Raw genomic sequence first — 57,671 nt, 5'->3', positions numbered from 1 at the left:
CAACAAAGGCTATGCCGTTGTTGCCTATCCGGGCGTTGCCAAGCCGGTTGAACATTTCCCGGAGAACCTTTCCGCAGCAATGATCAACAACGACTTTGAATGGGCCGCTGTTAATCGTGACAAGATCCTGGCGGAATGGAAAAACCGTTACGACTCCAAATCCGAGCCGAAGTAATCTTCGGACGGACCTGATAACAGTCGCCGGCCCGGTGGGAATTTCCACCGGGCCGGTCTTTCCGTTTTTTGAGACGATTTTCGAATTTATCGATTTTACGCCGGTCTGACAGCCACAGGCCCAGACCGGCAGCAGTGGGGATTGAGAGATGGCGGACAAAGAAAAATATCTTCGCATCCAAAATGTGGTTAAAAAATTTGGTGACTTCACCGCCCTGAAAGATGTTTCCCTGGAGATCGAGGAAGGTGAATTCATTTGCTTCCTAGGCCCATCCGGCTGCGGCAAGACCACCTTGCTGCGGGCTATTGCAGGCCTTGATATCCAAACATCGGGTCAGGTATTCCAGGCCGGCCGGGACATTTCCGCCCTGCCGCCATCCGAGCGCGATTTCGGCATTGTTTTCCAGTCTTACGCGCTTTTCCCCAATATGACGGTTTCCAAGAATGTGGCCTATGGCCTGGAAAACCAGAAGCTGGAAAAATCCCAGATTGAAAAGCGTGTCCGGGAATTGCTGGAAACTGTCGGTCTGCCCGAACAGGGTGAGAAATATCCGGCCCAGCTTTCCGGCGGCCAACAGCAGCGCGTGGCCTTGGCCCGCGCCATCGCGACCAGCCCCGGCCTGCTACTGCTGGATGAGCCGCTTTCCGCCCTTGATGCCCGTGTACGTGTCCATCTGCGCCATGAGATCAAGGAATTACAGCGCAGGCTCGGCGTCACCACCATCATGGTCACCCATGATCAGGAAGAAGCCTTGACCATGGCCGACCGCATCGTCGTCATGAATGACGGCGTGATCGAACAGATCGGCACCCCGATCGACGTTTACCGGAAACCGGAATGCGCCTTCGTGGCCGATTTTGTCGGCCATATGAATTTCATGAACGGTCAGGTGGTGGAAAGCGACCGGATCCAGATTGGCAGCCAGCAGCTGGCGGCGAAAACCAACGGCCACAAGCCCGGTCAGGCCGTGCAGGTGGCTTTCCGTCCGGAAGATCTGGTGGCGGTCGAAGATGGCGACATGAACAACGCCATTTCAGTGAACCTCAAGGACATTGAATTCCTGGGATCGTTTTTTCGGGCAGATCTCACCGGCGGAGATCTGGGACAATCCACCATCAATGCGGATTTCTCCATCAACCTGTCGCGCCGTGTAAATCTCGAAAAAGGCCGTGAACTGAAAATCCGCGTGCCGGCCGACCATATCCGCCTCTTCCCGATGGAGGGCTGAACAGATGGCGGACACTGCTTTTTCCGGTAAATCCGTACCGATCAAACCCAAACTTTCCAACGATGACTGGATCATGCGCGGGGCCATGATCCTGATCGGGCTGGTCCTGATCATTGCGATCATTCTGCCGCTTTATGCCATGCTGTCGAAATCCTTCGAAGATTCGGATGGCAATTTCATCGGCCTGGCCAACTATGTTGAGTATTTCTCCACTCCCGCCCTGTTCCAGTCGATCTATAACTCGCTTTCAATCTCGGTCATCGCCACCATCGTGGTTTTGGTCACCAGTTTCCTTTATGCCTATGCGCTGACCCGGACCTGCATTCCGTTCAAGAAGTTTTTCCGCCTGGTCGCCATGATTCCGCTGCTGACTCCGTCACTATTATCCGGGATTTCTCTGGTCTATTGGTTCGGCAATCAGGGCGTTGCCAAGGAGTTGCTGTTTGGTGAAAGCATCTACGGTCCGATCGGCATTGTTTTCGGTTCCAGCTATTGGGTCTTCCCCCATGCGCTGATGATCGTGATCACCGCGCTCTCCATTGCCGATTCCAGGCTTTACGAAGCCGCGGATGCATTACGCACCAGTAAGATCCGGACCTTTTTCACCGTCACTTTGCCGGGTGCCAAATACGGCCTGATCTCCGCAGGCTTCGTGGTCTTCACCCTCGTCTTCACCGATTTCGGTGTGCCCAAAGTGATTGGCGGCAATTACAACATGTTGGCCACCGACATCTATAAGCAGGTGATCGGGCAGCTGAATTTCCAGATGGGCGCGGTTGTTTCCGTGGTTCTGCTGGCCCCCGCCCTGCTGGCCTTCGTGCTCGACCGAATCGTCCAGAAGAAACAGGTGGCCCTGCTCTCCGCCAAGGCGGTACCGCTGGTGCCCAAGCCCGATGCAAAACGCGATATGTTCTTCCTGGGTTTCTGCACGCTGGTTGCCGCTGTCATCATCGGCATGATCGGCATGGCGCAATATGCCGCCCTGGTGAAATTCTGGCCGTATGATCTCTCGCTTTCGCTGAATAACTATAATTTCGACGTCATGGATGGCGGTGGCTGGGATTCCTTTTACAACTCCATCGAGCTTGGCCTCTGGTCCGCAACCATTGGCACGGTTGTCATTTTTTTCGGTGCCTATCTGGTTCAAAAGGGACGAGGGTTTGAAAAAGGCCGCGGCCTGTTCCAGGCAATCGCGATCATCCCTCTGGCGGTGCCAGGCATGGTTTTGGGCTTGGCCTATATTTTCTTTTTCAACAACCCGGATAACCCGCTCAATTTCATCTATGGCACTATGATTATCCTGGTGGTGGTGACGATCACCCATTTCTATACGGTGAGCCACCTGACCGCGGTAACCGCGCTCCAGCAGATGGATAACGAGTTCGAGGCGGTGTCCGCCAGCTTGAAAGCCCCTTTTTACAAGACTTTCACGCGAGTTACCGTTCCGGTTTGCAGCCCGGCAATCCTGGATATCTCGATCTATCTTTTCATGAATGCCATGACCACCGTGTCGGCGGTTGTGTTCCTGTATTCCTCTGACACCTCTTTGGCATCAATCGCGGTTTTGAATATGGATGACGCCGGCGATATCGCCCCAGCCGCCGCCATGGCCATGATGATTGCCTATACCTGTCTTGGCGCCAGGATCCTTCATGCCCTGTTAAGCCGGGGCATCATGAAGAAAACCGCCGCCTGGCGCGGCCGTTAAAGTTTCATCCGCCTGCCCCGCCCCATGGTTTTTCGGTCGGGGCGGGCGGACGAAATCCAAAAATTCTCTATTTCGATTTGATCGTGCAAACGATCCGGCATAAAAAGCAGGCTTGTGAACATGCTTGTTATGCACTGCTGTTGGAAAGATTGACCCTTCGCCATGCCTTTGCCAAAGATCATAGCCCATCGCGGCGCCAGCGGCCACGCGCCGGAAAACACCCTGGCCGCCTTTGCCAAAGCTGCCGAACTGGGCGCGAAATGCGTTGAGTTTGACTGTATGTTGGCGGGCGACGGCACCCTGATGATCCATCATGATGAGAGCCTGCGCCGGATCACCGGGGCAGAACTTATGGTCAGCGAAGCCACTGTTTCCAAGATCAAGGCACTGGATGCCGGTTCCTGGTATGACGCGGAATTCTGCCATGAGAAGGTTCCGACCTTCCTAGATACCATGGATATCCTGGTGGCACTGGGCATCGGAGCCAATATCGAGATCAAACCGGCACAAGGCCAGGATGTAGCTACCGGCCAGGCGGTTGCCGATCAGGTTGAAAAACGCTGGCCTCGGCATTTGCCTGCCCCCGTGATTTCCAGCTTCAGCGAAGAGGCCTTGAAGGCATCCCAGGAACGCATCCCCCAGATCGAACATGCGCTTCTATGGGAAGAGATCCCAGCCGACTGGGAGGACCGCCTGCATGGGCTTGGCGCCACTGCCGTCCATGTGGATAGCGATCATCTCAGCCGGGAACAGTTCAACGCCTTACGGGACTCCGGTTTCCCTGTGCGGGTCTATACCGTCAATGATCCGGAACGTGGCCGGGAATTGCTGGATTGGGGTGTTGAATCGCTAATCACGGATTATCCCGACCGGTTCTGAGCAGGCGCGTCGCCGTTAGCTGTCCGACGGACCCTTGAGCTGAAAAATCACCTTGATGCCATCTGATTCCTCCCTGTCATCAGGATGAATTTCATCACGCAGATAAACCCGCGCCACCTGATCTTCAAACAGGCGGAGAATATCGTCGGCGGAATTATACTTGCCGCCATGTGCCACCAGGCTGCCCTGGGCCATTAATTCCTCTTCCGAAAAGGGGGTATAGGCACAGCCTACCGCGATGACCGCGTCCGGTGCGGCAACCCGCATGACCTCGCTGGCGGCGCGCGCGGGATCGTCACTATAGGCCAAGACCCAGCCCAGGATGATCACGTCAAAACTGTCATCCTCAAACGGCATTTGATGCATGTCGCCGGTTTCGATGAAATCCGAATAGGAGATCAGGTCGAGCCCCTTGATATTGGCCGGATCAAAACCACAGGCAATCAGCATGAAAATTTCCGCCTCCGTGCGCGGCCCGATGGTCAGCACCCGCAGCTTCTTGATCCGTCGGGACACCCAGGAAATGGAGCGCAGCGCCATGGAGAGCACCAACGGGCGGCTCATGGAAACCTTGCCGATCAGGTTCTTCAGATTATGTTCCACCGCATTTTCAATCACCGGGCTGTTTTCATCCGCCGCATGAATGCGGATATTCTCGCGGCCCACCTGGTCGATGCGCAATTCAGCCACCGAGGTGCAGATATGGGGGATATGGAATATCTCATCCGGATTGGCTTGAAGATATTGCACAACAGCCATCAACAGCTGCTGGTTCAGCTCTTTGAGCACATATCCCTGGTTGCCGGCGGTGATAATCACGGTTTGCGTCCCCTTTTCCTGCGCGACAGGTTTTCATTATACAGGACCATCGAGCATGTGATACATCTTATTGAGATACAAGGAAATCTGGACAGATCTTATGTTTCCAGCCTATGAAATCGAGCGGATCAAATGGTATGCGGGCCTGCATGCCTTCCTGCACGCCCATGACCAGTTCAAGCCCTTCCATGACAAGCTTCCCGACATAACGCGAGGCGAAATCCCGTCATTCAGAGACCTGACCATTCTGCATCATAATGTGCTGAAACAGATCTTTGCCAACCCGGCACTGACGGAGCTTTTTTGCCGTGCAGTCGACTATTATAACCGCGAAATCCTGAAGCAGCCGCAGCTGCCGCCGCCGCCGGAACCGGGCGGGGCCGAGAATCTCCACACCATGCGGGAACAAGGTTATACCTTCCTGCCACAGCTGGACGAAGACCGGATCCGGGACATGCGCGACTATTTATCGGCGCAACCCGTCCTGGACCATAAAACCCGGACTGAGATGCATATCGAAGAAGCCCGACAGCATAATCATGTCGCCACCATCCCCGAGCGGCAGGTGATCAATTGCCCGCACCTTTTTGAGATCCTGCTCTCGCCCGAGGTGATCAATCTTGTGGGTGCGACCCTGGGCGCAACACCTGTCCTGATCAACCTGGCCAGTTGGTGGAGCTTTGCCCGACCGGGCGAGGCGCGCGAGGCCCAGCTATTCCATATGGATGTAGATGATTACCGTTTTTGCAAATTATTCATCTATCTGACCGATGTGGACGAAGAAACCGGCCCACATACCTATGTGCCCACCACGCACCGGCTAGACGTGATCGAAGCCGCCCAGGCACGGGCCAGAGACCCGTCCGCCTTCGTCAAATGGTATGTGGAAAGCCTGCGCAAGACCGATGAAGAGGTCGCCCATCATTTCGGCATTGAACCGGTCAAGATAACCGGTCCAGCCGGCAGCCGCATGCTGGTCAACACGTTCGGCCTGCATAAAGGCACCAAGCCTGAGCGCGCCGACCGTTTGCTGTGCCAAGCCACCTTTGGCATCACCACCGCGCAGTCCCATTTCTTTGAGCCGATCACTCCAGGTCAGCCGGGCACGGAAAATATCTGGTCCGGTGCGATCCGGCCGCCTCATAATTTCGTGACCCGGCTGTATTTCCAGGGCGGCAGCTAAGCGGCTATTTCCCCGGTTTTCTGCCATTCATCCGGAGGCCAGCATATAAAACAGGGCGGCATAGAACAGGGTTGATAGGATCAACAGCACATATAGCATTACCCGCGCCATTTTGAGACTGCGATCCTCTGAGGGACGGAATGCCCGGTTTTCCTTGGTGGAGAAGGAAAGATGCTGCAGATCCACCGGGTTCCAAGTCACCAGGTAGGGTTCCGATTGTTCTATCTGATCTTGCCAGGCCCGATTGTCGAAACCAAACTCGAAACCATCCTGAACATCCAGTTTATCTACAAACGGCTCCCTCCCTTCTCCGATGCGACCACCACGTCTACGCCTGCCAGATCGCCGGTCATAACTGATCCGCCTTCTGTCCAACCGCCTTCGCACCTCACCGCGTCGTTCCGGCCCGTTATATTCCTCTGCATCCAGATCCGTTTTTTACCAATTGTTGGCCTGACGTATATTCAGTGCCCGCCGGACAAAAATTTTCCACCATTCGCCTACCTTCGATGCCATTGTTTTACTATCAGCATCTTATGTATGTGGTATCTGAATGCTCAATTGTCGGATACGACATAGCAAAGAAAAACCCCCGCCGATGATCCGGCGGGGGTTCCCAGGAGATCCGGCGGTTCTGAGCTTCCCCCGGACGTTTTTACCTTTGATCAGATCATCCAGGGCAGCGAGAAAGTCTTCACATTGGTGTAGGATTTCATCGCCTCAATAACGCCTTCCTTATAGCCAAGGCCGGAATCCTTGATCCCGCCGAAAGGCGACATCTCGATCCGGTAACCGGGCACTTCCCAGACATTGACCGTGCCGGTGACCAGTTCGGCCACAAAGCGCTGGATATAGTTCAGATTATCGGTGCAGACACCGGAAGAGAGGCCGAAAGCGGTCGAGTTGGATACCCGGATCGCATCGTCGATATCCTTGACCCGGATGATCGGGATCGCCGGGCCGAAGGTTTCCTCGCGCACCAGCTCGCTGTCAAACGGCACATGATCGATCACCGTCGGCGGATAGAGCGCGCCTTCACGGTTATTGCCATGCAACAGGGTCGCCCCCTCTTCCACGGCTTTGTTGACCCTGGCCTCAAACAGTTTGGCTGAAGGTTCGTCAATCACGGTGCCGATATCTGTCTCGGGATCCATGGGATCACCGCATTTCAGCTTTTTCGCCTTTTCCAGCACCAACTTGGAAAACGCGTCGGCAACCTCTTCCACCACCAGGATCCGCTTAACCGCCGTGCAGCGCTGACCGGAGTTTTTGGTGGCACCGCTCACCGCCAGCTCGGCGGCTTTCTCCAGATCGGCATCTTCCATGACGATCAAGGGCGCGTTTCCGCCCAGTTCCAGAACCGTGCGGCGATAACCTGCATTTTCGGCGATATATTTGCCAACCGGCACGCCGCCGGTGAAAGTCACCAGCTCGATATTCTCATTGCGGATGAACTCGTCGCCCAGATCCTCCGGCAGGCCGGTGATAATGGACAACATCTCATGGGGCAGGCCCGCCTCATAGAGGATGTCCGCCAGCAATAGCGCGGTCAGCGGGGTTTTCTCGGTCGGCTTGCAGACGATACAGTTATTGGTCGCCACCGCCGGTGCGATCTTATGCGAGATCATGTTGAGCGGATGATTGAAGGGCGTGATCGCACTGATCGCCTTCAACGGTTCGCGCTGGGTGAAGATCTTGCGCTTCTTGCCCTGTGGCGTGATATCACAGGAAAAAATCTCGCCGTCATCCTTGATGCACATCTGCGCGCTCAAGGTATAAACGTCATAGGCACGCCCCACTTCATAGAGCGAGTCCTTCTTGCAAAGGCCCGATTCCAAGGTGATCAGGTCGGAGATTTCATCCTTGCGGGATTCCAGAATCTCGGCCACGCGAAACAGTATCTGCTGCCGTTCATAGCGGCTCAAGGTCGGCTTGTAGTCAGCGGCGATCTGAAAGGCTTCCTTGGCATGTTCGGCGGTGCCGCGCGGCACGGTGCCGATCACTTCATCCGTATAGGGATAATGGACCTCGATGCGGCCTTCAGTATCCACCTTGCGTCCAGCGATCCTCATCGTCTCATGTCGGATATGGTTTACCATCTTTAATGATCCTCTCAGGCCTGCATATGGTTGAGGCCGACAAAGAAAGCGTCGAAGTTGCGCAAGGTCGCGCCTTCGGGCATGTCGGTCTGTTTGTTGGACAGGAAGGGCACATCCTGTTCGGAGATCCCTCCATGGGAACGCAGGGGTTCTTTCAACTGGGAAAGATCATGACGGTCGGCGCTGGTGCCCAGTACCACATTCTTCTCAGACACCACCACAATATCCCCGACCCGGTCCTGGGGCAGTTGGAACCTGGCACAGGCCTCTTCGCGGGTCAAAGCCACTTCAATCCCCGCCATCGCGGATAGATCGGCGAGCACAGCGTCGCGGTCCAGATCATCCGCCAAATAGGCGGTGACATAAGAACCAAGCGCCCCATGATGGACCACATAGGGGTCGGTGATCGGGCAGATCACCCGGGTTTTTCCGAGGCCCAGCTTTTCATCCAGCACATCCTGCAGGAAAATCACATCCGGCGTTCCGTCGGCCTTATGCTTGGCATTCATGCCATGATCGGCGGTGATGACAATGGTGCAACCCATCTCATCCAGCTGGGAAAGATAGCTGTCCATCATGATATAGAAATCATTGGCAACCGGGGTACCCGGCGCATGCTTGTGCTGGATATAATCCGTGGTGGAAAGATACATCAGGTCCGGACGGTCCCGGCCCATGATCTTGACACCGGCGGCAAAGACCAGTTCGGACAGTTCCGCGGAATAGACCGACGGCACGCCCATGCCGACCAGATCATTCACCCCTTCGATACCATGCTCTTCGAGCGTGCATTGATCGGATTTTTCCGAGGAGAATGAGCAGGCCTTGCCCGGTTCCATGGTCAGGCCATTGCCCAGAAGGCGCCGCAGCTTATCTTTGGCCGTGATCACGGCGACCGTGCCGCCCTGATCCTGGAAGGCCTTGAAGATGGTGGGAACGCGCAACAGGCTAGGGTCATTCATCATGATCTCGGAATCACTTTCCGTATCATAGAAGAAATTGCCACAGATCCCATGCACTTCCGGCGGACGACCGGTTACGATGGACAGGTTATTGGGGTTGGTGAAGCTGGGCACAACGCATTGTGCGATCCGGTTCATACCGCTCTCCAAAACCTTGGCAAAGAACGGTGCCCTGCCGGTTTTCACCGCCTCTTCGATATAACCGGGCTCGGATCCATCAACACAGACCACCACCAGGGGGCTTTCCGACTTGGCGTAATCACGGCCATTCACTTCAATTTTCATCATTCAGCCAATCCTTATTCAGCAGCCTGTGCCGGGGCACAGTTGGTGACATTCATTTCGGTCAATACGTCACGGATCGCACCCAGTGCGCCTTCCATATGCCCCTCATCCAACCGGCCGATACAGCCAATCCGGAAACTGTCCGCAACTGTCAGTTTGCCCGGATAGATCAGATACCCCTTCTCCGCCAGGGCATTATAAAAGGTTTCGAAATGGAAGTTTGGATCCGACGGCTTGTGAAAAGTGATGATGATCGGCGCTTGCAGATGGTCGGGCAGCAGAGTTTCAAATCCCATTGCGCGCATGCCGTCGACCAGGACCTTGCAGTTATTGGCGTAACGCCCGCCACGGCCCGGCTGCCCACCTTCTTCCAAAAATTCCTGAATGGCCTGATGCAGGGACACAATCACATGAATGGGCGGTGTAAAGCGCCATTGTTTATTGGCTTCCATTGCTTTCCACTGGTCAAACAGATCCAGGACCAGCGCATTGGCATTGCCCTTGGTGCCGGCCAGCGCGCTTTCACGGCAAACCACAAAGCCCATGCCCGGAACCCCTTCCAGGCATTTATTGGAACTGGCCGCCAGCGCGTCATAATATACCTCGCCCGCATCGATTGGCATCGCGCCGAAAGCGGACATGCTGTCGACCAGCAGGCTGCGCCCTTTTGCTTTCACCATTGAGGCAATTTCTTTGATCGGGTTCACGATACCGCTGGTGGTTTCGCAATGGACCGCAAAAACATGGCTGATGCCCTCGTCCGCGTCCAGGATCCGGCCGATTTCATCGACATTGGGCGGCGTATCTTCCGGCGTTTCATAGGTGACATAGGCGCGGTCGTTATAATCACAGATTTTGGCACAGCGCTGGCCATAGGCCCCATTGACCAGAATCAACATCTTGCCATCGCGCGGCAGGAAAGAGGTGATCATCGCCTCAACCGCAAAGGTACCACTGCCCTGCATCGGCACCAGCACATGGGTGCCCGTGCCACCGGCAATTTTCACGATCTCGTCGCGAACGGCCTGATTTATGTCGATAAATTTCTGGTCACGCGAGCCCCAGTCATGAACCATAACATCTTTGACGGTCCGTGATGTGGTCAGCGGACCGGGGGTTAGCAGCAGGGGATCACCGGTTTCGCTCGCAGCAGGTTTGGAAGCCATTAATTTCTCTCCGAAAGGGGAACAGAGCCAGATGCGGATTAATTCCGCGCTGAAAGCTATGAGCCCTCGACAAATATAAGTCAAATTGATATTAATTATACGATCAATAGGTTGCATCTATGTTTCAGCAAAGACCGAAATACCCATGAATTATAGTCAGTTACGGGCCTTCCACCGGGTCGCCTTGGAAGGTAGTTTTACCCGGGCCGCCCGCGCCTTGCGCGTTTCCCAGCCGACCCTCTCTGCCCAGGTTAAGGAGTTGGAGGAATCCTACGGCGTGCGTCTGTTCGACCGCCGGGGCCGCGGTGTCACCCTGACCCAGCTTGGTATTTCCCTGCAGAGCATCACCAACCGCCTGTTCAGTCTGGAAGATGAAGCAGAATCCCTGCTATCCGGCGCGCGCGATCTGACCAAAGGGCATTTGTCGGTCGGCAGTGACAGCCCGCCCCATGTCATGCCAATCCTATCCTCAATCAAAAAGAACCATCCGGGCCTCAGTCTCTCTCTCTCCATGGGCAATGCGGATGCGGTCCTGCGCGACCTGCTCGATTACCGTACCGATGTGGCGGTGCTGGCCAGCGCACCCAACGATCCAAGGCTGCATATCCTGCCCTATCGGAAGGAAAAACTGATCTTATTTGTACCCAAGGACCATGAGCTGGCAGAAAAGGAGGCCATGACGCTGAGCGCACTGAACGGCTGCGACCTGGTGCTGCGGGAACGGGGCTCGATCACCCGCGTAATTTTCGAAGATGCCATGCAACAGGCCCATGTGACGCCCAGCGGCATTCTCGAGATCCAAAGCCGGGAAGCCTGCCGCGAGGCGGTGGCGGCCGGCCTTGGCATCGGCGTGGTTTTTGAAAGCGAGTTCGGTGTTGATCCCGACCTGGTTTCCATCCCGATCAAGGGTCACGATCTGGAAGTTGGGGAATATGTTGTCTGCCTTAGAGACCGGAAGCGCTTGGCCAATATCCAGGCGTTTCTATCCATTGCAGAGGAATTGGCGGACTGATTTGATCTGCAAATGCCACGCGGAAATCATCAACGAATTCTTTTAGACGTCCACTTGCCGGAGGGTGCAAGCCGCCTCATCCCAGCGCCAAAGTGCACGCCCCTCCCCAAGGTTAACACCGCCCATCCAATGTTCCACACCATTGTCAAGGATCCAATCCGCCTCGCCTTTCAACAGCGCCCGGCCGTAATCGGTCAACGCAATGGGTTCGCGAATGCCCTCGAAAGCGGTGATGGCGGGCTTTGGTGCCGCGCTAAGCTCGCTTAGAAAAGGCCAGAACATCACATCCCCCAGGAATGGCTGAGGATCGAGAGTCAAGGTGAGTTCGCGGAAAATTTCGCCCGGTGTGCCAGCCCCCCGCTTCAGAGCCTTCAGGGCAAGCTGGGCGGTCAGGCTGAGGCCGTTAACCACCCAGGGATAATCCTGAAGAAAACGGATCATCGCTCCATTGATATAGGGAAGCCCCTCCACCCCACCATTGGTGGCCAGCCGCGCAATCTCTTGCGGGTTGTCCCGGCGGTAGGCATCCCAGAAGCGCGAGGCCTCTTCCGCCATGGCGCGGGTCACCGGTATTTCCCTACCTTTGAAACAGGCCAATTGTTCAGGCGCAAGCTGCCCAAAACCCATGAACCGGTCCAACCCTTCAAACCGGTCAGTTGTAATCAGATAAAGCCGGTTCAGGATCGACGGTCGCCCTTGAAGACGTGACAACAGGTTAATCAGAACGGATTGATCGTAAAGGTCATGTTCGAACCACAAGATGATCCTGTCATAATCGTCCAGCTTTTCCAGCGCCCGATATTGATAATCCAGTTTGGTATAGGTCTCTTCGAAATCCTCGCCCCAGGCTTCCGATATGAACAGCGCCCTGATCTTCAAATAGGTTCTATGACTGGACACATGGGGTACCGGCCCCTGGCAGACGGGATCGCTCCACTCCAGATAGTCGCCTTCAAACCCCGCTTCAAACAACCGTTCCGCAATATCGGAACCACATCTCAAATGCAGTTGTCGCATCACCCCAGCTCCACCCATACGAGAAAACCCAGACTTCATCACCCATTATCATAGGGTTGGTGACGGTTTTCTAGCAGGGCAGAAAATTTCAAAAAAGAGTCATAAAAACCGCGTCTCTCGTGATCTTGAGGCTAGTTCATCCCTATTGGATAGCTGTCGCCGAGATATCTTCGGAAAATGGCTGTCATCTTCCCATCGGCAATCATTTCACCAATGATCCTATCATAGGCCGCCAGAACCTTTTCTCGGTCCGGATGAACCGAAGCTTTTGGAAAAACGTTGTAATAGGGTTTCTTTTTGAGCGGTTTCGGCAGGAAGCTGATTTCTTCGGCATATCCATGGCGCTGGGCTTCGTAAAGCGTGTTGATCGTGTTTAGGGCGACAATGTCGATGCGTCCGGCCATCAGCTTCTTTATCTGGAGATCATTATTCGACACCAATTGAAGCGACAATCCCGCGTCCCAGAATTCTGGCGTATAAGCCAGATTCCTGGTGGCGCCGATATTCAAATCAACCAGATCTGCAAAGGTTTGATAGTTGAGTTTGCCTTCATCTTCCGCCCGGATAAAAAAATGCCAACTGAGATCGATATAAGACCGTTCCGGAAAATGTAAAAAAACCTCTCTTTCCGGTTTCTTTGAGAATAGCAACAGCATGTCGGCCTTGCCGAGTTTGGCATTTTCCAAAATCCGGCTGTCGGATCGGATCAGTTGGATTTTGAAGGCTATCCCCAACGCCTTCATGACATGGCTCACCACATCCGCATCTATCCCCCGCACACCGTCCGGCGCAGGATATTTAAAAGGTTCCTGCGGTGTTGCCAGTATCATGAAAAAGCGCTGGGTATTTTCCTCCGCCTTCGCTGGTACACTCCATGGACAAAAACAAGCAGCCAGAAGCAAATATAGCGCCCGCTTCCAAGCCTTCCGGAACAACACATCCTTAGCCATTTTCCACGTCATCAGATGCACTTGAAATCACTTATCTCCCAGATATTTTGAGAAAATCGCCTTTATGGTGCCATCCGACTTCAACTCTTGAATGATTTGGTCATATTTTGCCGGCATCGCCGCAATACCAGGGAAATCTGATGCCTTCACGAACACATTGTAATACGGCTTCGTTTTCAGAGGCTTGGGCAAATAAGCGATCTTGTCTAAATTCCCGGCATTTTTTTGCTCATAAAGAGTGCTGATTGTATTCAGCGGTACCAAATCGAAGCGATTTGCAAGCAATTTGCCGATCTGCAAATCATTCCGCGGCGCTGTTTCAAACTTCAATCCCGCTTCCATGAATTCAGTTGTATAGGAAACGTCTTTGGTGATGCCGATTGTATAGGCCCTTAGATCATCCAATGTGTCGTAGGAGATTTTCCCCTCATCTTCCGCTCGGATGAAGAAGTTCCAACTGATATCCACATAGGATTGCTCCGGATACGTCAGGAAAGCCATCCTGGATTCCTTCTTCGAATAAAGGAGCAGCATATCGACCTTGCCCTTTTTTGCCTCTTCCTGGATCCGGGCATCGGATTTGATGAGTTTTATGGTGTAAGATACGCCCAATCGCTTCATCACTTCCTGGATCACTTCAACATCAATCCCCATATATTCGCCATCAGACCGGAATTTGAATGGTTCCTGTGGGCTTGCGACTATTGTGAAGTCCCTTGCTGACACCGGAGATGCCCCCAAGAGGGCCAATACGATCAACAGCCCAAACAGTTTGGATAGAGTGTTTTTGATGTTGAAGTTGAGGTCACAAAACATGGATTTTGCTTCCGCCAGCACATGAAATCATTTTTCTCTGACGGCGAGGTTAGCGGATGACTCTTAAGATTTTCCTTATTTAGCTTGCCTGCTAATCATAAATGTTTCGCCAACGGTCCCTCTGGGAAGGAGGCCTTCCTTTTAGGGAGCGTTACTCAAGCCAATCCATCTTCTTCGGAAAAAACCTCCAACGCCGCATTAAGCCCGTTAATTGCCGCCGGTAAACCGCCATAGAGCGCCATCTGCCAGATGGTTTCCGCGATCTCCTGCTGGCTCAGGCCCGCTTTTCGGCCGCCGGCGATATTGACCTTCAACTGTGGTGCCGTATGCCCGCCGAGGGCTGTCAACGCGGCGATAGTCGCGATATAGCGGTCCCGCAGCGGCAGGCCTTCCCGGGCATATTGACGGCCATAGGCAAAATCCACCACGGCCTCGGCCATGCCCGGCACCAGATGGCCGTAGCGTTCTTCCAGGGTTGCCTCCATGCCGGGGTTCAATTCTTCCGATAACCGGCGGCCATTCTCCAAAGTCTCTGACATCTCCTACCCTTCCATAAATGATTGAGATCATTAAGTTGGTAAGCCATCGGCATGTTTCAAGTTGGAAAGAAAAAGGGCGCCCCGCAGGACGCCCTTTTATAAATCAATTCCAACGGAACTTAGTCGTTGGTCGGGAAGGCCAGCTGCGCGCCTGCCTTGTGATCAGCAGGTTGATATCCGCATTGGGATCATTGTAGGCACCGATTTTCACCGCCTCCGCCTTCGCAATCCCAACTCTTGCCATCATATGTAAGGTGACGGTTCCTATCTATCGCCGAAATTTTCAGAAAGAGTCGTAATGAAAATGAATAACTAACTTCTCTGTAGTAATATTGATTTCAATACGAACCAGGTATCACCATACCATTTTCTTCCAACCAGTGCTCAAGTTGAGCCATCCCTTTCCGGATCCTACTTCTGGATTTCAGTATCGCTCGGGAGGAGATTATGTGATCTGCAACCCCTATGCCTTTCAGATCCTTTATAGAAAAGTCCGCTCCGAGTTCCAAAAGAGCGAGTGCCTTTCGATATTGATGCTTCCTTACCGCAATTAGCAGCAAAGTCTCACCGGAAACTGGATGTGCTCTGTTTATATCTGCACCGGCATCCAACAGAAGATTAACAGCCTTCATACTGTTAGCATCGAATAGCGGGATTCCGCTTCTGACAAAGGGTGATTTCACTCTCGTATCAATTTTCCCAGCATGTATGGATAGCTTAGGGTCAGGATCCGCACCGTGTAAAAGAGCGGCCTTAAGAAGTCTACTGTCCTGCCATCCCGCCAAAACGGGTACAATAGATGTACCATCATCACATAGTGTATTGGGATTAGCTCCCATTTCGAGGAACGCGTTGAACACATCAACATTAAACAAACCAATTGCGAACCAGAGAATTGAAAAGCCTTTAAAGCCAACAGCGTTTACATCAGCACCTTGGGCTACAAGGTTGCGGACTTGTTCTAAATCTCCGTCATAAGCAGCCTTGGCTAGGCTACGGTCAAGCTCCCTTGCAAAGATCGCATTGATATTGCCTCTTTGCAGCAGACCAACACATCCATTAGCAGAGTGTTTTTCAAGCCGACTAACTTCTTTTTCCGTAAGTTCTAATGATAGCTTAGAGACTGCTTCGACAGATTCATTTTTTATTGGTTTCCCGCCAGAAACTTGCACACAGGAAGTTTCTGCCAATATGACACATGTAACAATTACGCATTTGCTCAACTTGAACATTCTATCCTGCCTAAAACACTCCCTGGAATTTTATTCCCTAGTGAAGAAAAAAAAAGCAAAGGTAACCTAAATTATTTGTCTTAGATATTGCTTTCTACTACCGGGGTTACACCCCCTGTTCAACAAGTAAGGGCGCCCACCAAGGGCGCCCTTTTCCATCGCGCTTATAAAACTTGATCAGTCGTTGGTCGGGAAGGCCAACTGCGCGCCTTCCTTGATGCCGGACGGCCAGCGGGAGCTGATCGTCTTCATCTTGGTGAAGAAGCGGATGCTTTCGGGCCCATGCATCTGGGTGTCGCCAAATTTAGACCGTTTGGAACCGCCAAAATTGTGGAAGGCCATCGGCACCGGGATCGGCACATTGACGCCGATCATGCCCACATCCACCTGCTTGGAGAAGGTGCGCGCGCTGTCGCCGTCGCGGGTGAAGATCGCGACCCCGTTTCCATATTCATGATTGTTGATCATGGAAACCGCACTGTCGAAGGTCTGCGGCGCGGTGACGGAGAGCACCGGGCCAAAAATCTCGGTCTTGTAGATCTCCATTTCCTCGGTGACATTGTTGAAGAGCGACGCCCCAACGAAATAGCCCTCTTCATACCCCTGCAGACGGGCGCCACGACCGTCGACCAACAGGTCTGCGCCCTCTTCAATACCCTTGCTGATCAGGCCTTCAACGCGCTCCTGCGCCTGCCTTGTGATTAGCGGGTTGATATCCGCATTGGGATCGTTATAGGCACCGATCTTAAGCGCTTCCACCTTCGGCACCAGACGTTCGATCAGGGCATCCTGGGTGGCTTTGCCTACCGGCACCGCAACCGAGATCGCCATGCAACGTTCGCCAGCAGATCCGAAACCGGCACCGATCAAGGCATCCGCCGCCTGATCCATATCCGCATCCGGCATAATCACCATGTGGTTTTTCGCCCCACAGAAGGCCTGGACCCGTTTGTTGAATTTGGAGCCATGCTGGTAAATATATTCGCCAACCCCAGTGGAACCGACAAAGGAGATGGCCGGAACGTCGTCATGTTCCAGCAGCGCGTCCACCGCTTCCTTATCCCCATGAACCACGTTCCAGACACCGTCCGGCAAACCGGCTTCGGTCCAAAGCTCGGCCAGGAAGTTAGGGCAGGAAGGATCACGCTCGGAAGGTTTATTGACAAAAGCATTGCCACAAGCCACCGCCATCGCGCCCATCCACAAGGGGATCATGACAGGGAAGTTGAAAGGTGTGATCCCCCCCACAACACCGATGGGTTCGCGGATGGAATAAAGATCGATATTGCCGCCGATATTCTGGTTGAATTCACCCTTGATCAAATGCGGGATGCCGGCGGCGAATTCGACCACATCAATACCGCGCTGGATCTCGCCAAGCGCATCCGGGATGGTCTTGCCATGCTCACGGCCCAGCATCTCGGCCAGCTTCTCCTTGTTCTGAACGAGCAATTCACGGAAACGGAAGATGATCGCGGAACGTTTCGGCACGGAGGTATCACCCCAGGCCTCAGCCGCGACCAGCGCGTTTTGAACAACCTTGTCGACCTCCGAACGGCTGGCATAAGGCAGCTTGGCGATCACCTCACCGGTTGCCGGGTTATAAACTTCGCCAAAGCGATCGCCTTCCCCGTTCACTTTTTGGCCACCAACCCAGTGATAAAGCTGTTCAGTCATGGATGCTCTCCTTCGCACAAATGCCTGCGCAAACATGAATGCGCAGCCTCTAAGAATTGAACTATACCCGTTCTAAGCAGGCGGCCTGGCACCAACAAGGGCCAGACGGCCATCATCAGGGGGGCCAGCACCCCAAACGCAAATCTGTCAGGCGGGATCAGATCCCGAAGGAATTCTTGATGCCGTCGATCACGAACTGGACGGACAGGGCCGCCAGGATGATGCCCAGCAACCGGGATACAACGGATGTTGCCGATTCCGTCATCAGCTTGCTGATCGGGCCCACCATCAGAAAGGCGAACATGCTGATCAGGATCACCACACCCAAGACCCCGTTCACCATAATCTGGGCGGCACGATCGCCCGCATGCTGGCTCATCAACAGCATGACGGATGCGATGGATCCCGGCCCTGCCATCAGGGGAATGGCCAGTGGGAAAACGGAAATATCATCCGGTGAGGCGATATCATGCACCTTTTCCGCCGCCTTGGTCTTTCGAGGATTGCGTTTTTCAAACACCATCTCAAAAGCGATGATTCCCAACATCAATCCCCCGGCTATCCGGAATGCTGGCAAACCAATGCCCAAAAGATGCAAAAAATCCGCCCCGAACCAGGCAAATGCCGACAACACCAAGAAGGCAGTGATCGTCCCTTTAATCGCCATCAGGCGCTGATGCGCCAGATCCGTGCCTTTGGTCAGGGCCATGAAGATCGGCACATTGCCCAAAGGATCGATGATCACAAAAAGGGCAACGAATGTGGTCAGGGCAACATCATACATCATGCAGGCTCAGTTTTTGGAAAAGGCGCGGATCACGTCTGTTGCGCGCGACCCCAAGATTATGAAAATACTACCAATATTGCCCCCTTCCCTCAACCAATTGTTCAAAATCAGCCCGTTTTCAACTTTCATTCCTGTGATTGAGAATAACTTGCATTAAAAACACAACTGCGGTAGAAGCCCCTTAGTCAACAATGCGAACCAGTCGCATATGCAACTCAATTGGCAAAAACCGAGGTATTTCCCATGAAGAAGGCTCTCAGCACCATCGCGCTCGCCGCCGCCGTCACTTTGACCGCCGGGGCCGCAAATGCCGATGTGAATGTTTATTCCTACCGCCAGCCGTTCCTGATCCAACCGATGTTCGATGCCTTCACCAAGGAAACCGGCATCAAGGTCAATGTTGTTTTTGCCAAGAAAGGCCTGGAAGAGCGCCTGAAGCAGGAAGGGGCCAACAGCCCGGCGGATCTCGTCTTCACCGTTGATATCGGCCGCTTGAATAAAGTTGTTGAAGAAGAGCTGGTCCAGCCGGTTAACAGCGATATCCTGAATGCCAACGTTCCGGAAAGTCTGCGCGATCCGGAAGGCAAATGGTTCGCCCTGACCACCCGCGCGCGCATTGTTTACGCCTCCAAAGATCGCGTAAAGCCGGGCGAAATTGCGTCTTACGAAGATCTGGCTGATCCGAAATGGAAGGGCCGTATCTGCACCCGTCCGGGTAACCACGGCTATAACCTGGCCTTGATTTCTTCCATGATCGCCCATCATGGCGAGGAAAAAACCGAAGAATGGCTGAAAGGCGTCAAAGCAAACCTGGCCCGCAAACCGCAGGGCAATGACCGCGCCCAGGTAAAAGCCATCTGGCAGGGCGAATGCGATCTGGCCATCGGCAACACCTATTACATGGGCAAGATGCTGGCCGATGAAGAGCAATATGCCTGGGCCAGCTCTGTTAACATGGTGTTCCCGAACCAGGCCGACCGCGGCACCCATGTGAATATTTCCGGTGTGGCGCTGACCAAACACGCGCCCAACAAACAAGAAGCCATTCAGCTGATGGAATTCCTGACCGAAAATCTGGCGCAGAAAATGTATGCCGAACAGAATTACGAATATCCGGTCAAGCCGGGTGTGGAATGGTCCGGCCTGCTGCAATCCTGGGGTGCCTTCAAAGCCGACAGCCTGAACCTGGCGGAAGTCGCCAAGAACCGTGCCGCTGCCTCCAAACTGGTTGATAAGGTTGGCTTTAACGAATAATCGGGTTAAGACCTGACAGAACGAACGGGAGGGCCTGCCGGTTCCTCCCGTTCTTTGTTTTAAGGCTTGTATCGCTGGAGAATGAGGCAGATGTCGTCCCAGGAACCAACATCCTCCCCCGCCAGGGTCGGTCTGATGAACCGCCTGCTGGGGCATCGGGACAATCATTGGACGATTGGCGCCTTCCTGGTCGCGGGCCTGGTTATCCTGCCGGTGGCAGCCATCCTGACCCTTGCCTTTAATCCCGAAGAGAATATCTGGCCGCATCTGTTCGATACCATGCTGCCGCGCTATGTCGCCAATACCCTGCAATTAATGCTGGGGGTGGGCGGAGGCGTTTTTCTGATCGGCGTCGGCACAGCCTGGCTTGTCACTATGTGCCGCTTTCCAGGCAAACGCTATTTTGAATGGGCATTATTGCTACCGCTGGCGATGCCCGGCTATGTTGTGGCCTATGTTTATACCGACCTTCTGGAATATGCAGGCCCGGTGCAAAGCTCTCTGCGCGCACTGTTCGACTGGCAGTTAAAATCCGATTACTGGTTCCCGGAAATCCGGACCACGGGCGGGGCCATCGCCATGCTGAGCCTGGTTCTCTATCCTTATGTCTATCTTCTGACCCGGGCCGCCTTCCTGCAACAATCGGTTTGCGTCCTGGAAGCAGGCCGGGTGCTGGGGCGCAGCCCGTGGCAATGTTTCTGGTCCATCGCGCTGCCCATGGCCAGGCCGGCCATCGTGATCGGCATGGCGCTCGCCATGATGGAAACCTTGAATGATTTCGGCACCATTGATTTCTTCGGGGTGCATACCCTGACCGCCGGCGTGTTTGATGTTTGGATGGAGATGGGCAATCTGGGCGGTGCAGCCCAGATCTCCCTGGTTATGCTGGCCTTTGTAATTGCGCTTCTCTGGATTGAACGCACATCGCGCAAGGGACAGCGCTATCACAATACAACGACCCGGTATAAATCGCTCAAAGGCTTCCAGTTGGGCGGTGCTGCCAACATTGGCGCGGCCTTGGCCTGTCTGACCCCGATCCTGCTTGGTTTTGCCATCCCGGCGGCGACTTTGACCTATTACGCGGTCATGAACTGGCAGCAGTCCTGGACCCCGGAATATTTCACCTATGCCGGCAATTCGCTGATGCTGTCCGCCGCTGCGGCTTTGATCGCGGTTTTGATCGGCCTTTTCCTGGCCTATGCACTGCGCCTTGGCAAATCACCTGCGCTGAAGGCCGCTACCCGGATCGCCAATGTGGGCTATGCTATGCCAGGCGCTGTGCTGGCAATCGGCGTACTGATCCCCTTTGCGCGGTTCGACAATGCGGTTGATGCCGTCATGCGGGAACATTTCGGCATTTCCACAGGTCTCATGCTCTCCGGCACGGCGGTTGCCATCATCTTTGCCTATTCCGTGCGTTTTTTGACCGTAGGCATGGGCGGGGTTGAAAGCGCGCTTTTGAAAGTAACTCCCAATATGGATGATGCCGCCCGCACACTTGGTGAAAGGCCCTTGGGTGTCTTGCGCCGCGTCCATCTGCCGATGATCAAAAGCGGCCTGCTGGGCGGCGGCATCCTGGTCTTTGTTGATGGCATGAAGGAATTACCCGCAACCCTGATCCTGCGCCCGTTCAATTTCGACACCCTGGCCACCTTCGTTTATCAGTTCGCCTCGGACGAATTGCTGGAGGAAAGCGCGCTTGGTGCCCTGACCATTGTGGCAGCGGGTATCCTGCCGGTCATTTTATTGTCACGCGCGATCAGGACTTCCCGTCCCGGCCATTCAAATTGAGCCCCGGCTCGGTCATCCGCCACCGCTTGCAATCCCAAATACCTTCGCCCATGCTGGCAGGGAACAGACGGGAAAATGGATGATGCAGGAAATCTACGCGCTTTCGGAACAGGGAAACTTCTGGGGGGCCTATCAAGCGCTATTGCCGGTCAAGGAAAGCCAGCCTATGACCGCCCAGATCCTTGAAGCGGATTTCTATCTCCATGCGCAGCTGGGTTATCGCTGGGAAGGACTGGCTATCGCGAAATCGGTTCCGGCCCTGCTGAATAACAGCCTCTACAGCCAGCTTTTCCTGGGCCAGGCTGTCGATGTTGTCGCCCCGCATCTGGTGACGGAAAGCCCGTTGATGCAGGCGATGATTTCATCTCAGGATTTTTGCCGCCAATGCGGTATTGGTTTCCTGCGGTTCATGGATCTGATGGCCCAGCTGACCGATGACCATCGGGGCTTGATCCAATTGATGGACCGTTTTCTGTCCGATCCCGAGGTGATCAAACATACCGGTTACAGCACAGCCGCTATCGGGCTGTATTGCCGCCATTTTGCCGATGCCGCTGCTGTCGCGGAGAAAATCCGCCCGCTTTATGCAACAGATGACGGCACCTTTCCCCCGGCCATTGCCGCCGAACTATCCCGCTATGAAGCCCGCTTCACGGACCAAATTCCGGCTACTGCCACCCAATCGGACCTGTTTCATGAAATGGGCATGGTTCCCAGCTATGCTATGAGCGGCACACGGGAGAGCCACCCGGCGGATACCGGGGCCAACTGGATCACACCGGAGATTGATCCAGTGAGGCTGAAAGCCGGGATCGAAAAGCTGATGGCACGCACAGCGCGCTGGCTGGAGGATGAGGGAAGCCCCCATCCCGCCCCGGCGTTGCGGGCCATGCGTGATGGCGGGATTGCCCCCATATCCGTGCTGTCCACCGGGCGGGTCGGCACCACCGCCCTGCAGGTCCTAGCCGGCCATTCAGACAGGTTGTCCCCCTATCATTATCTCTCCCAGAATATTGCCGCAGGCGATCGCAACCACCTGCTGTACCGGTTGATGGACGGCACCGCCGATGACACATTCCTGGACCGGTTCATCGAACGCTATCTCACATTCCGCTTTGCAGAATTGTATGTGAGCCACAGCCAGGGCCGCCGCGCGATAATTGTCAATCATCTGGACACGCTGTTCACACCGATTATGGCCGCTATCTTCCCCAAGGCCACCTTCCTCCACGCCTATCGCAATCCCGGTGCCACACTGATTTCCCTGGCCTATAAGAACCAGTTCCAGTTCGCCCAGCTGCGGCATCTGAAATATGACCCCGGCTATCCATCAGGCCTGTTCCTGCATAGCCGCGACCCCAATCTAAGCCTGGAGCAGGAATGCGCCTGGTATATGCATGTAACCGATCTTTATGCGAGAAGCCTGGGTGAATTATTACCCCAGGAACGGTTCCTCAGCCTTGACATGGAAGACCTGTTTGCAGGTAATCCGAATCGGATCGAAACCTTCATTTCCTTCATTGGTGACGACGAACTGACCCCGGAATTATGCCGCGAGACATTCAGCCGCAAGATCAATGAGAAATCACATAGGGTTGTTTCAGAGGCCCATCAATCACAGGACCGTGCCGCCGAAATTCTGAGCCATTGCCGCCAGCAACTGACGGACAATGGCCGCTTTTGATCAGGCTTTGCGCCGCGCGGACCGGTCCGGCGTATCAGAGGCATATTGTAGTCTGCCGTCTCCGATCTCGTAATAGTCGCTCTTGTCCGCCACAAAAATATGCTCCGCCAGATCCAGCCCGGTCGGGTGATCCAACATACCGGTCATGATGCTGACCTGGTCCCGGTCCAGTCGCCGGTAAAACAGATTGCCGCCGCATTCACCGCAAAATCCCCGCTGGGCTTCCGGTGAGGATTGGAACCATCTCAGGCCAGTTTCATTGGTCAGGGTCAGCTGATCCGCCAGACAGGCCGTTGCCGCAACAAAATGCCCGCTGGTCTTTTGGCATTGTCGGCAATGACAGGCGATCACGGGCCGCATCGCGCCACGCACTTCAAAGGCAACGGCCCCGCACAGACAGCTCCCGGTTCGGATTTCCGCAATCTCTTTCGTCATGACATCACTCCCCTGTTCACAGGTAAAAGAATGCCTCCAAAAACGGCCTAAAAAGCACTCTCCCGGCGACAGAAACTGCGCCGGGAGAGACAATGGATAGATTCTTTCAGGCAGGTGTTATGCAGCCTGGAAGCGTTCTTCCGCCAAACGATCTGCTGCAACATGGGTCGCGGTGCCGTCCTTTTTGGAACGCGCATAGATCTCCAGCAGGGTGTTTCCGAGCCGGCCCACATGGTCAAAGGTGGCTTTTTCGTCAAAATCCGGCCCCTGATGGTAGACATGGATCACGCCACCGGCATTGATCACATAATCGGGCGCATAGAGAATATTCATCTCATGCAGCATGTCGCCATGGCGGTCTTCGGCCAGCTGGTTGTTGGCCGCACCGGCAACCACCTTCGCCGAGAGACGCGGGATGGTGTTGTCATTCAAAGTCGCCCCCAGCGCGCAAGGCGCATAGACATCCACATCCAGATCATAAACCTCATCCAGGCCGACAACTTCCGCGCCAAGCTCCGCCTTCGCCTTGGCAAGTGCCTCTTCATTCATGTCACTAACCCAAAGCTTGGCACCGGCCTTTTTCAACTGGTCCGCCACGTCATAGCCCACATGGCCCAGCCCCTGAACGGCAACACGGATCCCGTCCAGGCTGTTTTTGCCCATGCGTTCCTGGATGCTGGCCTGAATACCGCAGAATACACCATAGGCGGTGCCCGGCGACGGGTCGCCGCCTTCACCCGGGATGCCTTTGACAAACTGGGATTCCTTAGCCATCTCCGCCATATCCGCCGGACAGGTGCCCACATCCTCGGCAATGACATATTTACCGCCCAGGCGCTCAACAAAGCGGCCCATGGCCTGCATCATTTCCGGCGTCTTTTCGGTCTTGGAATTGCCGATCATCACGGATTTGCCGCCGCCCCAAGGGAGATCGGCCAATGCGTTTTTATAGGTCATGCCGCGCGACAGGCGCAAAACATCCGTGATCGCCTCTTCTTCCGAGGCATAGTCCCACATGCGGCAACCGCCCAGTGCAAAACCGCGGCTGGTATTGTGGATCGCAATAATCGCGCGAAGGCCGCTCGCCGCATCCCGGCAGAACACGACCTGTTCGTGATTGTCAAATGAAGGAGATTCGAAAACCGACATCGCAATAATCCCTAAGCGTTTGGTCGAATATTACCGACCTTTGTAATTTTATTACCCAAAGATAGATATACTCCGCTTTTGTCCCTTGGGAAGCGGGAAAATGACGGAAAACTGCAAAAAGCAGGAATCTATCCAGACAGCGCGACAGGCGGATAAAATACTTAGCTTGTACAGCAGGGATTCGACGCAATATTATGACGCCCATCGGACCAACCGATAGGTGAACAGGCACCAAAACGACTCTGTATCAAGCGTTTTCAGTGAATAATGAGGGTAAAATGAGCCGAAAGAAGGTCATTCTCGATTGTGATCCGGGCCTGGATGATGCGGTCGCTATCCTGATGGCGCTGCAGGCGTCAGAGGATATCGAACTGCTGGGGATCACCACGGTTGCCGGCAATGTCTCCGCCGAAGCCACCTATCGAAATGCCCGGGCCCTCTGTGCCCTGGCCGGGCGCGAAGACGTTCCGGTATTGAGAGGGTGCACCCGCGCGATCATGGGCTCCAGCGTGCGCGCCGAACATATCCATGGTGCCGACGGCATCAGCGGCACCCCACTGCCCGCCTCTGCCGCCGAAGAAGATCCACGCCATGCAGTCGACTTCCTCATAGAACAATGCCAGGCAGCCGATGACCACACCATAACCATCTGCCCGGTCGGCCCGATGACCAATCTGGCCCTGGCGATGATCAAGGAACCAGCAATCCTGCCCAAGATCAAACAGGTGGTTTTCATGGGCGGTGTCGCCTTTGACGCGGGCAATTGCACACCGGCAGCCGAATTTAACATTCATGCCGATCCCCATGCCGCCCAGGTGGTCCTGCAAAGTGGGATTGATTTGGTGATGATGGGTCTTGATGTCACCCACAAGGCCCATATCACAGATGAACGTTTTGCCCGCATCCATGCGCTGGGGTCCGAGGTATCAAAGGCCGTCACCTCAATGCTGGCCGCCTATCGCGACGTGATCGCACAAAGAAGCCAGGGCAGCCGCGAAGGTGTGCTGCACGATCCCTGCACCATCGCCTATGTGATCAACCCGGACCTGTTCCAGGGCCGCAAGATGCATGTGGAGGTGGACACCCAGGCCGGCCCCAGCCTGGGCCGCACAGTAGCCGACGGGCTGGGTGTTTCAGACCAGCCCGCCAATGTGACGGTGATGGAGGATCTGGACGATGAAGGGCTTTACCAGATGATCACGGAGATGTTGGGGCGGTACAAATAGTCACCATGGCAGCATTATTGTTAGTTTTTCCTTGCTTTTTTCCCAGCCACCACTACCACTTACCGTTCTAAGCTTACCGCTTGTGCTGTACCCAACAGAAACTGCACCTTTGATCTCTTCGCCTGGCTGACAAGTCACACGCCAAAGAAAATTGCGGTTCTTCCCTATCCCTGGTTCGTGGCTTGGTGAAAATGCACCAAAACACTCATCTCCAGATGCAGTGAAGATCCGAAGGTAGCCTTCGTCATGGGTTTCAAAAACCATGTTTCCGTTTTGCAATTCTTCAACACCTAACCAGGCGACCTTAAGAGGCAAATCAATGCCAGCCCAATCTGTCCTTGTAAGAAAGTTTGTTTTGAGTCCGTCTTCACCCTTTGGAAAGGCCAACTCCAGATTGGTTTGATCAGAATATCTCCAAAGAACATTGCTTCCCTTTGCATAGAGCAGACATTGATCACCAAGGGATTCTAGGCAAGCGCTGTAACTTTCTGACAAAGGTGTTGCATAGCAGCGCCCTGGGGTCACAGCGCCTTTGGGGTTTTTACATATTTGATAGTATGCGGCCGTTGCAAATAGTGGATTTTTGGCATTTCTTTTAACAAAAAAATAGCCTTCATCATTTGATCGGAAATCGTCCCATGCCCGGCTTACTTCTTCGTTAAATATAATTGGACCACGACCAACTAATTCCTTCCGATCCATAGTCGATCCGGACTGGCACCCTAGCAGACCCCATCCCAAAATAAGGATCCAAAGCACACGCATAATCAAACCCCCCAAATTCTATTCACATTCGGGGATACTCTGTTGGGCGCTTGCATTCAATCCAGAAAATCTGATCAAGTCACCGCCGCACGCACCTGGAATTCAGCCGCCTTGTGACGCCCCTCTTCCATAATCACCCGCAAGCGCTCCACCGCGTCCCAGACATCCATGTAACTGGTATAGAGCGGGGTGAAGCCGAACCGGATCAGGTTGGGGGCGCGGAAATCGCCGATCACCTTATCCGCGATCAATGACTGCATGATGGCATAGCCTTCGTCATGAGCGAAAGAAACCTGGCTACCGCGCTCATCCCCGTTGCGAGGCGAGGCCAGTTCAAAGCCGTGCCCGGCACAACGCTCTTCTACAAGACTGATGAAAAGATCACAGAGTTTAATGGATTTTTCCCGCACCTTGGCCATATCCACAGTCGCCCAAAGATCGAGCGATTCTTCCAGCGCCAGCATGGCCAGGACAGAGGGCGTACCGCAGAGATAGCGATCCACCGTGCCCGAGGGTTCATATTTGGTGTCAAATTCAAACGGGCTGGCATGGCCGTGCCAGCCGGACAGCGGCTGAACCACCTGATCCTGGTGCCGCTTGGCCACATAAAGGAAAGCCGGGCCGCCGGGGCCGCTGTTCAGATATTTATAGGAACAGCCCACCGCCAGATCCACATTGCAATCATCCAGCTCGACCGGCAGGGCACCCGCGCTATGGGCCAGATCCCAGAGCATCAGGGCGCCTTTTTCCTGGGCCACCTTGGTCACAGCCTTCATGTCATGCTTGCGGCCTGAGCGGAAATTCACATGGGTCAGCATGACGATGGCGGTATCCTCGTCGATGGCATCAACTATTTCATCTTCATTCACCAGCCGCAGCTCGCATTTATCCGGTCCCAGCATTTCGGCCAGCCCCTGGACCATGTAAAGGTCGGTCGGGAAATTGCCCGGATCGGACAGGATCACCCGGCGGCCCGGACGCATCTTAAGCCCCGCGGCCAGCAGCTTGAAAAGATTGACCGAGGTACTGTCGCAGGCAACGACCTGGCCGGGCGCCGCGCCGATCAGGGGCGCGATTTTTTCACCCAGGCGCTGGGGCAGATGCATCCAGCCATGTTTGTTCCAGCTGGTGATCAGGTCCTGGCCCCATTCAACCTCCACCCCCTGGCGCAGCCTGGCAATGGTGGCAATCGGCAATGGGCCCAAGGAATTGCCGTCCAGATAAATCAGGCCTTCGGCCAATTCGAACTTGGCGCGATAGCCGGCCAGATCATCGGACCGGTCCATGGCTTGCACATCGTCACGGCTGATAGCGGGCATTGCGGAACACTCCTGCTTATGTCTGATCGATTATTTTAAGCTTAAAATAAATTGATCTAGCGCCAATGCCAAGTCTTTTCCACCTCCCTTTGGGAGAGAATTACAGTAAGTAAAGGAAATATTAGGTTCTTCTCGGGTAAATAGTGGATAGCTGGCGAGGAAGGATGCATGCAACGCTTTATAACGCTTCTGCTTTTGAATCTCGCCGTTACGTTCGCGGTTGGCACCACAATCTTCATATTGCTGTATGATACGGCCTTCGAACAAAACGCCAATCGCCTGCGCACCATGGTGGAAAACCGCAAGCAGATGATCCAGGCCGTGATGGTGCACGGCGTCAACAATCACAAGGAAACCCCGGACACCGCGCGGGAAGACACCCTGTCCCAGATACGGAATGCCCATTCGAGTTTTGAAAGCTTTGGCCTGACCGGGGAGTTCACGGTCGCGGAACAGATCGAAGACCAGATCCGGTTTATATTCCGCCAGCGCCATTCCGGCATTGAAGTCCCAAAGGCCATAACAGTCGATTCCGCAGATACCTCACCGATGCAGCGCGCGCTCAATGGCGAAAGCGGGACCATGATTGGCATAGACTATTACGGCCATGAAGTCTTGGCTGCCTATACACCGATCCCCTCGCTCGGCATCGGACTTGTCTCAAAAATCGATATCGACGAAATCCGCGCCCCTTTTGTCAAGGATGCCCTTCTTGGATTGGTTCTCTCCGCCGCACTGATTGCCGTTGCCACCGTCGCCTTCATCAGGATCGCGTCCCCCATCAACCGCCGGATCATTGATTCCGAAAACCTCTACCGGCGCCTTGTCGAAGAACAGGTTGGCCTGGTCTGCCGCAGCAACCGCGAGGGCATCATCGCTTTTGCCAATGAATCCTACTGTCAGTATTTCGGTCAGAAAACAGGAAACCTGCTTGGCACCAGTTTTCTGGATCAGATCCCCGAAGATCGGAGAGAGGAAGTCCAGGAAAGACTGAAAGTGATGGAACCGGATGATGCAGGCCTGGTTTACGAACATGAGGTCATTGACCGGGACGGCAATGTAAAATGGATGCAATGGAACGATACCCTGTTACCCGGGAAAACACGGGACCAGGATCAAATCATCAGCGTCGGCCTGGACATTACCGAGAAAAAACTGGCCGAACAGAAACTCTTGAGGATCAGCCGCACCAAGATGGTTTTGATGGCCTCTAATGAATTAATTTCACAAAGCGATTCTCCAGAAGAACTGTTTGCTCATGTGGGCCGTATCCTGCTGGAAATCGGCGGTTATCCCAATGCCTGGTTTGCCCGTCCGGACAGAAACGGTGCCATCCGCCCCACACGGGTTCAGATACCGGAAGAAGAAAGCATACCGGCACAAACTTTCTGCTGGTACGCCGCCTATCATTTGGAGGAGATCTATGGCCGGCAAATAACAAGCCCGCTGATCATCCGACAGGGAAATCCCCCAGAAGAGCATCTGGATTTTGTCGAAGTGGGCCGATTATTCGGCTATCGGTCCCATCTGCTATTGCCGCTGACGATCGATGGTCTGCCGGTGTCCTTCCTCCACTTACATTCCGGGAAGGAGTCCGCTTTTGAGGCGGACGAGATGGAGTTATTGGAAGTCCTTCGAAAGGAAATCACTTTCGCCCTGAACGCCATGAAACTGCGGGAAAAACAAAGAGACGCAGAAATCCTGGTCCGTGCCAGCGAAATCAAGCTTGAAAGAAGTCTGTTTGATACCGTGTCCGCCCTGGCCAATATTATTGAACAGCGCGATCCCTACACGGCAGGTCACCAACGCAATGTCTCTCAGCTGGCGGTCGCCATTGCCCGGAAAATCGGACTGCCGGATAACAATATCAAAGCCATCCAAATGGGTGGCATCATTCATGATATCGGCAAGATCTCTGTCCCGATTGAACTGCTCACCAAACCCGGCAAGCTGACAGATACCGAGATGGCCCTCATCAAGGCTCACGCACAAAACGGTTATGAAATCATCAAGAATATCGAGTTTGAAGGCCCGGTCGCAGAGATTGTCCGCCAGCATCACGAAAGGTTAGATGGATCCGGTTATCCCTTGGGCCTGTCCGGCGATCAGATCTGCCTGGAAGCCAAGGTCATTGCCGTGGCCGATTCCGTTGATGCCATTGTCTCCCACCGTCCCTACCGGCCGGGCCGCAGTTTGACAACCGCCATTGAGGAAATCGAGAAACATAGCGGTCAATGGTATGATCCCGAGATTGTGAAAGCCTGCGTTGACCTGATCGAAAAGGACGGCTTCTATTCCAAACAGAATGACAACCGATCCCTGCTGTCTTTTTACCGGAAAAAGCCCGCCTGAACACGAATGGCGGTTCAAACAGCTCTAGGAAGGTTGCTGCAGTTTCCTACACCATTCGTCATGCCATTCATTGATCCGACCGGGTTTCAGTTTTCCCAATTGCATCAGTTTCAGTCGATTGGGCACCTGGAAAAGAATGTTTTCTTCTTCCTGGCGCTTTTTCAGGCGACGGTCGGGGCCAACATAGTCGGCGGATATCACAAAGCGGCGCTGATTATAGATGATCCCTTCCAGATGCGTAATCAGTTCCTGCAGGTTAAACGGTTTCAGCAGAACACAATCAACCCCCGCTGACATTTCGCGACAAATCACATCATAGTCACCGCGGGCCTGGGTTGCCAAAACCGGAATAAACGGGTCCAGTCCGGTTTTCCCCCGGCGCACATCCCGCACCAGAGTCGCCGCCCGATCAGTTTCCTGATCAAAATCAATCAAAAGAATATCGAATTCATGACCCGGCTTACGGCTCAGCAATTGTTCGATTCCAGACAGATGAACCAGATGCTTCACACCATTTTCCCGGAGCAGGCCATCCAGTTCCTCGGCAAAGAGCGGGAATGGCTCGCAATGCAGGATCGCGCATTTTTCCAAAACGCCGGACGATGTCATAACTTTCCCCCCCTTACATTCCGACCCCGCAACCCCAAAGGCGGGATGATCTTGTTACTGGCAACCATATCACACCACTCTAGCCTTAGGAGAATTAACCCTCGTATCAAACTATTTGGTCATTTGCCGATTGCGCCGTAGGCAGCGAGATAGGGATGATGTAACCTATTGGCATGTTTGGACTCTACAATATACAAGGCCCGCAATTCCAGGGCCCCTTGGAACAGCTCTACCAGGTCCACCCGGTGGTGCGCAGCCAAGCGGCTAAATTCAACCTGCACCCGGAAACGGATCAGCAGTCTGATCAGCCGGAGCAGCGCCGCCCCCGACAGGCGGCGGCAGCCTATGCCAAGTCGCTTAATCTCGATCACGAGCGCGAACCGCTCTATCATGTCGACCAGATCATGCATAAAAACCCGCACACGATTGGGGCTAACGCAAGATTAGCCGATGCTTGGAGCATGCTGCAGAACCATAAAGTCAAACAGATGCCCGTGGTTGATGACAAGAATCATACCGTCGGGCTGTTGACTCAGACAGATCTTTTACGGCGGATCATCGTGAATAGCGAAGATGACCTGTTGCAGGTGCCGCAGGCCCCGGTCCGCGAGGTCATGATCACGCCGGTCATCACAGCGGAACCGCTGACTGATATCCGGCGAATCGCCAAGGTGATGGCGGAATATGGCCTGCCGGCCCTGCCGATCACCGATGAAAAGCAATTCCTGATCGGGATTGTCACCCGCGGGGATATCCTGCGGAAATTCGCTAATACCCCGCCGCTGCAACTCTGGAGCTGAGCAGCCGGGATCAAGCATCAGGCAGGAGCTGTCTGTTTCTTGAGCAAGCCGCCCATCAGGGAGACTGTCTCGGCATCCGCCTCACCCGTCATGGCGGCTGGCCGGTAATGCCGCTGAAATGCCTCAATGGCGGCCCGGGGATCATCCACCGCATAGCCCAGTTCTTCCAGCATCTCCACCGGGTCCCGGGCACAATCCGGATCCGGGTCAGGCCAAAGACCGATCCCCTGCTCCGCAAGCCCCTTCCAGTCGAACAATTCACCGGGATCAATCTTACGGCCCGGCGCCACATCCGAATGGCCGACAATATTGCGGGCGGGAATAGCATGACGGGACAGGATTTCCTTGCATAAAGCCGCTAGCGATTTCATCTGAGCCTCTGGAAAAGGCTCATAGCCGTTTGCATGCCCGGGATTGGCAATCTCGATCCCGATTGAATGGGAGTTTACATCCGTAATCCCGCGCCAGGAACTGACACCCGCATGCCAGGCCCGTTTCTTCTCTTCCACCAGTTGATAAACATACCCCCTTGGGGTCACCAGATAATGCGCGCTCACCTCCGACACCGGATCGCATAACCGATCAAGCGCTTCGTCTGCCGTGGTGAGGTCTGTGTAATGCATCACCAGCATGTTTATTTTGGAACCGACCCGCCGATTACCGAAATTCGGCGAAGGACATTGAATCAAACCGTCCATGTATTTCCCTCGTCCTGTTCATATTCTTATTATTGAGGTGCGTTTTGGCGTTTCTCTTTTTTTGCACTCCTGTAGATGATGACCCCATCACCAAGAATGGTCAATGCCCCGCCCGCAATCATGACGGGTGTCACCACCCCGCCCAGTACCGGGAGGCCGGCAATTACGCCAACCCCAGTTTCGCCATGGCAAAACCACCGCCCCGGATAATCATGACTCGCTGGCCGGTCAGGATATCCCGAAATCTCCTTACGCTCCCTTCGCGGCAGCAATTTCTTCCTGCAAAATCTCCAGCTCAAGCCATCGTTCTTCCGCCGCTTCCAGCGCGGCACGGCAGTCATCCAGCTTCTTGATCGAGTCCTGGAATTTATCCGGATTCTTAGTGAAGAGATCGGGATCCGCCAGAACCGTTTCCAAGCCTGTTATCTCCCCTTCAAGCGTCTCGATCCGGCCCGGCAGCATGTCCAGGTCACGCTGGTCTTTGTAGCTGAGCCGCTGGGAAGCCCCTTTGGGTTTCGGCTTGGCCGCCGCAGCGCTTTCCGCCTTTGGAGCTTTCTCTTGTTTCAACTGCGCCTTTCTTTCGCGGGCATAATCTTCATAGCCGCCGACATATTCTCTGACATCGCCATTCCCTTCCACCGCCAGGACACTGGTCACCAGCCGGTCCAGGAAGTCGCGGTCATGGCTGACCAGGATCAGGGTCCCGCTGTAATCACCCAGCATTTCCTCCAGAAGATCCAGCGTATCCATATCCAGATCGTTTGTCGGTTCGTCGAGCACCATGAGGTTTGTAGGCCTCATCAGGATCTTGGCCAGCATCAACCGGTTGCGCTCTCCGCCTGAGAGGGTTGAAATTTTGCCGCGGGCCTGGGCCTCGGAAAACAGGAAATCTCGCAAATAGCCGACCACATGGCGGGTGCTCTCGCCCACCGTGACCTGATCTGTCCCTTCTCCGATTACATCCCAGGGCGTACTGTTGATATCCAGCTGTTCACGGGTCTGATCGAACCAGCCCAGATCCACATTGGCCCCCATCTCGATGCTGCCAGCGTCCGGTTCCAATTGCCCGATCAGCATTTTAAGGATCGTGGTTTTTCCAGCCCCGTTGGGGCCGATGATGCCGATGCGGTCACCGCGCATGATCTTCATGGAGAAATCGTCTGCAATCGTGAGGTCCCCGAATTTCTTCGAAATTCCCTTTGCCTCGATCACCACCTTACCGCTTTGCTCTCCATCCTGGGCCTGCATGGTGCTGGCCCGTTCATTGCGGACATGATTCTGGCGTGCCTTGCGCAGGGTCGCCAGCTTATCCAGCCGGCGCACATTGCGTTTGCGCCGGGCGGTGACACCGCGCAGCAGATAGCGCTGTTCCTGTTTGATATGCTGGTCCATCCGGTTAAGCTCAGCCTCTTCCGCGCGCTCCACCTCTTCGGCCCAATCCTCGAATTTCTCGAAACCTGCATCCAGACGGCGAAGCTCGCCCCGGTCCAGCCAGACCATGCCGTTGGCCACCTTATTCAGAAAGGCGCGGTCATGGCTGATCACCAGAACGCCGCCTCGGAAAGAGGCCAGTTCCTGTTCCAGCCATTCGATGGCCGGCAGATCCAGATGGTTTGTCGGCTCGTCCAGCAGCAAGACATCCGGGTCCATCGCCAGGGCACGGGCCAGGGCCGCCCGGCGGATCTGGCCGCCCGACAGGGCCACCGCCGACATATCCGGTGTCAGTCCCAGCGCGTGAATCATGGCTTCGGCACGGAAATCCTCAGCCCCTGTTTCGGTGACAAAATCCATCACCGTGCCGCTTTTGGGCGGCACCGGCTCCTGGGCCTGGCTGGCTATGGTGATACCGGGCTTCACATACCGCTCGCCGCTATCCGCCTCCAGACTACCCTGTAGCGTCGCCATCAAGGTGGATTTACCGCTGCCATTCCGCCCGACCAGAACCAGCCTATCTCCCTGGTTGATGGAAATATTGGCATTACGGATGACCGGCGGTGTGCCATGCCCCGCCTGGCAGTTGCGCAATGCAAGAAGTTCCGGCCCTTTCGCCATGATGGCGGCTCCTAAAGATACTGGGATTGAAAAAGGAATTTATCAGGCGCTAGAAACCAAGACAGGCCTGAAAAATCAAGCCGTCTGTTCCCTTTGCCCTTAGCGAAGCCCACGTTCCGCTTTAATCCGGTCATAGGCGGCATTGACCTTGGCCAGTTTTTCGTTGGCCAGTTCAACAAATTCTTCCGGCATACCCTGTGCCACCAGACGATCGGGGTGATGTTCCATCACCTGCTTGCGATGGGCGGCTTTGATCGCGTCATCATCCGCGTTTTTTGATATGCCGAGCAAGGTGTACGGATCAGCGCTTTCACCCTGCTGGCACAGACCAGTCACCCGCTCAAAAGCAAGGCCTTCAAAACCAAAAATCTCTGAAACTTTGTAGAGATATTCCAACTCTCCGGGATGAATATGGCCATCAGCCTTGGCAATATGCGTCAGACACCAAAGTAATTCTTCCAACACTTCGGGATTTTTGGCGAACATGTCCGCCATCTGCTTGGCATAAGGCTCAAAACCGCGGGAATCCTTCTTCGCCTGGTCAAACAGGCGGGAGACATTTTTCATCTCTTCCGGCGGGATGCGCAAAACCTGTTTGAAGGCATTGACTTCATCACGGGTAACACGGCCATCAGCCTTGGCCATTTTGGCCCCCAGAACAATCACCGCAATGGTAAAGGCAACCGTTTTTGTGCCGTCTTTCTGCTCAGGCTTGTCCGGCTGCATGCTGTCGATCACGTGACCGCCCAATGCGCCGATCAACGCGCCAAGCGGCCCGCCCAGCGCCAACCCGCCGACACCCCCCAGTATTTTGCCCCATATGCTCATGCCATGGCGCCCTTTCGGAATTCCCTTGGATAACCGCCGCCGGAATTGGCAGCACCCTTAACAGGTAACGCAGATACCCCTGTTAGAAAAGGTCAATATCATCCTCTTCTGCTGCATCGCTCTCCGGCTCCTGCTTCGCGTCTTCATCCGCTTCCGCCGGTGCGCCAAACTCCTCGTCCGGTGCATAGGTGCTTAGATAGGCCAGAATGCTTTTGCGATGTTTGGCATCATCCGCCGTCAATTGCAGATGGGTGCCTTTTTGGGAATATTGGTAAACAATGCCGCGGATTGCCTTATCTAGCCCCGGTAGCGTTAGGAACACAGGCTCCCCAATCGGTAGGCTTAAAGTGTCTTTCAGCAAGCCACCCCCCAGGGACAAATCAACCACTTTGACCGGAAAAGTCTCGTTGCTGCCGCGCAGTTCCGCATCCAAATTAAGGCTATGGCGCGTATGGGCACGGCGGTTTCCTGCGGCAGAACGCCGCAGATCCGCCATGAGGGCGGTCAGGCGCTCGGTCATGCTGTCCACATCCGCCTTGGACTGGACTGCGTTTTTCTGAACCTCCATGGACATATCCCGCGTCGAGGACACAGCCTCAAGGATTTCCGACGTGGATTGGGATACCTCTTTGGCGCCATTCGCCGCATCACTGATCTTCTGACTGATATGGCGGGTGGCTTCCACCTGCTCACCAACTGACTTATTGATCTCGGTGGAAACCTCGTCAATCCGGCCAACCACTTTGGCAATTTCCTCAATCGCATTGACCGATTCGTCCGTGGCCGCCCGGATATTGGTGATCTGCGACTGAATTTCATCCGTTGCCTTAGAGGTCTGACTGGCCAGGCTCTTCACCTCGTTGGCGACAACGGCAAAGCCCTTGCCCGCCTCGCCGGCGCGGGCAGCCTCAATGGTGGCATTAAGCGCCAGCAGATTCGTCTGTTCGGCAATTTCATTAATCAAAGTCACGACATTACCGATCTGGACCACCGCTTCGGAGAGCCCTTGAATCGTCCGCCTGGTGCCGTCTGCCTGCTCGACAGCGCTTTTGGCCACGCTGGAGGCTTCGTCCATCTGTTCACCGACATGCTGCATTTCTGTACGCACCCGTTCGGTTTCACGGGCGGCTTCGCTCACACCGTTGCCGACATTCTCCGACTCTCGGGATAATTCCTCCATCCGGCCGGATGCGGTATTGGCCTTCTGGGACATTTGTTCGGAAACAAAACTGAGCAGCGAGACATTCTGCGCCACATTCACACCGGTTTCCTTGACCTGTTTGTCCAGGTCACCGGCAATTTCAATCAGCTCACTGCTGACGGTATCGCTTTGAAGCTTGTTGGATTTGACTTCATTGGCGAGGAACTGATCAACAGCCATGCGGCTGGCCCGGATGATTTCGAGATATTCAAAGATCTCTCGGTCATCATGTTGCAGCCTGGAACCATCCAATGCGCTCTCCGCACCGCCGCTATAGGCAACTTCCCGCACTTTTTCCAGAACCAGGCGCTGCTTGGGCAGGACCTTAACCAGAAGTAACCCGACCGAGGCCAAGCTGGCTACGCCCCCGACAGCCCCGACAATCAAAGCCAGCATCGGACGTTCAACCAGACATGCGGCAACGACAGCGGTGAATGCCACCAAACCTATGAGACTCAGGAATACAATGACACTCAGGGACCGTTTCATACTCCACTCCTCGATTCAGCGGCAATGTGGCTACCTTAACGCCTCATTTATTGATAAATCGTATTCAAAAGCCAAATCTATCAATCGTCTAGTGTCAATTTTGGCTTTCCAAAATGCCAGCCCTGCAGGAAATGCACGCCCTGTTCCGCCAACAGACCTGCAGTTTCTTCCCTTTCGACCCCCTCCGCTACGGTCTCAAACCCTATCTCGTCTGAGATGGAAACCAGTTTGCGGACAAAGGAAATGCTCTCGGGAACCTTGTCGAGGTCCTGAACGAAAATCCCGTCAATCTTCACCACATCCACGGTCAGGGATCTTAACTGCCGGAAACTGGTATGGCCCGAACCGAAATCATCCAAGGCAACCTTGCAACCCAATTGCCGGACCGACGCCACAAAATGCGCAGTGACGTCCAGATCCTCCATCGCCACAGTTTCGGTAATTTCCAACATCAACCGTTTCGCCAGTGTTTCATTGCCACGCAAATGGTTGCGCAGCGCCCGGAACCAGGAAAAATCGGTAACCGTCAAGGCAGAGAGGTTAATGGAAAGACGCAGTTGCGGATCATCCTCGAGCATCTTGATCGCAGCACCAAGCCCCCACCGGTCAAGATCCCTGATCAAGCCGAACCTTTCCGCCACAGGGATAAAGGTGGCGGCGGGAACAAGCTCGCCCCCGGAATCCTTGATACGGATCAAGGTTTCGTAATAGGCAGGTTTCCGGCTGCTGGATGAAACAATCGGCTGAAAAGCAAAACACACCATATCATCGCGAAGCGCTTCTTCGATCTGCTGGGCTACCAGAATTTTGTTGCGAAGCTTGTACCGTTCTTCTTCGCTGGGGCGGTAAATTGAGGCTTTGTTCACCCCTTGCGCCCGCGATTCCATCAAGGCGGTTTCCGCCCGCCCCATGATTTCCGTCGCCGTATGGACATCCTCCGGGAACTGGACGGCGCCAATCGCCGCGGAAAACGAAAGGGAACGGTCGCCATAGTAAACCCGCTCCCGACTGAAAGAATCCACCAGACGGGCCAACAGACCGTTCAAGCCAGCTTCGTCACAGTTGGAAAGCACCGCACCAAACCTGTCCGTATCCACCCGGCCAATGGTGTCAATAGAGCGCAGGGCACGCTCAATAATCTGACCGGCACCCAGGATCAAGGCATCCACCGCATCACGGCCCAGATCATGATGGACATCCGCCAATCCATTCAGCCCAACCAGCAAATAAGCATTGGGAACTTGGAACCGCTTCCCGTAATTCAACGCATTGTGAAGCGCATCACGCAATCGGGACTTATTCAAATGCCCGGTCAACTCATCATAATTGGTCTGGTGACTTAGCATGCGCTCTTTTTGTTTGCGCTCGGTCACAATGCGCATGACCCCTGCAACGCTGAGCGGTTGGCCGTTATCATCACTTTCCACCTGGCCGCGCTCATGCACCCAGGCAAAGGCGGCATCATCCTGGCGCAGACGGTATTCGCATTCGTAGCGCCCGCCTTCCGATTCCGGGATATCCAGCAGTTTCAGCCGGGCTGCCAAATCCTCTTCATTGATCCTGGCAATGAATGCCTCTCCATCGCTGACCTCCGGTTCACCGTCGCTGGTGAAGAGCGATGAGACATCCCCTACCCAGGAAATCTCATCGGAAACCAGATCCCAGCAATAGGCCACATCCCCCGCGGCCAGCAATGCCATCCGGGATAAATGATCTTTGGAAGTCACCCGCGAAACACCCAAAACAACAACTTCTGCAATAAGTTAAACCGACAATAAAGTGAAGACTAGCGGTTCCTGAAAAAAAAAGAAACATCCCTTCTTGTGAATGATGGTATTTCCGAACTTTGTTCATTATCCTTTCTTTGTTTTTTACTTTGTTCTCTTCAATAAAACCTTCGGTTTCATCCATGATCGAGCAAATCGTTTCGCTGCCTATGCCAATGATCTACCTGTTGGTCATCGGGTTGGTGTTGCGGCATATGAAATGGGCCAGATGGCTGGCGGGAACATCAGTCTTCCTGCTGATCCTCTGTGCGTTCCCAGTCACGGCCTATCTTCTCTATCTGCCATTGCATCATCCCCGCCCCTCCGCGGCGGAGCTGGAAAAATTCCAGCCGGATTGCATATTATTGCCAACCGCCGGCGCACTGAAAGTGTCCGACCAGGTCTGGATCCCCACTGTCAATTCATACTGGCGGCTGGCAAAGACGGTCGAATTGCAGCAGGCGTTCCATATTCCGATCATTATTTCCGGTGGGGCGCTCAAAGGGGCCCCAACCAGTGAAGCCGCGTTACTGGCGCAGCAGAATTATCTGCCCCTGGATCCTGCGATTTTGGATGAAAGCGCCACCAACACTGTAGACAGTGCCATCCAGTTCGCCCGGATCATGAAAGAGAACAACCTTTCAAGGCCCCTGGTCGTGACCGACAGCCACCATATGCTGCGCATGCGCGCCAGCCTGGCCGCCCAGGGGATCTCCTCTCTCGGCTACAATACCGGCCTAGGTGGCCAGCCGCCGCTGGAATGGGATCAATTAATTCCCACCCGTAACGGCTATTTCGGCGTCAACAGCGTTTTAAGGGAATATGTCGCCCTCACCTATTATATATATCAGGGATATTTTAGCCTCCGCGACTTAACCCGTTCACAACCCTTCTGACGGATGGATATTCTGCCGCTGCGACCTTCCAAATTGTCCATTGCATCGGCAAAAAAAGCTGATACTGTTGCGGCCGTGACGGTTCCCACATGGGATGAAAAGGGAATTTGGTGCGGCCAGACGATTTGAAAAGGCCCATGCCAAAGCTGCCCCCGCAACTGTAACCGGTGAGTCCGCTTTCCAAGCAATGCCACTGGGACTGGATTGAACCAGCCCCGGGAAGGCCGGAAAGAAGAGGATAAAGACCCGGAAGCCAGGAGACCTGCCGACACGCTATATCAATCTATTTCCGGGCGGGGTGCCCGGCAGGAGACACATATGAATATCTTTTCAGCAACCGGGGGTATCTCAGCCCCGGACAACCAAAACGACATCTCCGCAAAATCTGATCTCGCTTCCGGGAAAAGCCAGTTTTATGATCCCAAACGGATTATGCTGCAAGGCCTGACCCTGGCCTCTCATGAGACCCCAAATGCGCGTGAAACACTTTTTGCCTGGCTCATGACACTACCTGGCAACACCGAACCCAATGTTGCTGCGAACATGTTGCTGGACCTCTATCTTCCGGATCTGCCAACCGCCCTGGACAGCGGCAAGGAAGAGTTGATCGCCCTCCTGCGCCAAGTGGCACTGTTTGACAAATCCCGGCAACAGCAGATCAGGTTATCCGGTCGTCGGCGCAGCAGTGCCATGCACTAAAAAACGGGTCCCCTTCCGTCGGACAGATTTTTCATGTACCCTGTTCACAACAAGTAACAGAGGGCAGAAGGTGGCTTTGCCACAGAGGGACTTTTGCCGATGAACAGGGTTATTGAAAACATGGACATGTCAGCATTGGATGCTCGGGGTGACGACGTCACATTGGCCGAGCGCGGGGCCTATGCGGCACAACGGGACCTCAGAACACTTGGCGACGCCCTGCAGGGTGAATTTGACGGCACGGTCAACGAAGCCCAAAAGGAAGGCACAGCCACCAAAGAAGCATCCGCCCAAACGCGCGCCGCTCTTGGCGAGGTCAGCACATTAACCAACAGGCTTCAGCAGGAAGCCGAAACCGCCACCGGCAATGTCGATGCCATGGCCGCCGCCACCGAAGAGATGAACGCATCCATCGAACAGGTAGGCGACCATGTGCAAAAAACCGCCGAGGGCGCCAGAGGAGCTTCCCGCGAAGCACAGGAAGCACGGGAAACGATCGACACTCTGGCCAAAGCATCAGACAAGATTGGCGACGTGGTCAAGCTGATCGAAGGCATTGCGGGGCAGACCAACCTCTTGGCCCTGAACGCAACCATCGAGGCAGCGCGTGCGGGTGAGGCAGGCAAGGGCTTTGCCGTCGTGGCCAACGAGGTCAAAAGCCTGGCCCAGCAAACTGCCAATGCCACCCGTGACATCACGGATCAGGTGAATGAAATACAGTCGGTAACCCATAGAGTGGTCGAGGTGATCGAAGGTATCACCAAGGTTATTACCGATGTAGAGCATTTTTCAGAAGAGGTCGCCGATCGGGTCCGGGAACAGGTTTCCGCCGTCCGGGAGATCGGAGAAAATGCCCACCGGGCCGCACAGAGCACCCGCACTGTCACCGAAACTCTCAGTGAAGCAACTGACCGCATCGCCAATGTGACCGAGTTGACTGCTGAACAGGACGCCCATACGGCAAAAATGCAGGAACTGGTTGAAGCGCTCGATCAACGCCTACGAACCGCGGTCTCGGAAAGCCAGTCCGCCGAACATGTCCGGTTACGGCACCTGCCGTTTCATCTTGATGTGACCGTCGAAGGCAGCTCTTCCTCCGGGCGGCTCTATAATCTCTCCACTGACGGGGCCATTTTGCGACTGGCGGATGAATTGGCGGTCGATGCCAACCGGTTCAGTTTGGAACTGCTCCCCATCGGGAAACTGGATGCCCTGGCTGAAAGCCAGGCGGACGGCACCTACCAACTGCGGTTTCCCGAACAGGAAAAGGACCGGATCCGGGATTTCCTGGATGCGATGATCGCCATCGATCAACCGATTATCGCCTATGGGATGAAAACCGCCCGCGCCATATCAGAGCGGTTTGAAAAGGCTTTGCAAAAGGGAGAAATATCCGATCAAACCCTATTCGATCAGGATTATCAGCCGGTAGAAGGGAGCAACCCGCTACAGCATCTGACCGGTTATCTGGATTTCACCGATCGGGTTCTCCCGGATTTTCAAGAGCCCGCCCTGGAATTTGATCCACGCATCACTTTTTGCGCTGCGGTCGATACCAACGGCTATCTGCCGACCCACAACAAGATTTACAATCACCCGCAACGGCCGGATGACCCGGTCTGGAATGCAGGTAATTGCCGCAATCGACGGATTTTCCTGGACAGGACCGGCCAAGCCGCGGGGAAAAATACCAAGCCGTATTTGTTGCAGAGCTATCTGCGGGATATGGGCGGCGGCAATTTCGTGCTGATGAAGGATTTGAGTTGCCCGATCACGGTAAATGGCCGTATCTGGGGTAATATCCGGCTCGGCTACAAACCCAACTGACCGCCATCCGTACCCAATCAGAGTCATTGTAAATCACCGGGCTATGTTCTAGTGGCCTGGTGATTTCAGACTGATCCGTTTCCACGCTGGACCCGCCGGAATTGTCTTGATAATGTCCGCCCGTCCAAGGCGCTGTCCTTATTTTTCACTTTTCCTTCCGTCACTTCCCAAAATTCCCCGCTGTCGACATGCAAATCAACACGTCTGTCTTTTCCGCTCATTTACAGCAATATCTCACCAGCCAGGAAACCCTCCATAGCGAGCATCAGCATATCCTCCTGGCCTGCATGCCAAAATCAGCATCCAGAACGGCACTTGCGCTTTTGGAAGGTCATGCCTCTCTTGATCATATCAGCCTGAATGAAACAGACAGCAACCTATCTGAGAGTTTGGACAGTTTGAAACTGTTGCTCTATCAGGGCCGAAATTGGGTCGCTCATCATCACGTTCATTGCGCACTGACCCTGCCAACCCAGTTAAAGCGGTTTTCCATCAGAACCATCACCCTGACCAGAAATCTGTTCGATGTTTGTGTGAGCATTCGAGATCATATGCTTAAGGCCGCGCGCCACGGCGGACTGGTCATGTTTGCCCATATCATCCCACATACGCCGGAATTTGCCGACTGGTCTGAGCAGGAGCAACTGGACTTCATCATTGTGATGGCAATCCCTTGGTATGTTAAATTCTATGCCAGTTGGCACATGATCGCCCCGTCTCAGGACTATCACCCCCTTTGGATCGATTATGATCAGCTCATTGGGCACCCCTTAGAAACCACGCGCACCATGTTTGCCCATTGCGGCCTGGACTATGATGTAGAATCTCTATCCTGCCTGGTCGCAACGGTTATGGAGAGGCAGCCGAATTTCAATGTTGACCGACGCGGCCGTGGCGAAGAAAGCCTGACAAAGCTCCAAAAAGACAAGATCCGTCATCTCTGCTGCCATTATCCTGCCGTGGATTTCTCCAGACTGGGTGTTTGATCAGCTTTCTGTCGGCTTTTTGCATCACCACGTAGTTCTTTCAGAACCCAAAGTGAAAGAATGAAGGTCAGCCCAGCACCGGCCTGGTGCGCAACCGCCAACGGAATTGGCACGAAATGCAGCAGGGTCGCAATGCCCAACGCCACCTGAATGGCGACCATGGCGGACAGGCAATTCACCGATAATCGCGCCCTCGGGGCCAGGTCCTGACTTCTGGACCAGATCCACAACCCTGCCACGGTGGCCGTGGTAATGTAGGCCATGATCCGATGATTAAATTGGACCGCCGAGACATTTTCAAACAAATTCAGCCACAAAGGCGACTCTGACCAATAGTCTTCCGGCACCAGCCCCCCGCCCATCAGCGGCCATTCGTTATAAACCAGCCCCGCGTTCAGGCCCGCGACAAAAGCGCCACTGACCACAGTGAAGAAAATCACCGCATGGGCCAGGGCCCCAACGCGGCGAAAGGAACGGGCAACGGGTTTGCGCCCTTCTTCGACCGGGAAAAGAAAAGCGAAAGCCATCCAGAAAAGATAGCCCAAAATGAAAACCGCCATGCCCAGATGCACCGCGAGGCGATATTGACTAACCTCCACCCGGTCAACAAAACCGCTTTTGACCATCCACCAGCCAATCACTCCCTGTAATCCGCCCAGCACAAGAAGGATCCAGAGATGTTTTTTATGTTCCTGGGGGATCCAACCGCGCAGCAGGAAAAAGAAAAACGGCAACGCATAAACCAGCCCGATCAATCGGCCCCAGAGGCGATGAAAATACTCCCAGAAGAAAATTGTCTTGAACTCAGAAAGTGCCATCCCCTCATTCATCAGCTGATATTGGCTGGTTTGGCGGTATAGCGCGAAAACCCGCTCCCATTCCGCCTGGGTAATGGGCGGCAGCCAGCCAATGAGGGGGCGCCATTCCGCCATGGAAAGACCGGATTCGGTCAACCGGGTCACGGCCCCGACCTGCATCATGATAAAAACCATCAAGGCACAGATGCCCAGCCAGATTCCCACCGCACGCATAAACTAAGCTCCCGTTCACATTTTTTAATTTTGAACTGTAAACACCCGACACGCTCAGTCAAACATCATTTGATCGCACCTGGAACAGCTGTCTTTTCCAAACAACATTGTGGTTTTGGGTGGACAAAAGGACAAACTACACTTATATATGCGTATATGAAGTTATATAACACATTTTATTGTGTTAATTAGGAGCTACCAAATGAACCACTTCCCGATCTTCATGGCCCTAAAGGACCGCCTGGTCCTGGTGGTCGGCGGCGAAGAACTGGCCGCAAGGAAAATACGCCTTCTGCATAAAGCGGAAGCTGCTATTTGTGTGGTGGCTCCGGAGCTCTGTACTGAGCTAAAAGAACAAGTTGCCATCGGTAAAATTTCCTGGCGCGAACAGTCTTTTGACAATATCGCGCTGGAAGGTGCAAGCCTTGTCTTTGCTGCAACCGACCATGAAGAAATTGATACCCGGGTAGCACAGGCCGCCCGTGATCAAGGCATCCCTGTCAATGCCGTCGACCGGCCTGCGGTTTCGGATTTTATCATGCCCGCCATTGTTGACCGCGCGCCGATAGTGGTCGCAATTTCGTCTGGTGGATCCGCACCGGTCCTGGCCCGCAAGGTGCGTGCCCAGATCGAGGCAATCCTGCCTGCACGCCTGGGCGAGCTGGCGGTTTTTGCCGATCGGTTCCGCAGTGCAGTAAAGGCCATGTTCAAAACCGAAACAGAAAAACGTCGTTTCTGGGAAGCATTCTTTAAGAGCCCGATAGCTGCCAATGTGCTGGATGGCAATGCCGGATCGGCAACCGAACATATGCTGCAAGCTGTGAACGATCCCGCGTTCGGCCAGAGCCAAAACGGCAAGGTCACCTTTGTCGGCGCCGGTTCCGGCGATCCGGATTTGCTCACCTTAAAGGCGGTTCGGGCGTTGCAGGATGTCGATCTGATTATTTATGACCGGGAAGAGGATGCCGGTTTGCTGGAGACGGCGCGCCGCGATGCAGAACGGCTCTATGTCGGATCCGACAAGCTGCACCAGACCCTGATCAACCGGGTCATGGCGGATGCTGCCAAACGAGGCCGCAAAGTCGTCCGCCTGGTTGGCGGTGACAGCCTGTCGCGCAATCGTTCCGTTCTTGAAAAATCAGCCCTTGAAGATCGCCAAGTGATGGTCGATATCATCCCTGGCATCCAGACAGAAACCCAGATCAATAAAACCATGGCGGCACCCGCCAAACAGGCATCGGCCTAAACGGTCGGATTAATGAAGGATCGGAGACACCCATGTCAGCAAAAATTGTGACAGCCTACCACCTGCGTGACGGTGATGCGGTTTTCCTGCGGGAAGATACCAGCTGGTCCAAGGATGTGGCCGAAGCCGCCGTTGTAGAAACGGCGGAAGCCGAAGCTGCCCTGCTTGAGACCGGTCAGGCAGACGTTACCAGGAACATCGTACTGGACGTTTATGCGGTTGATGTCGAAATCGTCGACGGCACGCCGAAACCGACCAAGTTCCGCGAGTTGCTGCGCTGCCTTGGCCCGTCCAACCGCACCGATCTGGGCAAACAGGCGGCGTAAGGCCGATCAGGATCCAAAGGATAAAAGACAATGTATCGTTACGACGAATTTGATCATGCCTTCGTGCGCCAGCGCGCGAACCAGTTCAAGGGCCAGGTCGCACGGCGCCTGAGCGGTGAATTGACCGAGGATGAGTTTAAACCGCTGCGCCTGATGAACGGCCTTTATCTCCAGCTCCATGCCTATATGCTGCGCGTGACCATCCCCTATGGCACCATGTCCAGTCGCCAGTTGCGCCAGCTGGCCATAATCGGCCGGAAATATGACAAGGGTTACGGCCATTTCACCACCCGCCAGAATATCCAGTTCAACTGGCCGAAGCTGGAAGATGTGCCCCAGATCCTGGAGGATTTGGCCGCCGTTGAAATGCACGCGATCCAGTCCAGCGGCAACTGTATCCGAAATGTCACCTCGGACCATTATGCCGGTGCGATTGCAACCGAAGTATCCGACCCGCGCATCCATTCCGAAGTGATCCGGCAATGGTCGTCGCTGCATCCGGAATTTTCCTTCCTGCCGCGGAAATTCAAATTCGCGGTCACCGGTGACGCCACCGACCGTGCCGCTGTGAAATTCCACGATATCGGCATCATCATTAAAAAGAATGATGCCGGTGAAGTTGGCGGCGAAATCCTGGTCGGCGGCGGCATGGGCCGCACCCCGATGATCGGCAAGACCATCCGTGATTTTGTCCCGGAACGTGATCTGCTGGCCTATGTGGAAGCAATTTTGCGCGTCTATAACCTCTATGGCCGCCGCGACAATAAATACAAGGCCCGGATCAAGATCCTGGTCCATGAGCGCGGCATTGAGGAAATCCGGGAAAAGGTCGAGGCCGAATTTGCCCAGATCCAGGGCAGCTCCCTGACCGTTCCCCAGGAAGAACTGGACCGGATTGCCGCCTATTTCGCTGATCCGGATTTTGAGGCCTTTGATGCTGAAGCTCTCGAGGCGATCAACCGGGAATTGGAGGTCCGCAAGTTCGAGAACCGCGATTTTGCCGCCTGGATGAAAACCAATGTGAAGCCTCATAAACAGGCAGGCTACGCCATCGCGGATATCACGCTGAAAGGGATTGGCGAGACGGCGGGCGACATCACCTCCGACCAGATGGATGTGGTTGCCGACCTGACCGAGCAATTCAGCCTGGATGAAATGCGTGCCTCGCACGAACAGAATCTGATCCTGCCGCATGTGAAGCAGGCGGACCTGTTTGAACTTTGGTCTGCACTGAACAGCCATGGATTGGGCACGCCCAATTCAGGCCTGATCACAGATATGATCGTCTGCCCGGGCATGGATTATTGTGCGCTGGCCACCGCACGCTCCATCCCGATCGGCCAGGAAATTTCCCGCCGGTTCGCCGATCTGGAACGGCAATATGACATTGGCGGCATGAAGATTAAAATGTCCGGCTGCATCAATGCCTGCGGCCATCATCATGCCGGCCATATCGGCATTTTGGGTGTGGACCGCCGCGGTGAAGAGGTTTATCAGATCACCCTTGGCGGCAGCGGCGATGAAACCGCCTCTGTCGGCGCCCGTGTCGGCCCGGCCTTCACGGCCGATGAAGTGGTTGATGCGATCGAAACCATTGTAAACACCTATCTGGATCTACGGGAATCACCGGAAGAAACCTTCCTGAGCGCCTACCGCCGTGTCGGCCTCGACCCGTTCAAGGAGAAGCTCTATGCCGCTGCATAAGAATGGCGTACAGATCGAGGACAGCTGGACCTATCTGGGTGAAGAAGAAAGCCCGACCTTGGGCGACCGCACCATCCTGTCGCTGGATCAGTGGAAGCAAAACCGGGAACAGCTTCTGGAAGGCAATCATTCCTACGGCATCGTGCTGGCGCCTTTGGATGAAGTGGAAGAACTGCGCGACGATCTGGACCGGATCGCGGTGATTGCCGTCACCTTCCCCACCTTTGCCAATGGCACGGGCTTTTCCCAGGCGCAATTGCTGCGCCGGATGGGGTTCAAGGGCGAATTGCGTGCCCGCGGCCATATCATCCAGGACCAGTATATGTATCTGGATCGGTGCGGTTTCGACACGCTCGAAACCGACAAGGAAAATGTCGTTGAGGCCTGGAAGGAAGCTCTTAGTGAGATGACCGTTTTCGGACAGCCGTCCGGTGATGATCGTCAGCCAGCCTATCTAGCCCGTCATGCAAAAGGCAATAAGGCCGCCGCCGAGTAGGTCTGATCAAAAGAATAACCGAAGCCGGATCTCCCCACAGCATATGTCCGGCTTCGTTATGTTGAAGGCCCGGTTCTGCCGGGCCTTCGTCGTTGGGCCTGGTGCTGGCGCGCCAGTCGCAAAACAGTTGCCCCCAATCACTCAGCCCGTTCTGGCCGGATATAGATCAAATAATAGACCGCGGCGACGAATATCCCGCCACCAATAATGTTGCCCAATGTCACCGGCACCAGATTATTCAAAAAGGCTTCCAGATCGATGCCGCCGCCTGCCATCTGCCCGATCGGGATCAGATACATATTGGCGATGGAATGCTCAAAGCCCAGCGCCACAAAAGCTGTGATGGGAAAGAGAATCGAAAGGATCTTACCACTCACCCGCCGGGCCGAAAAACACAGCCACACCGCCAAGCAAACAAGAATATTGCACAAGATGCCCCGGATCAGCGCCTGGTCCCAGCCAAGCGTGGTTTTGCCCGCCGCGATCTTGGCCGCAGTTGCCGCCACCGCTCCCTCGCCAATGCCAAGCATGCCGGAATGCCAGGCCAGAATCACGGCCCCCGCCGCCCCGACAAAATTGCCTGCATAGGCAATGGTCCAGTTCCTCAGCAAACGCGAGACGGTCACCTTGCCATCGGCGCAGGCCATGACGATGAGCACATTGCCGGTGAACAGTTCAGCCCCCCCGACAACCACCAGGATCAGGCCGAGCGAAAAGGCCACGCCGCCGATCAACCGGGTCAGCCCCAACCCAAGGGCGCTGTCTGTGATAGCCATGGTGTAGAACATGCCGCCAAAAGCAATAAAAGCCCCCGCCAGTACCGCCAGCATCATGAGCGGCAGGAAAGCAAGTGCGGCCTTGCCAATCCCCGCATTTTCAACCCGCGCCGCCATTTCCTTGGGCGCATAGGCGTCATAGCCAACCGGATCCGTCATTTCCCGCTCCATTTCTGTTCTGCTTTCGCGTCATGCAATACCGCATCCAACCGGCGCAGCAATCCTCGTCGGGCCTCATCATCCGACAAGGCCCGCAGCCGGTCCGGTAACTCGATCAGGAAGGCCGCATAATCGTTATGCCAGTCAAGCGCCGACAATTCCGGCTGTTCCAGTCGCTCTGCACTGGTTTCCACCATCCCAATGCCCTCAGGCGTCAGATCATAGACGTCATCCAGGGCAGGAATATGGACTTTGCCCGACGAATGGCCTGCCGCAATCAAATTTTCCCGCAGGGTCATCAAGGCAGTTGCCTCGCCGTGGGTCACAAAAACCCCCCCCTTGACCGGCAACCTGGCCTGTACCCAGTCCAGCAATTCACCCTGATCAGCGTGGGCAGAATAATCATCCAGCACCCGTATGCGGGCGCGCACTTCTATCTCCTCGCCCTGAATACGGACCTTTTTCCGTCCCTGGCGCAAGAGGTCTCCCAGGGATCCCTGCGCCTGATACCCCACCATCAGAACCGTCGCACCATCGCGCCAAAGATTGTTTTTCAAATGATGACGGATGCGTCCCGCATCACACATGCCACTGGCCGCCATGATGATTGCTCCGCCCGTGATCCGGGCCAGGCTTTTGCTTTCTTCCAGAGTTTCCGTCATCTTGAAACCCGGCCAGTCGAAAAGAGTGGTCTGCCCCTCGGCCTCAGGCAGGATGTCCCTATGTTTTTCGAAACAGGCCGTCGCCTTGATCGCCAGTGGCGAATCCAGAAAAACAGGCACCGAAGGCAACTTCCCCTCCCAGATCAACATGCCGATATCAAAGAGCAACTCCTGCGTACGTTCCACCGCAAAGGCCGGGATGATGACGTTCCCCCCCCTTGCCAGGCCCTCTTTCAATTCAGAACATAAATTGTCCCGCCGCGCCGCCAGGGTCAGATCGCATCGGTCCCGATTTCCATAGGTGCCCTCCACCAGGATGTAGTCCAGGTTCCTGGGCGCCTCCGGATCCTCATGAAAGGTTTTTTCATCCGGTCCGATATCCCCGGAAAAGAGAATACGCAGCGGCGGCTCATCTCCCTTTTCGATCTCCACTTCGATCGACGCGGATCCCAGGATGTGACCCGCATTCCAAAAACGCGCCCGAACACCCGGCCCCGGCTCGAACCATCGGTCATAATCCTCTACCCGGATCTGTGACAAGGAGGCCTCGGCCTGTTCCTTGGTATAGATGGGTTCCACCGCTGCACGCCCGCGCCGCGCATTGCGCCGGTTCAGCATGCGCACCTCGGTTTCCTGAATATAACCACTGTCCGGCAGCATGAAGGACAGGAGATCCCGAGTCGGTTCCGTGGCAATGACAGGCCCATCAAATCCGGCCAGGCATAATTTCGGAATTAAGCCGCTATGATCGATATGGGCATGGGTCAGCAGAAGAAAATCAACGGAGGATGGATCAAAGGCAAATTTTCCATAATTCAATTCACGAATGGTCTTATGGCCTTGGAAACTGCCGCAATCCACCAGAAAAGATCCCGATGGATGCGTGATCCGATAGCAGGAGCCGGTCACCGTTCCCGCCGCCCCGTGAAAAGCGATCTTGATGTTATTGTCCTGACGCGCGTTCAATTTACTCTCCGATTTTGCTCCCGTTTCGTTGAATTATGTACCCGTTTTGTGTGCTAAGGAATGACACAGCGCAATTGATGCGGTAATACTGTATGACAGGGCGCTGCAAATTGATCGCGGATGGCTGAAACTACCTTTTCAAGGCGAATGTAAAATGTGGATTGGCAGGACCGCATCTGCGGCATTGGGGATTTTTATCCTGACAGCTTCGTTCATGTCTCCCGCCCGGGCGGAAGATCAGCGGGATTATTTCATCATGACCTACGGTCAGGCGGAACCGTTGATCTATGAGCAAGACGGCCAGGCAAAAGGCATCTATGTCGAACTGATGAAGGAGTTGATCGTCAAGGAGCTTGGCCGGGAAATTCGATTTCGGCAACGCCCCTGGAAACGTGCCCAGCATGAGGTTGAAATCGGTGCTGCCGATCTTTTGATCACCCTGCCAACCGAGCGCCGACGGGAATATGCCCTGATCAGCGACCAACCGGTTTTCCCGCTCTATTTTGCGATCTATACATATGCTGATCATCCGCGCCTGATCGAAATTAACAAGATCAACAGCGTCCAAGATATTGCCAAACTGGATTTGCTGGCCGTCACCAACCTTGGCAATGGATGGCATAAGGCCAATGTCCAGGACAAAGGGGTGCGCACCTATGTCGCCCCAAGTGACCGGAATATCGCCGGTGTGCTGGCCTTGAAACGGGCCGATATCATGATCGATATCACGGTCACCATGAATCATGTCATCAGCAAACAGGGTTTGACCGACAAACTGACCTTGACCGATGTCCGCTTTGGTCCGACCCATATGTATCTGATGCTGGGCAAAAAATCCCCTTTCACCCATTTGATGCCGGAAATTGAGGCCGCCTTGGTGCGCATGCGCCAGGACGGCCGGATGGAACGGATCGTGGAACAATACAGCCGCCTGACACCATCTGGCTGAATAAAAGACGAACACCGGCGATCGGTTTTATCCCACCGCCGGTGCCGTCCGCTCATCGGATACGCTTGAAAGCCCTGCCTTCATAAACCCGCACAGCGTTCCCGCGTTCCAGCTGTTGATGGGTTGACCATCGATCCGTTCGCTGTGACCGGATTGCTACAATGCCAGCAGGTGATTATCCCAACGCCGGTCGTGATTGCCCGGCGAGCGCAGGGTGATTGCCATCTGGCGATTGACATCAATCCGCATGATTTCACCCGTGCCACAGGTTGCGATGAAACGCCCGGCCTGGGTATCCGCCGCCAACCCACAGCCATCGCGCGCCGTAACCGCATAGAGATGCCGCCCGGTTTCGATATTCCAGAAGGAAATCATGCTGCCGCGTGGCGATGATGCACCAGCAACGGTCCCGGACTGGTCATAGGCAACGGACCCGCAATAATTCTTCATGCCCTGCCAGATTTCCAGGGGCGCCTCCAAAAGACGAAGGTCACCGGTTCCGTCATGGAACCCGACCAGGGGGGGAAACTCACTTTTCGGGCCTTCATTTTGCAAACCGAAACAAACCCGCCCTGCGGCATTGACGCAAAGATGGCGCAAAGAGAGCTTATGCAGGTCCTGCGGCAGTTGATGGCGCGAGACCAACTGGCCCGAACGGGCATTCATATAGACCAAGGCCGGGCTCATTTCCGGAATATTCAGCTTGGCGCGCCCTTCATCGGGATGGGTAAGGATACCGCCCACAGCCACCACTAGGGTCTCGCCATCCGGCAGAAACAGCAATTCATGCGGCCCCAGGCCATGGGCCGATAATTCACCGATCCGGCGGTATCCCTCTATTGCATCCCAGACACCGATGACGCCGCGTTCGTCGATATAATCATTTTCCGTGGTATAGAGAAAGCGCCCATCGGGGCTATAGGTTCCATGACCATAGAAATGGCGGTCCGGCGGGCTGGATAAGCGGGCAACCTCGGCGCCCGTGGTAAAATCAACCACCAATAGGAACCGGCCCGGCCGTCTGGCAAAAGCCGCCACGTGATGGGATTTCGGGCGGCGCATGATCGCGTGGCCCCGTGCCGGCAACGCCCAATCACGGGCGACCGTACCATCCGGTTCGATCAGCGCCAGCTTCATGGCCCCTTCCTGATCGGCATAGGCGCTGACAAAACCATGATGCACTGTCCCGGCTAAGGCTTCCCCAACCGCCATATATCCAGCCGCTGGCGCCAAACATGCAGCCGTTATCGCTTGTTTCAGCATTTCGCGGCGGGTCAGCATCACCCTCAATCTCCATCCAGATTGTTAAAACCGATAAAAAAACCCAGCTTTTCAGCCATCGGCCCATCAGTGATTTGACGCAATTCTCCAATAACCTTTAAAGCAATTTCCAGTGGTTCCCGATCATCGGCCACCATTTCGGAAAGTGGCCTGTCCAGGGTTTTCAGTTGCGCGATCAGCTCCTCGAAACGCATCCGGACCTGGTGGTCAATTTCGCCACCTTCATCATCCGCCCGTAATTTGGCGGAAAAACCTTCGGCACCATCAACGGACAGGGCCGTTTCCGGATTTTGAATACCGTAAAAACGTGCCAAAGCCGTGGCATTTTCGAGGAGATATCGTGCCGACTGACCAGTGCGCCAGGCTTCCGCCCGTTTCGGCCGCGCCTTTTCCGCGCTTTCACCCAAAGGCCGGATCAGCTTGGATTCCGCCATCACCTGCAAACCAGTCTGGAAGCTTTTGAAGAACTGGAAGGCCGCTTCCTTGTCATCCTTGTAGAGGTCTGTTCCCACATCCGCCTGCAGGATCTGATCCGCAAATCCGTCATCTTCGCCCACCGCCCATTCACTGCTGAGGCGGCTGGAGATCAGGGCGATATTCTCTGCGATGTGATTGGCGATAATGCAATCCGCCGGCCCCAGATCATCCTGGGTAAAAATCCGTTCCAACGCCGGAAACCCCTGCACAGCGACCGAAGTCTGAGCGAAGTCTACAATATTGAAGCTTCGGCCGCTTTCCACCTCTGCCTTGAGCTTGGCCAGGGCCTTGGCCGTTCTGTTGCGCTTGTCCGGCCAGAACTGGATCCGGTATTGCCGGTCGGCATATTCGATCGGGCCGAACCGGACATGCTGCACCGCCTGCCAGGCCAGCATGGCCTGCTGGTAGGCAGCCATCAGCTTTTCCCGGGCGACCTGGTCTTCAAACCCGCATTGGTCAGCAACAGTTTCCTTCAATTGATGAGCGACTTTGGCAAAGCCCTCATAACCTGGCACCACTTGGTCCATCACCATGTAGCGGTTGGCCTCGGAAAAGGCGGCATTGGCACCGGAAGAGATCAGCCCTGAGGCCAGCATGGCCAGGGCCGGAACCAAGAAGCGGTTTTTCAGCATGATATCTACCTCTGTCCGGAGTTATAGAGAGTTGAGGAAACGGAGCAAAGCGTCACGTTGCCCCTGCGGCAAATTGACCACATAATCGCGGGAGGCCTGCGCTTCACCGCCATGCCAGAGGATAGCCTCCAAAACGCCGCGGGCACGCCCGTCATGGAGCAGATATTGATGTCCATTCACGGTCTCGGTCAGGCCCAGCCCCCATAGCGGCGGCGTGCGCCATTCCCGCCCTGTGGCCATGCCTTCCGGCCGATTATCCGCCAGCCCTTCGCCCATGTCATGCAACAACAGGTCCGTATAGGGCCAGATCAACTGGCCAGACTGTTCCGGTTGATCCGGGAGACTGGCCGTGCGATAGGCAGGCTGATGGCAGGCCGCACAACCCGCCTGATAAAATTCGCGCTTGCCCGCCAATATCGTGGGATCGTCCACATCCCGGCGGTAGGGAACCGCCAGGTTACGGGTATAGAACAACAACAGATCCATAACTTTTGAACCGGCTTCAACATTTTCATATTGCGGGCTGTTGCCATCAGGGGCCGTACGGCAGGCTTTCTGCCGCGCGGTGCAATCCCCCCAGCCATCAGGAAAAAGAGGGCTGGAAAGGCCAATATCCCCGCTAAAGGCAGCCGCATTTTGTTGATTGATGGTCGGATGACCCGCCTTCCAGCCAAACCGGCCGACCATCACCCGGCTCTGTTCCAGGCTCCAGACCCGGTTGGCCTTGCCGGAAATACCGTCCCCGTCCCGATCTTCGGGATCTTCCTGCGCCAGCAGATCCTCTTCCGGGATCGCTTCCAACAGGCCAAGCCCGATCATCGGCGGGGCCACGCGGGGCGAGATCATGGTCTCAGGATCCAGATCGCCCAATTGCAGATCCCGCACCTGGTAGCTTGGTTCTCGCAGGGTGATGACCGTGCCATCGCTCAAGGTAACCGGTTTCTCCCGGTATTCGATATGCATGCGGCCTTCGATCGGCACATTGGCCACGGCGAAATCCTGTAACTGCCCGCCATAGGTCGGTTCCGGGATCACCAGCTTCCGCCCGGATGCCAGGTCCGCCCGGTCCCGGTCATTTTGCGGTGGCACGGACAGGCGCAGGAACATAGATACCGCCGTATCATCGGGATAATTGCCTGCCGGCGGATGGCCGCGCCCGTCCTTCAAATGGCAGCGTTGGCAGGAGCGGGCATTGAAATTCGGGCCCAACCCGTCGGACGCCTGGGTGCTGGCAGGTGCACTGACCCAGATTTTCTTGAAAAACCCGTTGCCGACCCGGAAATCCAGCTGATTGGAAAAGGGCATATTGCCGCTGGGATGGGAAAATGCGTTCTTATTCCGCGTTTTCCTTGTCGTTGCCTGGCCGCCGGGCAGGGCCTCGCCCGCTTCCGCCCGGGTGAAATCCGTTGTCGGTGGGATCACTTCCCCCAAGACCGGGCTCACCGCCAGGTAAAAAATGAAGCTAAGGCAAAAGAGAGTTCGGGAAAGGGCCATCTGAGACACTGTTTTTTTATATACCGTTAAAACGTCAGAGGACCGGCCCCCTGTTGCCAGGTGCCGGTCCCCGAGATCCAATTCCAGGAAACTGTGATCTTAGTTATAGACGGCTTCCGGATTGTCCAGGCTGTCGGAGCCTTCAAACTCCATCTTGGAAATGCCCAGGGCAGCAACTGCTTTTTCCAGGGACTTGGTCTGCGCGGTCAGCGCATCCACCGCATCCTGGATCACCTTGTTGCCGTCCGCATCGCCTTCGGCCAGCATCTGGTCATAGGCCTTGCCACCTTCCGCGGTTTTCACCAGGACGGTCATCTTTTCCATGGTTGCCGCCAGCTTGGCGGTCATTTCCTTGTCGGCCGCAGCGTCTTTTTCCGCGACCAGCTGGGACAGGCTTGCGCCTTCAACCTTGGAGCCGTCGACACGGGTATAGGAACCCAGATAGATATTCTGGATGCCTTTGGCGTCATAATAGTGGGAATTATGGGTATTGTCGGAGAAGCAGTCATGCTCTTCTTCCGGATCATTCAGCATCAGGCCAAGCTTCATGCGCTCACCCGCCAGCTCACCATAAGAAAGGGACCCCATACCGGTCACGATGCTGTTGATACCCTGGTCCGCATCGGCCAGCACCAGCTTGCGGGCCTCACCGCCCTTGTCCCAGGCCGCGACAATATCTTTCAGGTCATCGATCAGAAGGTCGGTGGCCGCGGTCAGATATTGAACGCGCCGGTCACAATGGCCGCCAGTGCAGTTTTTCACATCGAAATCCGTTGCCGGACGGTTGCCGGCGCCCGGACCGGTGCCGTTCAGATCCTGACCCCAGAGTAGGAATTCAATGGCATGATAACCGGTGGCCACATTGGCTTCGACCTCATCCACCTCATGCAGGCTCTCGGCCAGCAAGTCCTTGGTGATGGTGGAGGCGTCGATTTCCTGACCGCCCAGGGTCAGTTTTTCGTTGGCAATAACATTGGCGACATAAAAGCTGTTCTCATCGGATTCATCGCCATAGGACGCATCTACATAATCGATCAGGCCTTCATCCAGCGGCCAGGCATTCACCTTGCCTTCCCAATCATCAACGATGGCATTGCCAAAACGGTAGACCTCTGACTGCTGATAGGGTGCACGTGCTGCGATCCAGGCATTGCGGGCCGCCTTCAAGGTCTCATCGGAGGGGTTTTGAACCAACGCAGCCACCGCCACTTTCAGGGCTTCCGCCGTGGTCAGTGAATCTTCATATACCGCGTGGGCGATATCGGCATAGTTGGTCAGAACAGCGTTCTTCTCGACACCGCCGGCAACAGCCTGCGACGCGGCGATAGCACTCAATGCGACAGATGCGAATAGTTTTTTCATGGTCGTCCCTTATTCCTTTGACGGTTCTCACGAAGGCCCCAAGCCCCCGACCGGCCCCGTTCATGCAAATGCAGAAAATCAGGGCCTGTAACTTTCCGAGAGTTTAATAACGCAAATCACTCGCATCTTCAATATAAATGATAATCATTCTCAAAACAGCCTGGCAGGCGAGTCTAGCCTTAGGAAATTGGACGGCTGTTGTTGTCGGACGACACATAAGATGTCACTCGGGACACATAAGATGTCCCGATCTAGCATTGAAAATCAAAGGCTTAGCCCCCAAAACGACACATAAGATGTCCCAAATGGTTAACAAACCACTATTTCGTTGTTTGAAAAGTCGATTTTTCCGCCACCAACTACCTGCATAGATCAAACCTCTTTGCATCGCCTTCAGAGCTTCAAAGAAATCGTATGCTGATCCAGAATAGGATCTCAAGGCCTCAAACCATGACACTCCATTCTCAAAAACTGTGAAACGAGTCCGTACCGTAACAAAATGTCTAAAATCGGGTCATTTTTAGTATTAGATTTTTCCAAATCGAAATTTTTTGAAAAAATATTTCTAATTAACTCTTCCCTTTTTGTCCGTCGTCAAAACAAATGGGTCAGTTGAGCGTCTGATTTAGTGGAGGATCTGGCTCATCATTTGTTGATGTTTAAGCAGCTTGCTTGAAGTGATTCAAGCGCCGGTTTTTCATGGTGGTCAGTTTGATCTGTTTTCTCCTTTCCAGAATGGCGGTATCGCGG

At 54.8% G+C, this 57,671-nt stretch carries 51 protein-coding genes and 1 riboswitch (1 of these 52 running past the window's edge); of the genes, 21 read left to right on the top strand and 30 right to left on the bottom strand.

What is annotated here, in order from left to right:
* The 4 genes from DFP90_RS13030 to DFP90_RS13010 all read left to right on the top strand — a co-directional run.
* Window positions 1-175, top strand: partial view of a putative 2-aminoethylphosphonate ABC transporter substrate-binding protein gene (locus DFP90_RS13030; RefSeq protein WP_115936940.1) — the 3' portion only. The gene continues 851 nt to the left of window position 1, outside the view; only the last 175 of its 1,026 coding nucleotides appear in the window; its start codon lies off the left edge, out of view; it ends in the stop codon at window positions 173-175.
* Window positions 176-323: 148 nt separating this feature from the next.
* A complete protein-coding gene (locus DFP90_RS13025; RefSeq protein ID WP_115936939.1) occupies window positions 324-1,403 on the top strand; it encodes a putative 2-aminoethylphosphonate ABC transporter ATP-binding protein in 1,080 nt (359 codons plus the stop codon).
* Between the two features lie 4 nt (window positions 1,404-1,407).
* Complete coding sequence (locus tag DFP90_RS13020) at window positions 1,408-3,111, top strand: putative 2-aminoethylphosphonate ABC transporter permease subunit (protein WP_115936938.1); 1,704 nt, start codon at window positions 1,408-1,410, stop codon at window positions 3,109-3,111.
* 162 nt (window positions 3,112-3,273) lie between these two features.
* Complete coding sequence (locus tag DFP90_RS13010) at window positions 3,274-3,990, top strand: glycerophosphodiester phosphodiesterase family protein (protein WP_115936936.1); 717 nt, start codon at window positions 3,274-3,276, stop codon at window positions 3,988-3,990.
* A 15-nt stretch (window positions 3,991-4,005) separates the two neighbouring features.
* On the opposite strand, the gene DFP90_RS13005 is transcribed toward DFP90_RS13010, so the two are convergent.
* Complete coding sequence (locus tag DFP90_RS13005; RefSeq protein ID WP_115936935.1) at window positions 4,006-4,809, bottom strand: class I SAM-dependent methyltransferase; 804 nt, start codon at window positions 4,807-4,809, stop codon at window positions 4,006-4,008.
* A 100-nt stretch (window positions 4,810-4,909) separates the two neighbouring features.
* Between DFP90_RS13005 and DFP90_RS13000 the strand changes: the two genes are divergently transcribed.
* Window positions 4,910-5,992, top strand: a complete 1,083-nt coding sequence (locus DFP90_RS13000) for a phytanoyl-CoA dioxygenase family protein (protein ID WP_115936934.1) — start codon at window positions 4,910-4,912, stop codon at window positions 5,990-5,992.
* A 27-nt stretch (window positions 5,993-6,019) separates the two neighbouring features.
* On the opposite strand, the gene DFP90_RS22895 is transcribed toward DFP90_RS13000, so the two are convergent.
* From DFP90_RS22895 to DFP90_RS12980, 4 genes are all read right to left on the bottom strand, one after another.
* On the bottom strand, window positions 6,020-6,193 hold the full coding sequence (locus tag DFP90_RS22895) for a hypothetical protein (RefSeq protein WP_181905340.1): 174 nt from the start codon (window positions 6,191-6,193) through the stop codon (window positions 6,020-6,022).
* Window positions 6,194-6,657: 464 nt separating this feature from the next.
* Window positions 6,658-8,091 (bottom strand): phosphonoacetaldehyde dehydrogenase, encoded by a 1,434-nt coding sequence (gene phnY / locus DFP90_RS12990; RefSeq protein ID WP_115936932.1) that lies wholly within the window; start codon window positions 8,089-8,091, stop codon window positions 6,658-6,660.
* Window positions 8,092-8,105: 14 nt separating this feature from the next.
* Window positions 8,106-9,341 carry a phosphonoacetate hydrolase gene (gene phnA, locus DFP90_RS12985; protein WP_115936931.1) on the bottom strand — a complete coding sequence of 412 codons (1,236 nt, stop codon included), beginning with the start codon at window positions 9,339-9,341 and terminating at the stop codon, window positions 8,106-8,108.
* Window positions 9,342-9,352: 11 nt separating this feature from the next.
* Complete coding sequence (locus tag DFP90_RS12980) at window positions 9,353-10,504, bottom strand: 2-aminoethylphosphonate--pyruvate transaminase (RefSeq protein WP_115936930.1); 1,152 nt, start codon at window positions 10,502-10,504, stop codon at window positions 9,353-9,355.
* A 145-nt stretch (window positions 10,505-10,649) separates the two neighbouring features.
* Between DFP90_RS12980 and DFP90_RS12975 the strand changes: the two genes are divergently transcribed.
* The gene (locus tag DFP90_RS12975) at window positions 10,650-11,516 is read left to right on the top strand and encodes a LysR substrate-binding domain-containing protein (protein WP_115936929.1); all 867 of its coding nucleotides are present in this window, start codon (window positions 10,650-10,652) and stop codon (window positions 11,514-11,516) included.
* A 42-nt stretch (window positions 11,517-11,558) separates the two neighbouring features.
* Here the strand turns inward: DFP90_RS12975 and DFP90_RS12970 are convergent, their stop codons facing one another.
* The 8 genes from DFP90_RS12970 to DFP90_RS12940 form a co-directional block, all read right to left on the bottom strand.
* On the bottom strand, window positions 11,559-12,533 hold the full coding sequence (locus tag DFP90_RS12970) for a DUF1835 domain-containing protein (protein ID WP_181905339.1): 975 nt from the start codon (window positions 12,531-12,533) through the stop codon (window positions 11,559-11,561).
* Between the two features lie 131 nt (window positions 12,534-12,664).
* Window positions 12,665-13,363 carry a substrate-binding periplasmic protein gene (locus DFP90_RS12965; protein WP_181905338.1) on the bottom strand — a complete coding sequence of 233 codons (699 nt, stop codon included), beginning with the start codon at window positions 13,361-13,363 and terminating at the stop codon, window positions 12,665-12,667.
* 147 nt (window positions 13,364-13,510) lie between these two features.
* Window positions 13,511-14,320: a substrate-binding periplasmic protein gene (locus DFP90_RS12960; protein WP_218044671.1), complete on the bottom strand. Its 810-nt coding sequence runs from the start codon at window positions 14,318-14,320 to the stop codon at window positions 13,511-13,513.
* A gap of 134 nt (window positions 14,321-14,454) precedes the next feature.
* Entirely contained in the window at window positions 14,455-14,838 is a 384-nt protein-coding gene (locus tag DFP90_RS12955; protein ID WP_115936926.1) for a carboxymuconolactone decarboxylase family protein, read from the bottom strand.
* A gap of 103 nt (window positions 14,839-14,941) precedes the next feature.
* Complete coding sequence (locus tag DFP90_RS23060) at window positions 14,942-15,085, bottom strand: hypothetical protein (protein ID WP_218044670.1); 144 nt, start codon at window positions 15,083-15,085, stop codon at window positions 14,942-14,944.
* Between the two features lie 91 nt (window positions 15,086-15,176).
* Window positions 15,177-16,070: an ankyrin repeat domain-containing protein gene (locus DFP90_RS12950; RefSeq protein WP_115936925.1), complete on the bottom strand. Its 894-nt coding sequence runs from the start codon at window positions 16,068-16,070 to the stop codon at window positions 15,177-15,179.
* 177 nt (window positions 16,071-16,247) lie between these two features.
* The gene (locus DFP90_RS12945; protein ID WP_115936924.1) at window positions 16,248-17,747 is read right to left on the bottom strand and encodes a CoA-acylating methylmalonate-semialdehyde dehydrogenase; all 1,500 of its coding nucleotides are present in this window, start codon (window positions 17,745-17,747) and stop codon (window positions 16,248-16,250) included.
* A gap of 157 nt (window positions 17,748-17,904) precedes the next feature.
* A complete protein-coding gene (locus tag DFP90_RS12940) occupies window positions 17,905-18,534 on the bottom strand; it encodes a MarC family protein (RefSeq protein WP_245957066.1) in 630 nt (209 codons plus the stop codon).
* A 243-nt stretch (window positions 18,535-18,777) separates the two neighbouring features.
* Between DFP90_RS12940 and DFP90_RS12935 the strand changes: the two genes are divergently transcribed.
* The 3 genes from DFP90_RS12935 (at window position 18,778) to DFP90_RS12925 (ending at window position 23,263) form a co-directional block, all read left to right on the top strand.
* Window positions 18,778-19,788, top strand: coding sequence for a Fe(3+) ABC transporter substrate-binding protein (locus DFP90_RS12935; RefSeq protein ID WP_115936922.1), 1,011 nt, complete (start codon window positions 18,778-18,780; stop codon window positions 19,786-19,788).
* Window positions 19,789-19,878: 90 nt separating this feature from the next.
* A complete protein-coding gene (locus tag DFP90_RS12930; protein WP_115936921.1) occupies window positions 19,879-21,579 on the top strand; it encodes an ABC transporter permease in 1,701 nt (566 codons plus the stop codon).
* 79 nt (window positions 21,580-21,658) lie between these two features.
* Window positions 21,659-23,263: a sulfotransferase gene (locus DFP90_RS12925; protein ID WP_115936920.1), complete on the top strand. Its 1,605-nt coding sequence runs from the start codon at window positions 21,659-21,661 to the stop codon at window positions 23,261-23,263.
* On the opposite strand, the gene DFP90_RS12920 is transcribed toward DFP90_RS12925, so the two are convergent.
* Together DFP90_RS12920 and DFP90_RS12915 are read right to left on the bottom strand one after the other, a co-directional pair.
* Window positions 23,264-23,698, bottom strand: a complete 435-nt coding sequence (locus tag DFP90_RS12920; protein WP_115936919.1) for a GFA family protein — start codon at window positions 23,696-23,698, stop codon at window positions 23,264-23,266.
* Window positions 23,699-23,815: 117 nt separating this feature from the next.
* Window positions 23,816-24,847, bottom strand: a complete 1,032-nt coding sequence (locus tag DFP90_RS12915) for a Leu/Phe/Val dehydrogenase (RefSeq protein ID WP_115936918.1) — start codon at window positions 24,845-24,847, stop codon at window positions 23,816-23,818.
* A 278-nt stretch (window positions 24,848-25,125) separates the two neighbouring features.
* Here DFP90_RS12915 and DFP90_RS12910 point away from each other — a divergent pair, with 278 nt between their 5' ends.
* Window positions 25,126-26,073: a nucleoside hydrolase gene (locus tag DFP90_RS12910; RefSeq protein ID WP_115936917.1), complete on the top strand. Its 948-nt coding sequence runs from the start codon at window positions 25,126-25,128 to the stop codon at window positions 26,071-26,073.
* On the opposite strand, the gene DFP90_RS12905 is transcribed toward DFP90_RS12910, so the two are convergent.
* Together DFP90_RS12905 and kynU are read right to left on the bottom strand one after the other, a co-directional pair.
* A complete protein-coding gene (locus tag DFP90_RS12905; RefSeq protein WP_147301006.1) occupies window positions 26,074-26,775 on the bottom strand; it encodes a hypothetical protein in 702 nt (233 codons plus the stop codon).
* Between the two features lie 137 nt (window positions 26,776-26,912).
* Window positions 26,913-28,157, bottom strand: a complete 1,245-nt coding sequence (gene kynU / locus DFP90_RS12900; RefSeq protein ID WP_245957065.1) for a kynureninase — start codon at window positions 28,155-28,157, stop codon at window positions 26,913-26,915.
* Window positions 28,158-28,325: 168 nt separating this feature from the next.
* Here kynU and DFP90_RS12895 point away from each other — a divergent pair, with 168 nt between their 5' ends.
* Window positions 28,326-30,509, top strand: coding sequence for an HD domain-containing phosphohydrolase (locus DFP90_RS12895; RefSeq protein WP_115936915.1), 2,184 nt, complete (start codon window positions 28,326-28,328; stop codon window positions 30,507-30,509).
* 24 nt (window positions 30,510-30,533) lie between these two features.
* Here the strand turns inward: DFP90_RS12895 and DFP90_RS12890 are convergent, their stop codons facing one another.
* The gene (locus tag DFP90_RS12890; protein ID WP_115936914.1) at window positions 30,534-31,118 is read right to left on the bottom strand and encodes an ANTAR domain-containing protein; all 585 of its coding nucleotides are present in this window, start codon (window positions 31,116-31,118) and stop codon (window positions 30,534-30,536) included.
* A gap of 173 nt (window positions 31,119-31,291) precedes the next feature.
* Here DFP90_RS12890 and DFP90_RS12885 point away from each other — a divergent pair, with 173 nt between their 5' ends.
* On the top strand, window positions 31,292-31,918 hold the full coding sequence (locus DFP90_RS12885) for a CBS domain-containing protein (RefSeq protein ID WP_115936913.1): 627 nt from the start codon (window positions 31,292-31,294) through the stop codon (window positions 31,916-31,918).
* A gap of 17 nt (window positions 31,919-31,935) precedes the next feature.
* On the opposite strand, the gene DFP90_RS12880 is transcribed toward DFP90_RS12885, so the two are convergent.
* From DFP90_RS12880 to DFP90_RS12860, 5 genes are all read right to left on the bottom strand, one after another.
* A complete protein-coding gene (locus DFP90_RS12880) occupies window positions 31,936-32,616 on the bottom strand; it encodes an N-acetylmuramoyl-L-alanine amidase (RefSeq protein ID WP_115936912.1) in 681 nt (226 codons plus the stop codon).
* Between the two features lie 249 nt (window positions 32,617-32,865).
* The gene (locus DFP90_RS12875; RefSeq protein ID WP_115936911.1) at window positions 32,866-34,668 is read right to left on the bottom strand and encodes an ATP-binding cassette domain-containing protein; all 1,803 of its coding nucleotides are present in this window, start codon (window positions 34,666-34,668) and stop codon (window positions 32,866-32,868) included.
* 99 nt (window positions 34,669-34,767) lie between these two features.
* Entirely contained in the window at window positions 34,768-35,496 is a 729-nt protein-coding gene (locus DFP90_RS12870; RefSeq protein WP_115936910.1) for a TerB family tellurite resistance protein, read from the bottom strand.
* An 82-nt stretch (window positions 35,497-35,578) separates the two neighbouring features.
* Complete coding sequence (locus tag DFP90_RS12865; protein WP_115936909.1) at window positions 35,579-37,186, bottom strand: methyl-accepting chemotaxis protein; 1,608 nt, start codon at window positions 37,184-37,186, stop codon at window positions 35,579-35,581.
* Between the two features lie 80 nt (window positions 37,187-37,266).
* Entirely contained in the window at window positions 37,267-38,913 is a 1,647-nt protein-coding gene (locus DFP90_RS12860) for a GGDEF and EAL domain-containing protein (RefSeq protein ID WP_147301005.1), read from the bottom strand.
* A gap of 182 nt (window positions 38,914-39,095) precedes the next feature.
* Between DFP90_RS12860 and DFP90_RS12855 the strand changes: the two genes are divergently transcribed.
* The 4 genes from DFP90_RS12855 to DFP90_RS12840 all read left to right on the top strand — a co-directional run bounded on the left by DFP90_RS12855 (window position 39,096) and on the right by DFP90_RS12840 (window position 43,360).
* The gene (locus DFP90_RS12855; RefSeq protein ID WP_115936907.1) at window positions 39,096-39,848 is read left to right on the top strand and encodes a YdcF family protein; all 753 of its coding nucleotides are present in this window, start codon (window positions 39,096-39,098) and stop codon (window positions 39,846-39,848) included.
* Window positions 39,849-39,910: 62 nt separating this feature from the next.
* A riboswitch (cobalamin riboswitch) is annotated at window positions 39,911-40,132 on the top strand.
* A gap of 34 nt (window positions 40,133-40,166) precedes the next feature.
* Window positions 40,167-40,547 (top strand): hypothetical protein, encoded by a 381-nt coding sequence (locus DFP90_RS12850; RefSeq protein ID WP_115936906.1) that lies wholly within the window; start codon window positions 40,167-40,169, stop codon window positions 40,545-40,547.
* 99 nt (window positions 40,548-40,646) lie between these two features.
* A complete protein-coding gene (locus DFP90_RS12845; RefSeq protein WP_115936905.1) occupies window positions 40,647-42,374 on the top strand; it encodes a methyl-accepting chemotaxis protein in 1,728 nt (575 codons plus the stop codon).
* A gap of 188 nt (window positions 42,375-42,562) precedes the next feature.
* Window positions 42,563-43,360 carry a sulfotransferase family protein gene (locus DFP90_RS12840; RefSeq protein WP_115936904.1) on the top strand — a complete coding sequence of 266 codons (798 nt, stop codon included), beginning with the start codon at window positions 42,563-42,565 and terminating at the stop codon, window positions 43,358-43,360.
* Here the strand turns inward: DFP90_RS12840 and DFP90_RS12835 are convergent.
* The gene (locus DFP90_RS12835) at window positions 43,324-44,391 is read right to left on the bottom strand and encodes a COX15/CtaA family protein (protein WP_115936903.1); all 1,068 of its coding nucleotides are present in this window, start codon (window positions 44,389-44,391) and stop codon (window positions 43,324-43,326) included. The genes DFP90_RS12840 and DFP90_RS12835 overlap by 37 nt on opposite strands.
* Before the next feature lie 202 nt (window positions 44,392-44,593).
* On the opposite strand from DFP90_RS12835, the gene DFP90_RS12830 reads away from it, so the two are divergent.
* Genes DFP90_RS12830 through DFP90_RS12815 form a run of 4 tightly spaced genes read left to right on the top strand, consistent with a single transcriptional unit; the run spans window position 44,594 to window position 48,163 of the window.
* Complete coding sequence (locus DFP90_RS12830; RefSeq protein ID WP_115936902.1) at window positions 44,594-45,637, top strand: siroheme synthase family protein; 1,044 nt, start codon at window positions 44,594-44,596, stop codon at window positions 45,635-45,637.
* A 32-nt stretch (window positions 45,638-45,669) separates the two neighbouring features.
* Window positions 45,670-45,963, top strand: a complete 294-nt coding sequence (locus DFP90_RS12825; protein WP_115936901.1) for a DUF2849 domain-containing protein — start codon at window positions 45,670-45,672, stop codon at window positions 45,961-45,963.
* Between the two features lie 30 nt (window positions 45,964-45,993).
* Window positions 45,994-47,667: a nitrite/sulfite reductase gene (locus tag DFP90_RS12820; RefSeq protein ID WP_115936900.1), complete on the top strand. Its 1,674-nt coding sequence runs from the start codon at window positions 45,994-45,996 to the stop codon at window positions 47,665-47,667.
* Window positions 47,654-48,163, top strand: coding sequence for a DUF934 domain-containing protein (locus tag DFP90_RS12815; RefSeq protein WP_115936899.1), 510 nt, complete (start codon window positions 47,654-47,656; stop codon window positions 48,161-48,163). The genes DFP90_RS12820 and DFP90_RS12815 overlap by 14 nt, the downstream gene beginning before the upstream one ends.
* Window positions 48,164-48,300: 137 nt before the next feature.
* Here the strand turns inward: DFP90_RS12815 and DFP90_RS12810 are convergent, their stop codons facing one another.
* Complete coding sequence (locus tag DFP90_RS12810; RefSeq protein ID WP_115936898.1) at window positions 48,301-49,098, bottom strand: formate/nitrite transporter family protein; 798 nt, start codon at window positions 49,096-49,098, stop codon at window positions 48,301-48,303.
* Window positions 49,095-50,726, bottom strand: a complete 1,632-nt coding sequence (locus DFP90_RS12805) for an MBL fold metallo-hydrolase (protein ID WP_245957064.1) — start codon at window positions 50,724-50,726, stop codon at window positions 49,095-49,097. Before DFP90_RS12805 ends, DFP90_RS12810 begins: the two co-directional genes overlap by 4 nt.
* Before the next feature lie 154 nt (window positions 50,727-50,880).
* Here DFP90_RS12805 and DFP90_RS12800 point away from each other — a divergent pair, with 154 nt between their 5' ends.
* Window positions 50,881-51,675: a substrate-binding periplasmic protein gene (locus DFP90_RS12800; RefSeq protein WP_115936897.1), complete on the top strand. Its 795-nt coding sequence runs from the start codon at window positions 50,881-50,883 to the stop codon at window positions 51,673-51,675.
* A 156-nt stretch (window positions 51,676-51,831) separates the two neighbouring features.
* Here the strand turns inward: DFP90_RS12800 and DFP90_RS12795 are convergent, their stop codons facing one another.
* The 4 genes from DFP90_RS12795 to DFP90_RS12780 all read right to left on the bottom strand — a co-directional run bounded on the left by DFP90_RS12795 (window position 51,832) and on the right by DFP90_RS12780 (window position 56,921).
* Window positions 51,832-52,956, bottom strand: coding sequence for a DUF1513 domain-containing protein (locus tag DFP90_RS12795; RefSeq protein WP_115936896.1), 1,125 nt, complete (start codon window positions 52,954-52,956; stop codon window positions 51,832-51,834).
* Between the two features lie 5 nt (window positions 52,957-52,961).
* Complete coding sequence (locus DFP90_RS12790; protein WP_115936895.1) at window positions 52,962-54,065, bottom strand: imelysin family protein; 1,104 nt, start codon at window positions 54,063-54,065, stop codon at window positions 52,962-52,964.
* Between the two features lie 21 nt (window positions 54,066-54,086).
* Window positions 54,087-55,559, bottom strand: coding sequence for a di-heme oxidoreductase family protein (locus tag DFP90_RS12785; protein WP_115937205.1), 1,473 nt, complete (start codon window positions 55,557-55,559; stop codon window positions 54,087-54,089).
* A 99-nt stretch (window positions 55,560-55,658) separates the two neighbouring features.
* Window positions 55,659-56,921 (bottom strand): imelysin family protein, encoded by a 1,263-nt coding sequence (locus tag DFP90_RS12780; RefSeq protein ID WP_115936894.1) that lies wholly within the window; start codon window positions 56,919-56,921, stop codon window positions 55,659-55,661.
* Window positions 56,922-57,671 lie beyond the last annotated feature (750 nt).

It is taken from the genome of Aestuariispira insulae (genome assembly GCF_003385955.1).
GTDB lineage: Bacteria > Pseudomonadota > Alphaproteobacteria > UBA8366 > Aestuariispiraceae > Aestuariispira > Aestuariispira insulae.
The sequence above is the reverse complement of the archived record's forward strand: the minus strand, read 5'-3'. Positions and strand labels throughout refer to the sequence as shown.

Bases quoted from the DNA above. Each gene is read 5' to 3' on its own strand.
- DFP90_RS13025 (WP_115936939.1), top strand. From the start codon at position 324: ATGGCGGACAAAGAAAAATATCTTCGCATCCAAAATGTGGTTAAAAAA.
- DFP90_RS13020 (WP_115936938.1), top strand. From the start codon at position 1,408: ATGGCGGACACTGCTTTTTCCGGTAAATCCGTACCGATCAAACCCAAA.
- DFP90_RS13010 (WP_115936936.1), top strand. From the start codon at position 3,274: ATGCCTTTGCCAAAGATCATAGCCCATCGCGGCGCCAGCGGCCACGCG.
- DFP90_RS13000 (WP_115936934.1), top strand. From the start codon at position 4,910: ATGTTTCCAGCCTATGAAATCGAGCGGATCAAATGGTATGCGGGCCTG.
- phnY (WP_115936932.1), bottom strand. From the start codon at position 8,091: ATGGTAAACCATATCCGACATGAGACGATGAGGATCGCTGGACGCAAG.
- phnA (WP_115936931.1), bottom strand. From the start codon at position 9,341: ATGATGAAAATTGAAGTGAATGGCCGTGATTACGCCAAGTCGGAAAGC.
- DFP90_RS12980 (WP_115936930.1), bottom strand. From the start codon at position 10,504: ATGGCTTCCAAACCTGCTGCGAGCGAAACCGGTGATCCCCTGCTGCTA.
- DFP90_RS12975 (WP_115936929.1), top strand. From the start codon at position 10,650: ATGAATTATAGTCAGTTACGGGCCTTCCACCGGGTCGCCTTGGAAGGT.
- DFP90_RS12970 (WP_181905339.1), bottom strand. From the start codon at position 12,533: ATGCGACAACTGCATTTGAGATGTGGTTCCGATATTGCGGAACGGTTG.
- DFP90_RS12965 (WP_181905338.1), bottom strand. From the start codon at position 13,363: ATGATACTGGCAACACCGCAGGAACCTTTTAAATATCCTGCGCCGGAC.
- DFP90_RS12955 (WP_115936926.1), bottom strand. From the start codon at position 14,838: ATGTCAGAGACTTTGGAGAATGGCCGCCGGTTATCGGAAGAATTGAAC.
- DFP90_RS23060 (WP_218044670.1), bottom strand. From the start codon at position 15,085: ATGATGGCAAGAGTTGGGATTGCGAAGGCGGAGGCGGTGAAAATCGGT.
- DFP90_RS12950 (WP_115936925.1), bottom strand. From the start codon at position 16,070: ATGTTCAAGTTGAGCAAATGCGTAATTGTTACATGTGTCATATTGGCA.
- DFP90_RS12945 (WP_115936924.1), bottom strand. From the start codon at position 17,747: ATGACTGAACAGCTTTATCACTGGGTTGGTGGCCAAAAAGTGAACGGG.
- DFP90_RS12940 (WP_245957066.1), bottom strand. From the start codon at position 18,534: ATGATGTATGATGTTGCCCTGACCACATTCGTTGCCCTTTTTGTGATC.
- DFP90_RS12935 (WP_115936922.1), top strand. From the start codon at position 18,778: ATGAAGAAGGCTCTCAGCACCATCGCGCTCGCCGCCGCCGTCACTTTG.
- DFP90_RS12930 (WP_115936921.1), top strand. From the start codon at position 19,879: ATGTCGTCCCAGGAACCAACATCCTCCCCCGCCAGGGTCGGTCTGATG.
- DFP90_RS12925 (WP_115936920.1), top strand. From the start codon at position 21,659: ATGATGCAGGAAATCTACGCGCTTTCGGAACAGGGAAACTTCTGGGGG.
- DFP90_RS12920 (WP_115936919.1), bottom strand. From the start codon at position 23,698: ATGACGAAAGAGATTGCGGAAATCCGAACCGGGAGCTGTCTGTGCGGG.
- DFP90_RS12915 (WP_115936918.1), bottom strand. From the start codon at position 24,847: ATGTCGGTTTTCGAATCTCCTTCATTTGACAATCACGAACAGGTCGTG.
- DFP90_RS12910 (WP_115936917.1), top strand. From the start codon at position 25,126: ATGAGCCGAAAGAAGGTCATTCTCGATTGTGATCCGGGCCTGGATGAT.
- DFP90_RS12905 (WP_147301006.1), bottom strand. From the start codon at position 26,775: ATGGATCGGAAGGAATTAGTTGGTCGTGGTCCAATTATATTTAACGAA.
- kynU (WP_245957065.1), bottom strand. From the start codon at position 28,157: ATGCCCGCTATCAGCCGTGACGATGTGCAAGCCATGGACCGGTCCGAT.
- DFP90_RS12895 (WP_115936915.1), top strand. From the start codon at position 28,326: ATGCAACGCTTTATAACGCTTCTGCTTTTGAATCTCGCCGTTACGTTC.
- DFP90_RS12890 (WP_115936914.1), bottom strand. From the start codon at position 31,118: ATGACATCGTCCGGCGTTTTGGAAAAATGCGCGATCCTGCATTGCGAG.
- DFP90_RS12885 (WP_115936913.1), top strand. From the start codon at position 31,292: ATGTTTGGACTCTACAATATACAAGGCCCGCAATTCCAGGGCCCCTTG.
- DFP90_RS12880 (WP_115936912.1), bottom strand. From the start codon at position 32,616: ATGGACGGTTTGATTCAATGTCCTTCGCCGAATTTCGGTAATCGGCGG.
- DFP90_RS12875 (WP_115936911.1), bottom strand. From the start codon at position 34,668: ATGGCGAAAGGGCCGGAACTTCTTGCATTGCGCAACTGCCAGGCGGGG.
- DFP90_RS12870 (WP_115936910.1), bottom strand. From the start codon at position 35,496: ATGAGCATATGGGGCAAAATACTGGGGGGTGTCGGCGGGTTGGCGCTG.
- DFP90_RS12865 (WP_115936909.1), bottom strand. From the start codon at position 37,186: ATGAAACGGTCCCTGAGTGTCATTGTATTCCTGAGTCTCATAGGTTTG.
- DFP90_RS12855 (WP_115936907.1), top strand. From the start codon at position 39,096: ATGATCGAGCAAATCGTTTCGCTGCCTATGCCAATGATCTACCTGTTG.
- DFP90_RS12850 (WP_115936906.1), top strand. From the start codon at position 40,167: ATGAATATCTTTTCAGCAACCGGGGGTATCTCAGCCCCGGACAACCAA.
- DFP90_RS12845 (WP_115936905.1), top strand. From the start codon at position 40,647: ATGAACAGGGTTATTGAAAACATGGACATGTCAGCATTGGATGCTCGG.
- DFP90_RS12840 (WP_115936904.1), top strand. From the start codon at position 42,563: ATGCAAATCAACACGTCTGTCTTTTCCGCTCATTTACAGCAATATCTC.
- DFP90_RS12835 (WP_115936903.1), bottom strand. From the start codon at position 44,391: ATGCGTGCGGTGGGAATCTGGCTGGGCATCTGTGCCTTGATGGTTTTT.
- DFP90_RS12830 (WP_115936902.1), top strand. From the start codon at position 44,594: ATGAACCACTTCCCGATCTTCATGGCCCTAAAGGACCGCCTGGTCCTG.
- DFP90_RS12825 (WP_115936901.1), top strand. From the start codon at position 45,670: ATGTCAGCAAAAATTGTGACAGCCTACCACCTGCGTGACGGTGATGCG.
- DFP90_RS12820 (WP_115936900.1), top strand. From the start codon at position 45,994: ATGTATCGTTACGACGAATTTGATCATGCCTTCGTGCGCCAGCGCGCG.
- DFP90_RS12815 (WP_115936899.1), top strand. From the start codon at position 47,654: ATGCCGCTGCATAAGAATGGCGTACAGATCGAGGACAGCTGGACCTAT.
- DFP90_RS12810 (WP_115936898.1), bottom strand. From the start codon at position 49,098: ATGACGGATCCGGTTGGCTATGACGCCTATGCGCCCAAGGAAATGGCG.
- DFP90_RS12800 (WP_115936897.1), top strand. From the start codon at position 50,881: ATGTGGATTGGCAGGACCGCATCTGCGGCATTGGGGATTTTTATCCTG.
- DFP90_RS12795 (WP_115936896.1), bottom strand. From the start codon at position 52,956: ATGCTGACCCGCCGCGAAATGCTGAAACAAGCGATAACGGCTGCATGT.
- DFP90_RS12790 (WP_115936895.1), bottom strand. From the start codon at position 54,065: ATGCTGAAAAACCGCTTCTTGGTTCCGGCCCTGGCCATGCTGGCCTCA.
- DFP90_RS12785 (WP_115937205.1), bottom strand. From the start codon at position 55,559: ATGGCCCTTTCCCGAACTCTCTTTTGCCTTAGCTTCATTTTTTACCTG.
- DFP90_RS12780 (WP_115936894.1), bottom strand. From the start codon at position 56,921: ATGAAAAAACTATTCGCATCTGTCGCATTGAGTGCTATCGCCGCGTCG.